Annotated in this window: 55 protein-coding genes and 1 tRNA gene (1 of these 56 running past the window's edge); 14 read left to right on the forward strand and 42 right to left on the reverse strand. The window is 34.8% G+C overall.

The features are described 5' to 3' along the window. Positions 1-165: 165 nt before the first annotated feature. From R2Q77_RS02300 to R2Q77_RS02365, 14 genes are all read right to left on the reverse strand, one after another. Positions 166-1,566, reverse strand: coding sequence for a lytic transglycosylase domain-containing protein (locus R2Q77_RS02300; protein ID WP_316802092.1), 1,401 nt, complete (start codon positions 1,564-1,566; stop codon positions 166-168). A 178-nt stretch (positions 1,567-1,744) separates the two neighbouring features. Next, positions 1,745-3,163 carry an Asp-tRNA(Asn)/Glu-tRNA(Gln) amidotransferase subunit GatA gene (gene gatA / locus R2Q77_RS02305; protein ID WP_316802093.1) on the reverse strand — a complete coding sequence of 473 codons (1,419 nt, stop codon included), beginning with the start codon at positions 3,161-3,163 and terminating at the stop codon, positions 1,745-1,747. A 19-nt stretch (positions 3,164-3,182) separates the two neighbouring features. Beyond that, a complete protein-coding gene (tatA, locus tag R2Q77_RS02310) occupies positions 3,183-3,383 on the reverse strand; it encodes a twin-arginine translocase TatA/TatE family subunit (protein ID WP_269425959.1) in 201 nt (66 codons plus the stop codon). A gap of 10 nt (positions 3,384-3,393) precedes the next feature. Then, positions 3,394-3,753 (reverse strand): twin-arginine translocase TatA/TatE family subunit, encoded by a 360-nt coding sequence (locus R2Q77_RS02315; protein ID WP_316802094.1) that lies wholly within the window; start codon positions 3,751-3,753, stop codon positions 3,394-3,396. A 46-nt stretch (positions 3,754-3,799) separates the two neighbouring features. After that, the gene (locus R2Q77_RS02320; RefSeq protein WP_316802095.1) at positions 3,800-5,104 is read right to left on the reverse strand and encodes a murein hydrolase activator EnvC family protein; all 1,305 of its coding nucleotides are present in this window, start codon (positions 5,102-5,104) and stop codon (positions 3,800-3,802) included. A gap of 1,364 nt (positions 5,105-6,468) precedes the next feature. Then, positions 6,469-7,260 carry a DUF4292 domain-containing protein gene (locus tag R2Q77_RS02325; RefSeq protein ID WP_316802096.1) on the reverse strand — a complete coding sequence of 264 codons (792 nt, stop codon included), beginning with the start codon at positions 7,258-7,260 and terminating at the stop codon, positions 6,469-6,471. Next, the gene (locus tag R2Q77_RS02330; protein WP_316802097.1) at positions 7,238-8,935 is read right to left on the reverse strand and encodes a tetratricopeptide repeat protein; all 1,698 of its coding nucleotides are present in this window, start codon (positions 8,933-8,935) and stop codon (positions 7,238-7,240) included. The genes R2Q77_RS02325 and R2Q77_RS02330 overlap by 23 nt, the downstream gene beginning before the upstream one ends. A gap of 24 nt (positions 8,936-8,959) precedes the next feature. Beyond that, a complete protein-coding gene (gene dut / locus R2Q77_RS02335; protein ID WP_316802098.1) occupies positions 8,960-9,394 on the reverse strand; it encodes a dUTP diphosphatase in 435 nt (144 codons plus the stop codon). 4 nt (positions 9,395-9,398) lie between these two features. Beyond that, a complete protein-coding gene (locus R2Q77_RS02340) occupies positions 9,399-10,889 on the reverse strand; it encodes an oligosaccharide flippase family protein (protein WP_316802099.1) in 1,491 nt (496 codons plus the stop codon). A gap of 44 nt (positions 10,890-10,933) precedes the next feature. Next, positions 10,934-11,239: an acylphosphatase gene (locus R2Q77_RS02345; protein ID WP_316802100.1), complete on the reverse strand. Its 306-nt coding sequence runs from the start codon at positions 11,237-11,239 to the stop codon at positions 10,934-10,936. 85 nt (positions 11,240-11,324) lie between these two features. Continuing rightward, positions 11,325-12,269, reverse strand: coding sequence for a nitronate monooxygenase (locus R2Q77_RS02350; RefSeq protein WP_316802101.1), 945 nt, complete (start codon positions 12,267-12,269; stop codon positions 11,325-11,327). Between the two features lie 2 nt (positions 12,270-12,271). After that, the gene (locus R2Q77_RS02355; RefSeq protein ID WP_316802102.1) at positions 12,272-13,237 is read right to left on the reverse strand and encodes a D-2-hydroxyacid dehydrogenase family protein; all 966 of its coding nucleotides are present in this window, start codon (positions 13,235-13,237) and stop codon (positions 12,272-12,274) included. 6 nt (positions 13,238-13,243) lie between these two features. After that, positions 13,244-14,404 (reverse strand): amidohydrolase family protein, encoded by a 1,161-nt coding sequence (locus R2Q77_RS02360; protein WP_316802103.1) that lies wholly within the window; start codon positions 14,402-14,404, stop codon positions 13,244-13,246. Positions 14,405-14,536: 132 nt separating this feature from the next. Continuing rightward, positions 14,537-14,609: transfer RNA gene (locus R2Q77_RS02365), tRNA-Thr, on the reverse strand. Between the two features lie 425 nt (positions 14,610-15,034). Here R2Q77_RS02365 and R2Q77_RS02370 point away from each other — a divergent pair. The 3 genes from R2Q77_RS02370 (at position 15,035) to R2Q77_RS02380 (ending at position 17,158) form a co-directional block, all read left to right on the forward strand. Then, positions 15,035-15,346, forward strand: a complete 312-nt coding sequence (locus R2Q77_RS02370; RefSeq protein WP_316802104.1) for a hypothetical protein — start codon at positions 15,035-15,037, stop codon at positions 15,344-15,346. Between the two features lie 101 nt (positions 15,347-15,447). Further along, the gene (locus R2Q77_RS02375; protein WP_316802105.1) at positions 15,448-15,759 is read left to right on the forward strand and encodes a hypothetical protein; all 312 of its coding nucleotides are present in this window, start codon (positions 15,448-15,450) and stop codon (positions 15,757-15,759) included. 67 nt (positions 15,760-15,826) lie between these two features. Beyond that, on the forward strand, positions 15,827-17,158 hold the full coding sequence (locus R2Q77_RS02380; RefSeq protein WP_316802106.1) for a sigma-54 dependent transcriptional regulator: 1,332 nt from the start codon (positions 15,827-15,829) through the stop codon (positions 17,156-17,158). 34 nt (positions 17,159-17,192) lie between these two features. On the opposite strand, the gene R2Q77_RS02385 is transcribed toward R2Q77_RS02380, so the two are convergent. Further along, positions 17,193-19,670 carry an ATP-binding protein gene (locus R2Q77_RS02385; RefSeq protein ID WP_316802107.1) on the reverse strand — a complete coding sequence of 826 codons (2,478 nt, stop codon included), beginning with the start codon at positions 19,668-19,670 and terminating at the stop codon, positions 17,193-17,195. A 211-nt stretch (positions 19,671-19,881) separates the two neighbouring features. On the opposite strand from R2Q77_RS02385, the gene R2Q77_RS02390 reads away from it, so the two are divergent. From R2Q77_RS02390 to R2Q77_RS02435, 10 genes are all read left to right on the forward strand, one after another. Then, positions 19,882-20,571, forward strand: coding sequence for a YafY family protein (locus R2Q77_RS02390; protein ID WP_316802108.1), 690 nt, complete (start codon positions 19,882-19,884; stop codon positions 20,569-20,571). 101 nt (positions 20,572-20,672) lie between these two features. Next, the gene (locus tag R2Q77_RS02395; RefSeq protein WP_316802109.1) at positions 20,673-21,173 is read left to right on the forward strand and encodes a DinB family protein; all 501 of its coding nucleotides are present in this window, start codon (positions 20,673-20,675) and stop codon (positions 21,171-21,173) included. A 95-nt stretch (positions 21,174-21,268) separates the two neighbouring features. Beyond that, positions 21,269-21,796, forward strand: coding sequence for an NADPH-dependent FMN reductase (locus tag R2Q77_RS02400; protein ID WP_316802110.1), 528 nt, complete (start codon positions 21,269-21,271; stop codon positions 21,794-21,796). Between the two features lie 28 nt (positions 21,797-21,824). Continuing rightward, positions 21,825-22,799: a 23S rRNA pseudouridine(2604) synthase RluF gene (rluF, locus tag R2Q77_RS02405; protein ID WP_316802111.1), complete on the forward strand. Its 975-nt coding sequence runs from the start codon at positions 21,825-21,827 to the stop codon at positions 22,797-22,799. A gap of 2 nt (positions 22,800-22,801) precedes the next feature. Then, complete coding sequence (locus R2Q77_RS02410) at positions 22,802-23,233, forward strand: DUF3995 domain-containing protein (protein WP_316802112.1); 432 nt, start codon at positions 22,802-22,804, stop codon at positions 23,231-23,233. Positions 23,234-23,290: 57 nt separating this feature from the next. Then, positions 23,291-24,346, forward strand: a complete 1,056-nt coding sequence (gene rlmN / locus R2Q77_RS02415) for a 23S rRNA (adenine(2503)-C(2))-methyltransferase RlmN (RefSeq protein ID WP_131536293.1) — start codon at positions 23,291-23,293, stop codon at positions 24,344-24,346. A gap of 194 nt (positions 24,347-24,540) precedes the next feature. After that, the gene (locus R2Q77_RS02420) at positions 24,541-25,107 is read left to right on the forward strand and encodes a hypothetical protein (protein WP_316802113.1); all 567 of its coding nucleotides are present in this window, start codon (positions 24,541-24,543) and stop codon (positions 25,105-25,107) included. Positions 25,108-25,204: 97 nt separating this feature from the next. Further along, positions 25,205-26,242 carry a hypothetical protein gene (locus R2Q77_RS02425; protein ID WP_316802114.1) on the forward strand — a complete coding sequence of 346 codons (1,038 nt, stop codon included), beginning with the start codon at positions 25,205-25,207 and terminating at the stop codon, positions 26,240-26,242. A 21-nt stretch (positions 26,243-26,263) separates the two neighbouring features. Then, positions 26,264-26,962 (forward strand): ComF family protein, encoded by a 699-nt coding sequence (locus tag R2Q77_RS02430; protein ID WP_316802115.1) that lies wholly within the window; start codon positions 26,264-26,266, stop codon positions 26,960-26,962. Between the two features lie 45 nt (positions 26,963-27,007). Next, positions 27,008-28,381 carry a hypothetical protein gene (locus R2Q77_RS02435; protein WP_316802116.1) on the forward strand — a complete coding sequence of 458 codons (1,374 nt, stop codon included), beginning with the start codon at positions 27,008-27,010 and terminating at the stop codon, positions 28,379-28,381. A 218-nt stretch (positions 28,382-28,599) separates the two neighbouring features. On the opposite strand, the gene glyA is transcribed toward R2Q77_RS02435, so the two are convergent. Continuing rightward, positions 28,600-29,871 carry a serine hydroxymethyltransferase gene (gene glyA / locus R2Q77_RS02440; protein ID WP_316802117.1) on the reverse strand — a complete coding sequence of 424 codons (1,272 nt, stop codon included), beginning with the start codon at positions 29,869-29,871 and terminating at the stop codon, positions 28,600-28,602. Positions 29,872-29,997: 126 nt separating this feature from the next. Then, complete coding sequence (locus R2Q77_RS02445) at positions 29,998-30,741, reverse strand: segregation and condensation protein A (RefSeq protein WP_316802118.1); 744 nt, start codon at positions 30,739-30,741, stop codon at positions 29,998-30,000. Positions 30,742-30,948: 207 nt separating this feature from the next. Here R2Q77_RS02445 and dxs point away from each other — a divergent pair, with 207 nt between their 5' ends. Next, positions 30,949-32,877: a 1-deoxy-D-xylulose-5-phosphate synthase gene (dxs, locus tag R2Q77_RS02450; RefSeq protein WP_316802119.1), complete on the forward strand. Its 1,929-nt coding sequence runs from the start codon at positions 30,949-30,951 to the stop codon at positions 32,875-32,877. A 79-nt stretch (positions 32,878-32,956) separates the two neighbouring features. Here dxs and R2Q77_RS02455 read toward each other — a convergent pair whose 3' ends face one another. The 25 genes from R2Q77_RS02455 to R2Q77_RS02575 form a co-directional block, all read right to left on the reverse strand. Then, complete coding sequence (locus tag R2Q77_RS02455) at positions 32,957-34,570, reverse strand: gliding motility protein RemB (RefSeq protein ID WP_316802120.1); 1,614 nt, start codon at positions 34,568-34,570, stop codon at positions 32,957-32,959. Between the two features lie 5 nt (positions 34,571-34,575). Continuing rightward, positions 34,576-36,516, reverse strand: a complete 1,941-nt coding sequence (locus tag R2Q77_RS02460; RefSeq protein ID WP_316802121.1) for a nucleoside-diphosphate sugar epimerase/dehydratase — start codon at positions 36,514-36,516, stop codon at positions 34,576-34,578. Between the two features lie 102 nt (positions 36,517-36,618). Next, entirely contained in the window at positions 36,619-37,749 is a 1,131-nt protein-coding gene (locus tag R2Q77_RS02465; RefSeq protein WP_316802122.1) for a DegT/DnrJ/EryC1/StrS family aminotransferase, read from the reverse strand. Positions 37,750-37,777: 28 nt separating this feature from the next. Continuing rightward, positions 37,778-38,437, reverse strand: a complete 660-nt coding sequence (locus R2Q77_RS02470; RefSeq protein WP_316802123.1) for an acetyltransferase — start codon at positions 38,435-38,437, stop codon at positions 37,778-37,780. Positions 38,438-38,448: 11 nt separating this feature from the next. Further along, positions 38,449-39,045: an MBL fold metallo-hydrolase gene (locus R2Q77_RS02475; protein ID WP_316802124.1), complete on the reverse strand. Its 597-nt coding sequence runs from the start codon at positions 39,043-39,045 to the stop codon at positions 38,449-38,451. Further along, positions 39,045-39,788 carry an SDR family oxidoreductase gene (locus tag R2Q77_RS02480; RefSeq protein ID WP_316802125.1) on the reverse strand — a complete coding sequence of 248 codons (744 nt, stop codon included), beginning with the start codon at positions 39,786-39,788 and terminating at the stop codon, positions 39,045-39,047. The genes R2Q77_RS02475 and R2Q77_RS02480 overlap by 1 nt, the downstream gene beginning before the upstream one ends. Positions 39,789-39,797: 9 nt before the next feature. Then, positions 39,798-40,559: an SDR family oxidoreductase gene (locus R2Q77_RS02485; RefSeq protein ID WP_316802126.1), complete on the reverse strand. Its 762-nt coding sequence runs from the start codon at positions 40,557-40,559 to the stop codon at positions 39,798-39,800. Then, positions 40,552-40,773 (reverse strand): acyl carrier protein, encoded by a 222-nt coding sequence (locus tag R2Q77_RS02490; protein ID WP_316802127.1) that lies wholly within the window; start codon positions 40,771-40,773, stop codon positions 40,552-40,554. Before R2Q77_RS02490 ends, R2Q77_RS02485 begins: the two co-directional genes overlap by 8 nt. A gap of 26 nt (positions 40,774-40,799) precedes the next feature. Continuing rightward, the gene (locus R2Q77_RS02495; RefSeq protein ID WP_316802128.1) at positions 40,800-41,870 is read right to left on the reverse strand and encodes a 3-oxoacyl-ACP synthase III family protein; all 1,071 of its coding nucleotides are present in this window, start codon (positions 41,868-41,870) and stop codon (positions 40,800-40,802) included. Continuing rightward, positions 41,870-42,100 (reverse strand): acyl carrier protein, encoded by a 231-nt coding sequence (locus R2Q77_RS02500; RefSeq protein ID WP_316802129.1) that lies wholly within the window; start codon positions 42,098-42,100, stop codon positions 41,870-41,872. The genes R2Q77_RS02495 and R2Q77_RS02500 overlap by 1 nt, the downstream gene beginning before the upstream one ends. After that, a complete protein-coding gene (locus R2Q77_RS02505; protein WP_316802130.1) occupies positions 42,081-42,911 on the reverse strand; it encodes a GNAT family N-acetyltransferase in 831 nt (276 codons plus the stop codon). Before R2Q77_RS02505 ends, R2Q77_RS02500 begins: the two co-directional genes overlap by 20 nt. A gap of 3 nt (positions 42,912-42,914) precedes the next feature. Next, the gene (locus R2Q77_RS02510) at positions 42,915-44,441 is read right to left on the reverse strand and encodes an amino acid adenylation domain-containing protein (protein ID WP_316802131.1); all 1,527 of its coding nucleotides are present in this window, start codon (positions 44,439-44,441) and stop codon (positions 42,915-42,917) included. Positions 44,442-44,446: 5 nt separating this feature from the next. Continuing rightward, complete coding sequence (locus R2Q77_RS02515; protein WP_316802132.1) at positions 44,447-45,052, reverse strand: sugar transferase; 606 nt, start codon at positions 45,050-45,052, stop codon at positions 44,447-44,449. Position 45,053: 1 nt separating this feature from the next. Next, entirely contained in the window at positions 45,054-46,250 is a 1,197-nt protein-coding gene (locus tag R2Q77_RS02520; RefSeq protein WP_316802133.1) for a glycosyltransferase family 4 protein, read from the reverse strand. A 6-nt stretch (positions 46,251-46,256) separates the two neighbouring features. After that, positions 46,257-47,396 (reverse strand): non-hydrolyzing UDP-N-acetylglucosamine 2-epimerase, encoded by a 1,140-nt coding sequence (wecB, locus tag R2Q77_RS02525; protein ID WP_316802134.1) that lies wholly within the window; start codon positions 47,394-47,396, stop codon positions 46,257-46,259. A gap of 14 nt (positions 47,397-47,410) precedes the next feature. Continuing rightward, positions 47,411-48,529 carry an NAD-dependent epimerase/dehydratase family protein gene (locus R2Q77_RS02530; RefSeq protein WP_316802135.1) on the reverse strand — a complete coding sequence of 373 codons (1,119 nt, stop codon included), beginning with the start codon at positions 48,527-48,529 and terminating at the stop codon, positions 47,411-47,413. After that, positions 48,526-48,942: a WxcM-like domain-containing protein gene (locus tag R2Q77_RS02535; protein WP_316802136.1), complete on the reverse strand. Its 417-nt coding sequence runs from the start codon at positions 48,940-48,942 to the stop codon at positions 48,526-48,528. Before R2Q77_RS02535 ends, R2Q77_RS02530 begins: the two co-directional genes overlap by 4 nt. A gap of 9 nt (positions 48,943-48,951) precedes the next feature. After that, a complete protein-coding gene (locus tag R2Q77_RS02540) occupies positions 48,952-49,986 on the reverse strand; it encodes a polysaccharide biosynthesis protein (protein ID WP_316802137.1) in 1,035 nt (344 codons plus the stop codon). A gap of 341 nt (positions 49,987-50,327) precedes the next feature. Next, on the reverse strand, positions 50,328-51,458 hold the full coding sequence (locus tag R2Q77_RS02545) for a glycosyltransferase (protein WP_316802138.1): 1,131 nt from the start codon (positions 51,456-51,458) through the stop codon (positions 50,328-50,330). Continuing rightward, the gene (locus R2Q77_RS02550) at positions 51,455-52,666 is read right to left on the reverse strand and encodes a glycosyltransferase (protein ID WP_316802139.1); all 1,212 of its coding nucleotides are present in this window, start codon (positions 52,664-52,666) and stop codon (positions 51,455-51,457) included. The genes R2Q77_RS02545 and R2Q77_RS02550 overlap by 4 nt, the downstream gene beginning before the upstream one ends. After that, positions 52,659-53,831 (reverse strand): hypothetical protein, encoded by a 1,173-nt coding sequence (locus R2Q77_RS02555; RefSeq protein WP_316802140.1) that lies wholly within the window; start codon positions 53,829-53,831, stop codon positions 52,659-52,661. The genes R2Q77_RS02550 and R2Q77_RS02555 overlap by 8 nt, the downstream gene beginning before the upstream one ends. Before the next feature lie 50 nt (positions 53,832-53,881). Beyond that, positions 53,882-54,778, reverse strand: a complete 897-nt coding sequence (locus tag R2Q77_RS02560) for a glycosyltransferase family 2 protein (protein ID WP_316802141.1) — start codon at positions 54,776-54,778, stop codon at positions 53,882-53,884. Between the two features lie 169 nt (positions 54,779-54,947). Then, positions 54,948-56,030 (reverse strand): DegT/DnrJ/EryC1/StrS family aminotransferase, encoded by a 1,083-nt coding sequence (locus R2Q77_RS02565; protein WP_316802142.1) that lies wholly within the window; start codon positions 56,028-56,030, stop codon positions 54,948-54,950. After that, complete coding sequence (locus R2Q77_RS02570) at positions 56,014-57,459, reverse strand: lipopolysaccharide biosynthesis protein (RefSeq protein ID WP_316802143.1); 1,446 nt, start codon at positions 57,457-57,459, stop codon at positions 56,014-56,016. The genes R2Q77_RS02565 and R2Q77_RS02570 overlap by 17 nt, the downstream gene beginning before the upstream one ends. A gap of 50 nt (positions 57,460-57,509) precedes the next feature. Next, positions 57,510-57,671 carry the end of a lipopolysaccharide biosynthesis protein gene (locus R2Q77_RS02575; protein ID WP_316802144.1) on the reverse strand. The gene runs 948 nt beyond the window's last position, so 162 of the gene's 1,110 nt are visible here — the last part of the coding sequence; its start codon lies beyond the right edge, outside the window; the stop codon is at positions 57,510-57,512.

The following is a 57,671-nucleotide window of genomic DNA, read 5'->3' on the forward strand; positions in this document are numbered from 1 at the left end:
AATATAATTTTATCTAAATAAAATAATGGTTAACTAAATGTTAATCAATAGCATTGTTACATCTTAATGAATATCATTTAATTTTAACCTGTGCATAATTTGTAGTTTATTATACACCAAATGCAGCACAATGTTATTAACTGTTCTTTTATGCCTCAAAATCAACTACCCTTTGCTGATTTTTAAAATCATGCCGGGTTGCAAACCTGCCTTTGCTAAGCGGTTATCACGTTTAATCTGGTAAACGGTTGCACCTTCAAATTTTTCAGCAATTTCTGATAAGGTATCGCCCAGTTTTACTTTATAACTCAGGTAAGCGGATGGAACTTTTAAATGTGTTCGGGTTTTAGTATAAATTTTTAATTTCTGCCCCGGAACAATAGTCTTACTTTTTAGGCCATTCCAAACCCGTAAATCCTGCAATTCAACACCGTATTTATCGGCTACCATGTTTAAATTCTGACCGGGCACAACTTTATGGTAAAGTACATTAGTTGAAACAACGCCTGCAGTTTTCTTTTTCCTTAAATCACGTACATCATCAGTACTTGCCTGATAAACCCGGGTATCTACATCCATATCGGTATTTAAAACTTCGTAAATGCCTGCATAATCCACATCTTTAAGTTTCGGCATCACAATTCTTCGGGGTACATCATCTGTACCGTTTACAATTTTTTTCTTGTAGGATGGATTTAAAGCGCATAACATCTCTTCATCAACATTTAAAGCTTTTGCTAAATGCGGCAAAGAAACAAAGCGATTTACCTGAACAGTATCTGTTTTTAAAAACAGGTTACACGCCTGGGCCGTTATCTGATGTTTGCTTGAATAATTCATCACGTAAATTGCAGCAATGAAAGCGGGCACATAGTTGCGGGTTTCTTTCGGCAAAAATTGTCTGATTACCCAAAAATCCCTCGAACCTGCTTTATCCATGGCCCGGGTTACATTTCCCTTGCCGCAGTTGTAAGCTGCAATGGCAAGCAACCAATCACCAAGTTCGTCAAAAGCATCTCTGAAATAAGCAGCAGCAGCATAACTTGCCTGAATGGGATCCTTTCGCTCATCCACAAAATTATCCATCGTTAAACCGTAAGCCTTGCCCGTACCAAACATAAACTGCCATATTCCGGTGGCGCCCACTCTCGAAATGGCATGCGGATTCATTTGCGACTCAACAATTGTCAGGTATTTAATTTCTGTTGGCAGGTTATAATCTTTCAGCGCTTTATCGAAAATCGGAAAATAGTAACCAGATAAACCTAACATTTTCCCAAACATATCTTTACGCTTGGCATAAATATCAATGTACTGCTGTACATATTCATTATAAGGTAGTGGAATGGTTTTAACAATAGAATCCAACCGGAGCTTATAAATATAATTCTGGCTTAACATTAACGGATTCTCAACGGGAAGCGGAACCGCTACCGTGTCGGTGTTAATGAAAATGTTATTCTGTATTTTATGAAGGCTGTCTAATTTTAAAATTTGCTGTGCCGAGGCTGGAGTTAATAATCCTGATAATGCACAAAGAGTTACAAAAAGTAATTTTTTAATCATGGGCTATTTGTTTAATAATCCGTCATGTTAAATCTATAAGTTCTATTTTAAGTTTCTATAGTTTTAACTGGACCGTAAGTTAAAAAATGCCATTAACCCAAAATAAATGGGCCGCAATACAACAATTTACTTCTTTTATTTAAAGAATATGTTTACTGGCTTACAATGACGGTAATACTTATGATAAAAATGCCTGAGAAAAAGCCAATAGCTTATCTTCCTCAAAATGTTTGGCTGTAAATTGTATACTTAACGGCAAACCTGCAGAATTATTGCTTAATGGCAAGGCTATTGCCGGATTTCCGCTTAATGATGGCAATACGGTAAAAATATCAGCCATGTACATCACCAGCGGATCCTGCACATTATCACCTATCTTAAAAGCAGGCGTTGGTGCTACCGGAGATAAAATTAAGTCATAATCTTCAAATAGACCATCTAATTTCTCTCTGATTAATCTCCTAACCTGTTGTGCTTTTTGGTAGTAGGCATCATAATAACCGGCACTTAAAACAAAAGTGCCCAACAAGATCCGGCGTTTAACCTCTTCTCCAAAACCCTCTGCACGTGATAATTTATACAGCTCGTTTAATGATTTTGCTTCCGTATTGCGGTGCCCATAATGTACGCCATCATACCGGGAAAGATTGGACGAAGCTTCAGCTGTTGTTAAAATGTAATAAGCAGGAACAAGATAATCCAGCAAATCAAAAGAAACATACTCAACAGTATGGCCTTTTTCTTTTAAATCTTCGATGGATTTTAGAATCTCGGCCTTTATTTCAGGATCCAGCGCATCACTTTCTATAGTTTCTTTTAATACAGCTATTTTTCTTTTTTGATTGTTGTGCAAATGTGCAGGATAATCTGGTACTGCAAGCGGAGAAACGGTACTGTCGTTTTCATCTGTCCCCGCCAAAACTTGCAACAACAAAGCGGCATCTTCTACAGACGAAGTAATAGGACCTACCTGATCAAAAGATGAGGCATAAGCAATGACACCATAACGCGAAATACGGCCATATGTTGGCTTTAAACCAATTTGCCCGCAAAAAGCAGCTGGCTGCCTAACGGATCCTCCTGTATCTGTACCTAAGGCAGACAAACACATATCAGCCTGAACGGCCACTGCAGAACCCCCTGAAGAACCACCAGGAACGAGTTCTGGATTGGCGGCGTTTTTTGCCGCTCCGAAGTATGAAGTTTCGTTAGAACCACCCATTGCAAATTCATCACAGTTAAGGCGGCCAATAATAACTGCATCTTCCTGTAGCAAACGTTTAACAACTGTTGATGAATAAGGAGAAACAAAACCATCAAGCATTTTTGATGATGCTGTTACAATATGATCCTGATAACAGATATTATCTTTAATGCCGATAACCATGCCAGCCAATTTACCAGCTGTACCTTTTTCTATCTTTTGCTGAACTGCTTTAGCCTGAACTTCTGCCGTATAAAAAAACACCTCATTGAATGCATTGAGGTGTTCATTATCCTTAATTTGCTTAAAATAATAAGCTAATAAATCTGGTAAAGTTAATTGCTTTTGCGAAATGAGCGTTTGTATCTCCTTAAGAGAGCTGTATTTCTTCAAAACTTAAAATTAATTACGATTAAACAGTTTTATCTCTGTTTGATGGATCTACCTGATCTCCATCTGCTCCGTCTTTACCATCTTTAAATTCTTTAACGCCTTTACCTAAGCCACGCATAAGTTCAGGGATTTTTTTTCCTCCGAAAAGTAATAGCACAACGACTAAAATAATCACAATTTCAGGTGTACCGAGCATTGCTGCTATTGTTGTATTTAACATAACTTGTTGTTTAAACTTTTTGACTATCAGTTACAATTTTTTCATCTATGGGCGTACTCAAGGGATGAGGAACATCTGATGAAACTTTTTCATCAACCGGACTGGTTTCAGTTGGGTGATGACGTTCGTTGTTATTGTTGTTTACTGTTTCTTCTGCCATTTCTTTATCTAAATCCATGGCATTAATATTTCTATGAATTTCGCGCTTTACACCATCAGAAGCATCCTTAAATTCTCTGATTCCCTTACCTAATCCTCTTGCCAGTTCAGGTAATTTTTTACCTCCAAATAACAAAAGTACCACTACTAAAATGAGTATGATCTCCGATCCACCCATGTTTAAAAACTCTAATAACGTGCCTTGATACATCACTAATATAATTTATACAAATATAAACAATTTAAAACTCTCTTCTTTATTTACTAATCCAGCCTTCCGGATTTAAGGTTGACTGACCTCTCCTGATCTGAAATTTCAAAATGGCATCATCCCCGGTATTTGCAACCACACCTATTGCTTGTTTTGTATCTACACTTTCACCGGTCGATACTTTTACATCTCTAAGGTTTTGGTATACTGTTATATACTCTCCGTGGATAATAATAACAACTCCTCTTCCCTGGATATATTGTACTGTTAAAACTTTCCCGGCAAATACGGCTCTCACAACCGCGCCTTCTGAAGTTGTAATATCCACTCCATCGTTGGTGTAGCTTGCCATATCTACCTTGTGCAAACCATATCTTTCGGTAATGGTACCTGTAGCAACAGGCCAAGGTAACTTACCTCTGTTGTTTTCAAAACCTGCAGACAACCTTGCTGCTTCGGGAGTTGCTGTTAATAACTCGCCCGATGTTTTTGCCTTAGCCACAGGTGCTGTTGGTGCCGTAGGGGCTGGTTTGTTCTCTGCTTTTGCTTTGGCCGCTGCCGCTCTTGCCTCTGCTGCTGCTTTAGCCGCCGCTATCCTGGCTTCTTCTGCAGCTTTTCTTCTGGCTTCTTCAATTGCACGCTGTATAGCCGCAGCAATTGCCCTGTCTATTTGTTGCTGTTGCTTTTTACGGGAGGCAATATCCTGTTTAAACGTTTTTTCCTGTTTGCTAAGTTTATTTAAGTTTGCTGCCTGCTCATTTTTATCTTTACCAAGTTTTTCTTTTTCTTTCTCCTGATCTTTTAAAAGTGAGCTTTTTTCTTTCAGTGTTTTATCCAGTATCACAATTTTACCGTTAAGGTCTTTTTGTGTATTTTCTATATAACCAGCTTGTTTTTTACGGTACTGGCTAAATTGTTGTAAGTATTTTATCCTCTTGTAAGCCTGGTTAAAATCCCTGGCTGCAAAAATAAACATCATTTTATCGTACGAATTCCGGTTGCGTTGCGCAAAACGAATCATCGCTGCATACTCTTTTTTAAGGTCGCCTAACTGACCTTGTAACGTATGTACGGTATTTGTGTTCTGAGAGATTTGGTTATCTAAATTTTTTATTTCAGAATTGATGGTTCCAATCTTATCCTGACGTAAGCGAATTTGTGCATTTAAGGCATTAATTTGCTGTAAAGTAAGTTTTTTTCCATTAGCGGTTTTGCTAAGGTTTTTTTGTAACTGCTCAATTTCACGCTGAATAGCTTCCTTTTTCCTTTTAAGTTCATTTGTAGTTTGTGCTGTAGCCGAAAGGCCAATCACACAAAAAACAAGAATAAATACGAGTCTGTGTAGCTTCATTAAGCCAAAAGTATAAAAATTTTACAGTAAAATATATTAAAATTGATATACAGGGAACTAAACGGCCTATAGTAAAACCAACTTCACTCAATCTTCATAGTGGAAGGAAAATTTAGTAGTTGAAATTTAAGGTTTGTTCAGCTTGATGCAGAACTTATCTTCAACAAGGTCAAAGTACTTTCCTGCGAAATGCTGCTATCCCGGATGAGTACTTAGGTTAAAGCAGTAGAAAATTAAAGCTGGTTTAGCATGACCACCCAACAAAGCCAAACCACTATTTCTACGTTCAGCTTTTAAACCGGCATGGTCAATGTTTCGGTTGGCACTCAAAAAGCCCTATCACTAACTTTAAAAGAAAGATTGCGAGCCGGCAACTTTGCTTCTTTGGTTGCCCAAAGAAGAGAAGCCCACGCGGCAAGCGGATAGTATTGTCTTAGCCAGACGGGCTTCGTACCTTTTTCTTAACAAAAAGGTACCCAAAAGTCAAGGCTTGCACCCTTTCTTGAATAGCAGCATCAGAATTCCGATCGCGGCAACATGAGGCTTAGCCCAATTCACAACCCTACCCCCGCTGCATATTCCCTTGGCTATTCAAAGTATGAAAGGGAATACAAGAATTCTAATATGCTCTCCGGCGAAATGCTGCTATGCCGGAGGCGTGCTTGGGTTAAAGCAGTGAAAAAATTAAAGCTGGTTTAGCGTGACCACCCAACAAAGCCAAACCACCATTTCTACGTTCAGCTTTTAAACCGGCATGGTCAATGTTTCGGCTGGCACAGAACAAGCCTTATTGCTTACTTTAAAAGAAAGATTGCGAGCCGGCAGTTTTTGTTTCTTTTTGCTGTCAAAAAGAAAACAAGCCCCCGCGGCAAGCGGATAGTATTGTCTTAGCCAGACGGGCTTCGTACCTTTTTCTTAACAAAAAGGTACCCAAAAGTCAAGGCTTGCATCCTTTCTTGAATAGCAGCATCAGAATTCCGATCGCGGCAACATGAGGCTTAGCCCAATTCACAACCCTACCCCCGCTGCATATTCCCTTGGCTATTCGGAACATTAAAGTTTCTGCAAGAATTCTAATATGCTCTCCTACGAAATGCTGCTATGCCGGATTTGTTCTTGGGTTAAAGGAGTGAAAAATTTAATGTTTGTTTAGCATGATGGAGTATTACCCCCTCCAGCAAGGTCAAACCTCTATCTCTTCGTTACACTTTTAAACCGGCATGGTCAATGTTTCGGTTGGCACCGGACAAGCCTACCTACTAACTTTAAAAGAAAGATTGCGAGCCGGCAATTTTTGTTTCTTTTTGTTGTCAAAAAGAAGAGAAGCCCCCGCGGCAAGCGGATAAATAGATTTATAACCTTTTTTATTTTACAACTGTAAACCTTTTCGGTACATTAAATGGAAAATCAACAGGAACATTGCCATCAATTTTTGTAAATTCTAAGTTGATGTTAATCTTTTTTCCGTTTGATAACGTATTAATTTTCAAAGTACCGGGAAATAAATATTCATTCACTTTTTGATACCCATCATAAGTTACTTTTAAGGCTTGTCCGGCTTTAGCATCATTTAAGTTGGTTTCAGCTAATTTGAATAGGGTATTGAATAAAAATTTATAATCCAGATTATCCTTGCTCCCTGAAACTGCCCAAACACCGTTGTCCATCTTCAAATCAGATTGATCATTTAAATAGTCGCTAATGGCATTGCCCGTTAAAATAGCCTGTAGCGTATTAAAATTAATCTGTTTATTGGTAAAATTATAAATATAACTGAACGGCTTTTTAATGTATTCACTTTTAGACCTGTTCATAATCTTAATACTATCTGGTGTAATTAATGCCCTCGCCGGCTCGTAGGCACCGCCCAAAGCGGTTATACTTACCCATATCACTTCTTTATCTTTGATTCTAAAGTTCATGGTCACATCATTGGCATCGCCTGAAATATCTAAATTGGCTTTAGCTTTCAACGACAGGGTATTAAACTTAAGTTGCTTGCTGTTTAACAGCGTCAATGTTTCCTCTTTCGAGTGATCAGTTTTGGTTTCCGCTTTGGTTGGCGGCGCAACTACAACTTCACGTTTTGGTTTACAAGCAGAAACAAAAGTTACCGCTAAAATCACAAACAGGCTATTTAAAATATTTCTTTTCATTTATCTTCTTATTTAATCCTTCCGAATCATTACCGGCATCTTTAGCTTTTTGCCATTGTACTATTGCTGCTGCTTTATCGCCCTTCATATACAGAATATCGCCATAACGCTCCAAGTAAACACCGTTACGACTACTATTGTTTTGCAATGCTTTTTCTATCCAGATTTGTGCCAAAGCATACTTTTGCTGTTTAAACAAAATAAGGGCATAAGTATCTGTTATAGAAGAATTATCTGGCATGGCATTGGCCGCCGTTTCTGCGTATTTAGCGGCTTTATTTAAGTCATCGTTTTTTAAAGCCAGGTAATAAGCATAATTATTCATAATTAAATAATTATCAGGTTCGGCAGCGATGGCTTTTTCAAAAGCACCTTTTGCAGCGCTAAAATTATTCTGGTTGATGTAAATATCACCTTGAAGGGCATAAACCTGTGCTTGCAAACTTTTATTATCTACATCCAGCTGCAATGCATTTTTCAGGTTGCTTTGTGCCAGATCTAATTTCCCGGTTTTAAACAAAGCGTAGGCTATATAATAATATAAGCCTGCCTGATTTGGGTAAATACCCAGTGCTTCATCGCCAACTTTTACAGCATCATCATAATGCCCCAGCAAGGTTTGAATGTTAATTACCTGTTCCCACACTACATAGATTTGCGTACTCTGCTTTAAAGCTGCCTGATATTGAACCAATGCCTCTTTTAATTTATTTTGCTGATACAAAACATCTCCGTAAAGTGAAAGTGCCTTAACGTCATCCGGATTTTTTTCTACTACAATTTTACTTAATTCGGTTACATTTTTAGCTACAATTGGCTGACTTAGTTTAGGAAACAAGGCAGCAATTATTTTAACCTTTTCATTATGTGGCATTCCATCACTCTGGAAAGCTAATTTTAAAACAGAAAAGGCGGCATCATCATTTTTTTGTTTCCGGTAAATATCGGCCAAGCCAAGATTAACTTCGTAATTACCTGGATCTAACTTTTGCGCTTTTTCCAGCACCTTTAACGCTTCGGCATCATTCCCTTTTTGCAGCAACAAACCTGCTGCGTACAGATAATTTTTAACATCAGCCTGATTGCCTTCCAATAGCTTTACAATGTCACTTTCGGTTGCGCTCCCATTTTGTTGAAAACGTTGCCTCGCATTTGTCAATTCTCTCGATAAACCGAATTTCTGCTCAATACCGGTGTAGGTCTTTTTCGATTCTTCGGGTTGGTTTGCTAAAAACTGTGCATTAGCTTTATCAAAATAATATGCATCATTATCGGGTTGGATACGAATTAACTGATTAAATACATCAACCAACTCGGGCATCTTATTAGTCCTTTTATAAATCTCGCTCAGCAATCGCCAATACCATTCGTTGTCAGGGTTTATTTTAAGGGCTTGCTTAATATTTTGCTCCGCATCACTAAGTTTATCCATCCGGTAATTGGCATTTGCCAACTCAAAAAAGGCCGCGTGGTTATTTGGATCGAGGTTAATGATTTTATTAAAATTTATGGAAGCAAGCGGGTAATTTTCCGACATTTTTTCCCGCAAACCGGCAAAAAATAATTGCTTTACCATATTGCTGTCCGCAGGTCCGGTTGCAGGATTAATTTGTCCAAAAGCACTTACACTAATGAAACCTAATGTCAGAAGGAAATATTGATTTTTAAACTTCATTATAATGTTAACAAATTAGATAAATCAGGCTTTTCCGGTATGTCCGTAACCACCCTCGCCCCTTGAGGTTTCGGTTAGCGTTTCAACAGCCTTCCAATTTATGGTTTCGTGCCGGGCTATAACCATTTGTGCAATCCGATCGCCGTTATTAATCTTAAAATCAGTATCTGATAAATTAATTAATAAAACCTTTAATTCTCCACGATAATCGGCATCAATAGTACCCGGAGAATTTACAATACTAATTCCATGTTTATAAGCCAAGCCGCTTCTTGGGCGTATTTGCGCTTCATAACCTACTGGCAGTTCGATATACAATCCTGTTGGAACAAGCATTCGCTGCAAAGGGCCCAGGCTTATTTCATCCCGAATAAAAGCACGTAAATCCATACCTGCTGCATGTGCCGTTTCATATTGTGGCAAAGCATGATCTGATTTATTAATAACTTTAATATCCATATCCTTAATTTCTTTTCAGAATTTTCATCAGGTTATCCTTTTCAAAATAGAAAATACCCGCAACAAAAATAATCAACATGGCGTTTCCAATATAAATATTCCTGTTAAAGATAAAAAATGATGAGAATACTATAACAGTTGAAATAATTATATAAGCTAAAATCCTGTTTAATTTATATGGTATAGGATAATACTTTTGTCCCAATATATAAGAGATAATGGTCATTGTGGCGTAGGCCGCTAAAGATACCCAGGCCGAGCCCATATATCCGTATTTAGGGATGAGCAGGATATTGAAAACAATCGTAATAAAGGCTCCAACCAAAGAAATGTAAAGGCCAAAACGAGTTTGATCTGAAAGACGGTACCATACCGAAAGATTCATGTAAATACCAAGGCAAACATAACCGAGTAAAAGATAAGGCACAGCGGGCAGGCCTACCCAATACTCTGCACGGTGAGCTGCATCTCTGCTGATGAAGTATTTTAAAATTTCGATGTTTGCAACCAGCGCCACAAATAAAATAGCAAGTGCAATAACGAAGTATTGAAGTATTGTAGCATAAGTTTGCTTAGCATTGGCATTTTTGGCATGACTAAAAAAGAATGGTTCGGCGCCTAACCTGAATGCCGTATTAAAAATACTCATAAAAATGGCGATTTTACATACGGCTCCGTAAATCCCTACCTGAGCTTCTGTTGAGTATTTATCAAGCAGTATCTTATCCAAATTTTCGTTAATAATAAAAGATAAATTTGCCACTAAAACCGGCCAGCTGTAAGAAAGCATTTTCATAAAAAGTGCTTTATCAAACTTCAACTGTAGTTTTAAAAATTCGGGAATCAGTAAAATAAATGTTATAACACTGGCCACAAGGTTTGCAATAAATACGTAACCAATCCATTTTTCGCGAAACCACCCTGCAAAGAAATGTGCAGTTGGCCAATCGTGTTTAATAATTGCAGGTATTCCGTAAATGAAGAATAGACTTAAGCAAACGTAGCTTAGAATATTAATAAATTTGAGGGCACTGTATCGAAATGGCTTTCCATCGGCTCTTAATTTTGCAAAAGGAATGATACAAATCGCATCAGAAAATAAAAGCCATAAAAAATATTGAACATAACGGCGCTGATCTTGAAACTGCGACATATCGTTATTCAATAACCATTTTGTAATTGGATCGGTAAAAACCAAACCTGTTATTAAAAACAAGGTTGATATGAATGCAATAACGAGAAAGGAGTTATTGTAAACCTGCTGCTTTTTATCCTCATATTTATTTAGATACCTGAAAAATGTGGTTTCCATCCCAAATGCTAAAACCGCATTAATGAGAGATGCGTAGCTGTACATTTTAGTAAAAATACCATAGGCCGCAGATGCGTAGGTATGTGTAAAAATTGGGGTAAGAATAAAATTAAGTAATCTTGATAGAATGGTACTTATACCATAAACCATAGTTTGCCCAATAAACTTTTTATATACTGACATAATTTAGTTTAAGATGGATAAGGTAAAATGTTTAATCATCCCGTTTACCATAACAGATTCTTTTTTACAACCTCGAAATTTCGGTAGTCTTTAAATTCTTCATCCGTAACTTCAATATTTTCTACTTTAGATTTATCTGGTCCTTCTTTACACCAATCTATAAAAGCATCTAATATAAACGGTTCAGCTTCTGCTTCAATATAAACAGAACCATCTTTTTCATTTTTAACAAAGCCCTTAATACCCATTTGATCGGCAACTGCTTTGGTGCTTGCCCTAAAAAATACGCCCTGAACTTTACCGGAAACGATGATATTGATGTGTTTTACTTTTGATGTTTGACCACTCATTTTTGTTAGTTATGATGCAAAGTTATAAGTTGGGCGAATAATTAAACTATCTTTTGGCGTATATTGAAATATATTCAGTAAAATTTTAAAAATTTAAGGTTGAAAGTTTTTGTTTTTCTAATAAAAATTCATTCCAGATATCTTCTAAAACAACCGCAGCGGGCTTTATTTCTTTAAGCATGGTACTTACTTGTCCAATTTCAAGTTCACCATTTTCCATATCACCTTCAAACATGCCCAGTTTCGCCCTTGCCCTGCCCAAAAGTTCCATTAGCTTTTCGCGCCCTGCGCCCTCGGCTTCCGCCTGTGCAACAGCATCAGCAAACTCGTTCTTTAACAAACGTACCGGAACCAGTTTTTTCATGGCTAATTTAGTATCGCCTTCTGCTGACGAAATAATTTTATTTTTAAACGCTACATGTGCAGACGATTCTTCTGCTACAGCAAAAGCAGATCCCACCTGTACTCCCGCCGCGCCTAAAGCAAAAGCCGCGAGCATGGCTTTACCACCAGCAATTCCTCCGGCCGCTATAACCGGAATTTTTAAAGCTTCAACAATCATCGGAACCAAACAAAGTGTGGTGGTTTCCTCTCGTCCATTATGTCCGCCGGCCTCAAAACCCTCTGCAACAACTGCATCAACCCCGGCTTCTTCTGCCTTCAGCGCAAATTTTGTATTGGCAATAACATGAACAACCGTAATTCCCTGTGCTTTTAAAGTAGCCGTCCATGTAGCTGGATTACCTGCGGAGGAGAAAACAATTTTCACTCCTTCTTCTATTACAACGTCTATAATCTCTTTGATATTTGGATACAATAAAGGGATATTTACGGCAAAAGGAGAATCGGTAGCCGCCTTACATTTCTGAATATGCCTGCGCAACACTTCCGGATACATAGAGCCTGCTCCAATAATGCCTAAACCACCTGCATTGGATACAGCCGAAGCCAAACGCCAACCGCTGCACCAAACCATACCAGCTTGTATTATTGGATATTTGATGTTAAAAAGTTTACAAATTGCGTTCATGCTTATCTTAATGTTTCGGGGTTTACAATATTAGTGGGATTTCTATTGGCGTAATTTATAATATTTTCAAATGCTTTACCAAAATACAGTTCATAACTGCCTTGCTCTACATAGCCTAAATGTGGGGTACAAATTACATTTGACATTGTTAAAAGTTCAAAGTCAGCCTTGTAAATCGGTTCTGTTTCATATACATCTACACCTGCAAAACCCGGGCGTCCGGCTTTTAACGATTTCAATAAAGCGCCCCGCTCAATTAATTCAGCTCTTGAAATATTAATTAAGAGTGCAGAAGTTTTCATATAGCTTAAATCAACTTCCTTTACTATTCCGAAAGTTGCTTCATTTAAACGCAAGTGCAAAGAAACCACATCAGCATGCTTAAAAAAATCTGCTTTGCTTTCTGCAGCACTATATCCATCATCAATTGCATTTGCCCTTGATTTTTCGCTTCCCCAAACCAGCACCTTGGCGCCAAACGCCTTAGCGTATGCCGCAATCATTTTACCTATTTTACCATACCCCCAAATCCCTATGGTTTTACCATAAACTGTTTTACCCATATTGGTTTGCCATTGACCATTTTTCATACCTTCAATAGCATTTGGAATTTGTCGCAGGCCATTCATTATTAATGCCCAGGTTAATTCTGCTGGCGCAACAGGCGAACCAATGCCTTCTGCAACGGCAACCTTGTATTTAGAGCAGGCTTCCAAATCCAGGTGATTTGAAATTTTCCCGGTTTGGCTAATCAGTTTTAAATTTGGCAACAACGAAAGCAATTCTTCGGTAATCGCTGTTCTTTCTCTAATGAGCACCAAAACTTCTGCATCTTTAATTTTTCCAGCTAAAGCAATTGGGTTCTTTTCTGTTTCGTTTAAGATTAAAACATCATGGTCTTTTAATAAGCTGTAGCAATCAAGCGTTTTTACAGCTTCCTGGTAATCGTCTAATATGGCTATTTTCATAATCTTTTAAATTATCCTTTCTACCTGATCACTTTCTATGATAAACTCATTAGAAAGTTTAATTAAATTTAAGCCTGGTTTTTTACCAGGTTCTAAGGTGCCGAGTTGTTTATCCAGTTCTAAAAATTCGGCTCCATTTATAGTTGCCCAGCGCAAAAGGTTTTCAAAACCGATATGCTTGCGGATTTGCAAGGTTCGCATTTCTGCCAGAATATTTAACTGATGGTTGCTGGCTAAACTATCTGTACCCAATGTTATTTTAACACCTTCGTCGATCAATAATTGTACGTCAGGCAATTTATCTTCTATATAAAGGTTGGCTTGCGGACAAAGGCACCAGAACAAATCTGCAGCCTGCTGGTTTGCAAATTCAACATCCTTTTTAGCTGTTACCGTATTGTGCACCAGCAATGTTTTTTGTTTAATATAAGGCAACCAGCTTTTTAAAGATGTTTTTCCGGAGGGTTGAAAGAAATCTATATTTAGATTTAAAAATTCATATAATTTTAAGAAACCTCCCGTTTTTGTTTCGAAAAAAGTGTTTTCATCTGCCGTTTCCTGATTATGTACACTTAAAAAGGAATTTCCGGCATATTCATTAATTAATTTAAATAGCTTTTCTGATACTGAATATGGTGCGTGCGGAACTATAGATGATGGTAGTGGATTAAATTGTGCTTTAATCTCCTTGGCATACTCCATAATAGCATCGGCCCTTTCGGGATTAAAACCCATAGCTTCTATAAAAGTATGGTAAAATATTTTGCTTCCCGTTTTAATCTGTTTTGAAATCGACTGGTTAGAAATGTCACCTACAGCTACAATGCCGTTTTTAAACATTTGCTCATCTGCTTTTTCCATGGCATCCATTATTTCAGCATCGTTATTCTGCCTGCTTTTAATAACAAATTGAACAAACTCTACCAAGCCGGTATGCTCCGGAATTGCTCCACGCATATGAGATAATTCCAGATGGCAATGGGTATTAATAAAGCCCGGTACCAAAGCGCCTTTTAATTTATCTACATGTGCTAAATTTTGAATAAGGGCTTGCTCTTCGCTAAGTAGTTCTTTAATCTCGCCGGTTGCTGTAACCACAACAACCCCATTTTTAATCGGTGGCTGATTTACGGGAAAAACCCAGTCGGCAGAATAGTATTTAAGCATATTCACAAATTAAGGGGAATATGCGCAAGCAAAAAAATTTATTTTTAGCCTGAATGTTTTGCCATTAAGTATAAGAGGAGAATTTCTGCCGTATTATTCGATAGAATAAGAGATGATGTAAGGGTAAAAAAGAGCCTCCTATCGGAATCGAACCAATGACCTACTGATTACAAGTCAGTTGCTCTACCAGCTGAGCTAAGGAGGCTTTAATTTTTTGCAATGATAGAAAAAAAACTTCTTTTTTAAAACTCATTATTATTTTTTTTTAGAATCCCAATTCCCAACTTTATGAATGCAATACTGTATTAAAGGACTAAATAATTGGATATCAATTTTATTTTCATCACGCCTTTGCATATAAAGCAGTAATAATTTTATCTTTTTTATACCCACAAGAAAAGTTAATCTTATTTTTTGGCACGCCCAATTAAGCTTTTTTATCATTAACGGCTTAATATGCGTATAATTTGTAGCCCATACCCACACTCTGTGGAGAAACTCCCCATGTTTATTTTTACATGAAAAACATAAAACACTAACAATAAGCATTTTATAATAAAAATTATGCTTTGGCATCATTATGTAACCTTAGCAAGTATTGTTACACATATAAATTTTAAAAATCATACTATGAAAAAGTTCATTTTATCAGCAGCATTAGCTGTAGCAGGATTAACAGCAGTACAGGCAAGTGAAGTTAAAGATTTAAAAACTACTGCAATTGTTGCAGTTCAAGATAGCGCAGTAAAAACTCCCGTTAAGCTGGAAGAACTTCCTGAGCCAGTTACTACAGCTTTAAAATCTGATGCTTATAAAGGCTGGACGGCTACTGAAGCATGGCTTGTAAAAGAAGGAACAGCTGAATACTATTTAATTAACGTTAAAAAAGAAGCTGAAACAGGATCAGTTAAAATTGACAAAGACGGAAAACCAGTTCAATAAACTAAATAACATCTATTTATTAGGTAAAGCCGGGAAACTGGCTTTACTTCAAAAACTTAATTTATAACCGCCTTTAAATAGGCAAATTAAAATATACAACTATGAAAAAGTTCATTTTATCAGCAGCATTAGCTGTAGCAGGATTAACAGCAGTACAAGCAAGTGAAGTTAAAGATTTAAAAACTACTGCAATTGTTGCAGTTCAGGATAGTGTTACTAAAACTCCTGTTAAATTGGAAGAATTACCTGAGCCAGTTACAACTGCTTTAAAAGGTGATACTTACAAAGGCTGGACAGCTACTGAAGCTTGGTTAGCTAAAGAAGGAACCAAAGAATATTACATCATCAATGTTAAAAAAGAAGCAGAAACTGGTTCTGTAAAAATTGACAAAGATGGTAAGCCAGTACAATAACCCTTAAATATTACATCTACCTTAATAACAAAAGCCGGATTTTATCCGGCTTTTGTTATTTTTGTATATGGCGAGAATCCTGATTTTAGAAGATGATACAACTTTTGCTCAATTATTAGAAGGCTTTTTAATAAAAAATAAGCACGAGGTTACACTTGTAACCCACATTCGCCAATCGTTTAAATTGATTGAGGCCCAGAAATTCGATTTACTTTTAATCGATTACCGATTGCCGGATGGAACGGGTTTTGAGGTTTTAACACACAGCCGCGATCTTGGCCTTTCCATTCCTGTTATTATTATGACCAGTTTTAATGATGTTAGAACTGCAGTAAAATCAATTCAGCTTGGTGCTTTTGATTACATTACCAAACCGGTAAACCCTGATGAACTTTTAATGGTGATTAAAAATTCCTTATTAAAAAAGGAAGGAAAAACCACCGAACAGAAAGATAGTGATACTGACTTTATCAAAGGTAAAAGTGCAATTGCGGATAAATTATATGAACACATTAATCTTGTAGCGCCAACCGATATGTCGGTAATTATACAGGGTGAAAGTGGAACAGGAAAAGAATATGCCGCCAGAACTTTGCACAAACAAAGCAAAAGATCCAATAAACCATTTATAGCGATAGATTGCGGTGCCTTATCAAAAGATTTAGCCGCAAGCGAACTTTTTGGCCACATTAAAGGCGCATTTACTGGTGCTTTAAACGACAAAAAAGGACAATTTGAGGCCGCAGACGGTGGAACTCTATTTTTAGATGAAGTAGGTAATTTAAGTTACGAAGTACAGATTAAATTGCTGCGTGCACTGCAGGAAAGGGTAATCCAACCTTTAGGAAGCACAAAACAAATTCCGGTAAATGTGCGGATCATTACCGCAACAAATGATGATTTGGCCAACAGCATGCAACAGGGCGAATTTAGGGAAGATTTATACCACCGACTAAATGAATTTAAAATTCAATTGCCCGCTTTAAGGGATCGCGGTGGCGATTTAGAATTATTTATCAATCATTTTGTACAGTTATCTAACCGCGATTTAGACAGAAATGTAAAAAGCATTTCTCCAGATGCAAAAGCGCTCTTATTTCAATACGATTGGCCGGGAAACTTGCGCGAGTTAAGCAACGTAATTAAAAGAATGGTTTTGTTAAGTCCTTCGGAAGTTGCTCAAATTGAAGCCTTGCCAGACGAAATGATGATTTCTATCCATCAGCAGACGCCAAAAAACAGCTCTTCAGATTTAAAAGCAGTTAATGAATCTAATGAAAAGGCATTAATTACTGAAACCCTGATTAAAGTAAGGCACAACAAGTCTAAAGCGGCCAAACTTCTAAACATCGATCGAAAAACGTTATACAGTAAAATGGAACGTTATGGCATAGAGTAATTCTAAGGGCATTCTGGAGCCTATAAGTTGTTTTTTAAACAGAAACAGGGCGATCCATTTCTTCCATAAAATCGATCAGGCTTTCCAGTTTTTTAAGTTCCAGTAAAATGTTGCCCCTGTTTTCTTGAGTTAAACCCTTCCCGTCAACCTCAATTTCGAGCGTCCGAAAAGCAGTTGCCAATGTTTTAGCACCCATTTGCGCTGTTCTGCCTGCAAGACGATGAACTAAGAGACGGCTTTTTTCGGCATCGTTTTCATCTAAACTTTCTTTTAACTCCGCTGTATCTGTTCTGCAATCTAACTTAAACCTGTTTAATATTTTATCCAGTAACTGCTGATCGCCAAAGGTCATTTTTTCAATAGAAGACAAATCAAATTCTGGTTGTTCAGGTAAAATTTCCGTCTTTTCAAAAATAGAAAGTAAATCCACCATCCGGAAAGGCTTCATAATTAATCCATCAAAACCTTCACTCAACACAATTTCCCTTTCTTCGGGTAAAACTTGCGCCGTAATGGCAAAAAACTTAACATCAGCCGGTAGCTTTTTCTTCAAAATGTGGCAAAGTTCAATCCCCGACATTTCAGGCATACGCATGTCTATCAAAACATATTTTAAATTTTCACCGGGTTCATCCTGCAAAATATCAGCCACCTGGTTAAAGCTTTTAAAAGGAACTTTATTCTTTTCAAAAATTAAGCTGCAGAGGTCAAGAATTAACTTATCATCATCAATTACCCACACTTCTCCAGGTTTTGCAATGGCATAGTGCTCCAAATCCAGCGCCTCGTTTACGCGTTCATCGGTATATTCATATTTAAGGTAAATATTAAAAGAGGTTCCAATACCAGGTTTACTTTTAACGTAAATTCTTCCACCCTGATTTTCGATAAGCGATTTAACAATGGTTAAACCTAAACCTGTTCCCGTTTGGTTAATTAAATGTTTTTCGGGAGTTTCAATCTGTTCAAATTCCTTAAATATTTTATTAATATCGGTTTCAGCAAAACCAATTCCGGTATCTTTTATCGTAAAATTAAAGTGTAAATCATTTCCCTGTTGCTTACAGGATACCATAAGTGTAATTTGCCCTTTTAACGTAAATTTAACGGCATTGCCGAGCAAATTAAATAGGATTTGCCTTAAACGGAAAGCATCGCCTCTTACAAATTCAATTGCCGATAAATCTAAATCCACAATTAATGCAAGCGATTTTTGTTCTGCCAGCGGCCGCATCACCGAAACCACCTCATCCAAAACTTTTTTAATGTCAAAAACCTGATTATTAAAGCTAAACTCTCCGGATGTGATCCGGTTATAATCCAAAACTTCGTTTACAATTTGCAATAAATGAATGGAGGATTGATAAATAGCATTAACATCTTTTTTGTTGGGCGCATCCTGCTGGCTAATCAATTCGGCATAACCTAAAATAGATTGCAATGGTGTTCTAATCTCATGGCTCATGTTTGACAGGAACCGTTGTTTTGCCTTTCCATGATATTCTGCTTCATCCTTTGCAGCTTCAAGCTCTTTCCTGTATTTGTTACTTTTTGTTATATCCGATAAAATGAGGTATAGTAAAATCACCGTCAGTAAAAAGAAAGCAATTAGAATAGCGGTGATTTGGGTAATCCCATCGTTTACCACTTCCTTGGCCTGTATGCCATTTAAATCTACCTGTGCAACAGCTTCGCCTTCTACCTCACGCAAAATTTGCAGCATTTGCGCCGTTAATGTATTACTGGCACTGGATAGATCAGCTTCCTTTTTCAAAAATTTCTGGCTTTTCTGACGCTGTTCCTGCTCAATGTTTTTTAAAGAGCCCGTCATGCTCTTCATAATACTGTCTTCGGCCTTTGCATTTAAAGTATCCCGTTTTACTTTAAACTCTTCGTTTATAATTTTGTATACATCGGCCTTTTTCTTGCCAAAAAGTTTACTTAAAAATCCACGCGATTTTGCTTCTTCATCAGGTGCTACAGTAGTGGTTGAGGTTGTCGTTTCTGTGGTTAGCATTGCGCTATCCGTTTGCATTGCCCTTTTGGTAACCAACTCGTTTAGTTTCTGTACCTCATCAGAAAAAGATTTGGTATTAACCAGCGTTTCTCTAACCTTTAAATAATTTACAAATTGTTTATCCCGGTCGGTTAGCAGGTTTTTAATGGATTTAATCCGGGCTAATTGTGCTGAATCGCCGGCATAAAGCTTTCGTAAGGTATCCAAACTCGACCTTAACTTTCTCGACTCTCTTAAAAAGCTGTAATCGCCCTGTTTATTAAATGCTTCATCACGTTGCAACTGGTCTAAACGGGCAATTTTATGCGATAAGTCGTTAACAATTCTTAATCTATCGTTTGGCGCAGAAATTTCTTCCACTGTACTCAGCATACGTGTAAAAGCAAACTTACTGATTCCCCAGGCCAGCAATAGCGCTAAACAAGCAAACAGAAACCCGAAAATTACTTTACTTTTTACTGCCCTGAAAAAACGCTTTTGAATTACAGCCGCCATTTAAATTTAATGATTATGCGCCCTTTAAAGTATTTTTTAACGATTTTTTGGGGAAAAGGGCTGTCCATATACTGCACAAATAACGTACCACAGAAGAAATTAGCTGGAAAGTGGGCACCGCTGAGCTCAATGTTTCTATTATTCTTCTCCTTACAATTAGTTTTATAGATGAATTAATTGTGTTAATTTTATCCACCCAGCCAACAATATTATGAATCGCATTGATCGCCTTTTCGGGATTTTAACCCTGTTACAATCAAAGAAATACATGACTGCCGACAAAATTTCAGCGCGTTTTAATATGAGTGTTCGAACGGTTTATCGTGATATTAAGGCGTTACAGGAACAAGGCATCCCAGTAAGTTTCGAGCAACATAAAGGCTACTTTTTGGTGCAGGGCTATTTTTTACCACCGATTTCTTTCAATATGGATGAAGCAAATGCACTTTTACTGGTCGAAAGTTTAGTGGCCGGCTTTGCCGACCGATCTATTAATGAACATTATGCGACTGCATTAACAAAGGTGAAAGCTGTTTTAAAAGCAAGTCAAAAAGAAAAACTGGAAAACTTAAACCAACACATAAAGCTCCAGATTCCGGAACGGATGAACTTTAATTTCGAATACATATCTTTAATACAGCATGCCATTTCAGATAAAAACCTTGTTGTGCTTGATTATAAAAATGTAAAGGAAGAAATAAGCAGACGCGAGGTTGAACCCATCGGGTTAATTTTTTATGCCTTTAGCTGGCACCTTATTGCCTGGTGCCATGTACGCAATGAGTACCGCGATTTTAACCTGACCCGTATTATTTGCCTTAAAAATTTAGGGATGCCATTTAAAAAAGAGTTTCACATGCCTTTGAGCGAATATATGAAAGTGCTTCCGGTTAATTATTAATTTATTTTTCACCTTATTTTTTAGACTGCCATAAGGTTGTCACTCTCCGCTGTTTTCTTTGTTGAACAATAACAAATTAATAAATAACAAAACGAAAATACATGGACATCATTAAATTATTATTGACCGAATTAGAAGCGGAAGCTACAACAACAAGAAAGTTTTTGCCTTTGGTACCTACAGATAAATTTGGCTGGGCGCCACACGAAAAGAGCATGAAAATGAAATCTTTGGCTTCGCATATTGCTGAATTACCAACCTGGATTACTTTGGTTTTAACAACTGATGGTTTGGATTTTGCAACCGCACCTTATGTTGAAGCTCAGGTATTAAACAATGAAGATTTGATTGCACTTTTCGAAAAAAGTTACGAAGATGGCAAATCACATTTAGAAAAAGCTTCGGAATCAAATTTTAATAAATCATGGATTCTGAGACACGGAGAACAGGTATTGGCTGATGTTACTAAATACGAGATGATTCGCCAGGTTTTCAGTCAGATTACACACCACAGAGCACAGTTAGGCGTTTACCTGCGTTTACTAAACATTCCACTTCCCGGAAGTTATGGCCCAAGTGCCGATAACCCATCTTTTGATTAAAAAATACAAAGGCGCAAAGAACATAAAGATGTAAAATCTGCCAGACATGTAATTTGCGCCTTCTTCCTTAACAATCGCTTTGCTACATTTAGCAAATGAAAACCATTTTTGCCATTTGTGGCAGCACAAAGTCATCCTCCACCAATCAACTTTACATTAAAGCAGTGGCCAAATTGCTTCCTGTGGGTTTCAACATAGAATGCCTGTCTTCCATTGCAGATGTTCCGCATTTTAACCCCGATTTAGACATTGACCCCTATCCGCAAAGCATCTTAGATTTAAGAAATAAGATTGAACAGGCCAACGGAATCTTAATATGTACGCCCGAATATGCGATGGGCTTACCGGGTTCTTTAAAAAACGTGTTGGATTGGACAGTAAGCAGTTCCTCTTTTTCTAAAAAACCTGTGCTTTCAATTGTTGCTTCATCACAGGGCGAAAATGCTTTTCAATCTTTAATAGCCATTTTAACGGTAATTGAAGCAGAAATATTTCCGCTGTTAATTCCATTTGCCAAAACCCGGATAAATGATCAGTTTACTGTAACGGATGAAGGTACTTTGGAATTGCTCCATAAGCAGATTGCCAATTTTATGAAAGCGATAAACGGAACTGACCTCTAAAAACAATTTATTTGCGTAAAATTGCAGCATGAACAACTCTTCTGCAACCCGTTTAAATAAATTCATCAGCGAAAGTGGATTATGCTCCCGTCGCGAAGCAGATAAATTTATAGAACGCGGAAGTGTGTTTATCAATGGTAAAAAAGCTAAAATCGGCGATCAGGTTTTTGCCGGCGACCGTGTAATGGTTAATGGGCATAACATCGAACCTAAAGAAGAAGATAACTTTGTGCTTTTAGCCTTTAATAAACCGGTTGGGATTACCAGTACAACTGAATCTAATGTTAAGGATAATATTGTAGATTATGTAAACCATAGCGAACGTATTTTCCCCATCGGACGCTTGGATAAAGATTCATCAGGATTGATTTTTTTAACCAATAACGGCGATATTGTAAACAAAATTTTAAGAGCCGGTAATAAGCACGAAAAGGAGTATATCGTTTCGGTTAATAAACCCGTTACCGAAGATTTCATTAATGGAATGGCAAATGGTGTGCCCATTCTTGGTGTAAATACCCGCAAATGTAAAGTTAAACAAACTGGTACCTTTATTTTTAACATTACATTAATTCAGGGCTTAAACAGGCAAATTCGCCGTATGTGCGAACATTTTGGTTATGAAGTAACCAAGTTGGAACGCATCAGGATCATGAACATTAACCTAAAAGGAATTCCTGTGGGCGAGTGGAGAGAATTTAATCCGGAAGAAATGGATAGTATGATGAAAATGATTGAAAAATCGTCCTCATCAGAAAGCATTACCAAGGTTAAAAAAACGGCTAAAAAGAAAGGAAATTCTTGGGAAGAAATCCCTGAATTAAAACAAGAACAGGCTAAAAAACCTTTCCGCCCTTCTAAACCTTCTTCACATAAAACAGGCGCAAAAAAATCAACCGGAAATTCAGCAAAGCCCGCCGGGAAAGGAAACTCCAATACCCGCAATGCAAGGCCGGCCAAAGGCAAGTCGACAGGTAAACCAGGCTCAAGAAATAAGAGATAGGCATGCAAAGTGTACTGATTTACATCAACACCATAATATTTTTATTTCTATCTGCTTTACATTTTTATTGGGCCTTTGGTGGAAAATGGGTTGCCGAAAAAGTTATTCCAACATCTCCGGCAGGTAAACACATGCTTAATCCTGGCAAATCCTCTACCCTTGTTGTTGCCCTGGGTCTATTACTCTTCGCATTTATAATTTATTTTCGAAATCATTCTCTCTTCTTTTCTATTCCATCCCGATATTTAAATGTTGGGGCTTTATTTATTGCTGGTATCTTTTTGTTAAGGGCAATGGGTGATTTTAAGTATGTTGGCTTTTTTAAAAAGGTTAACAATACGGCCTTTGCAAAAAACGACAGCAAAATTTATAGTCCGTTATGCCTTTACTTATCACTAAGTTGTTTAATAATTGTAATCTTACGTCCTGCATAACAACACATTAGCTTTCTATCTTTCGGCTTACGTCTTTTTTAAGTATCTTTGCGGCAAATGGTAACAGCAAAAAAAACCGATATCCGTGCATTAGATTTACCTCAACTGCAACAACATTTTACCGCTATGCAACAACCCGCCTACAGGGCAAAGCAAGTGTATCAATGGCTTTGGGAAAAATCAGCAACGAGTTTTGAGGATATGAGCAATCTTTCCAAAGATCTGCGTAAAGCGCTGGATGAAAGCTTTGCCATTAATGCGGTTCAGGTTAATAATTCGCAGTTCAGTAACGATCATACCATTAAAAACACTTTTCGTTTAGCGGATGGAAACATTGTTGAAGGTGTTTTAATTCCTTTGGAAGATCGGATGACAGCCTGCGTAAGTTCCCAGGTGGGTTGCAGTTTAACCTGCAAATTCTGTGCTACGGGTTATATGGATCGAAAACGCAATTTAAATGCCGATGAAATTTACGATCAGGTGGTTTTAATTGATAAACAAGCCAAGCAAAATTACAACAACCCATTAACTAATATTGTTTATATGGGTATGGGTGAACCCTTATTAAATTATGCGAATGTATTAAAGTCTATTGAGCGCATTACGGCTCCTGATGGATTAAACATGAGCTATAAACGCATTACTGTTTCTACTGCCGGTATTGCCAAAATGATTAAAAAGCTCGGTGATGATGGTGCAAAGTTTAACCTTGCCCTTTCTCTTCATGCAGCCGATGATAAAAAGCGTAATGAAATTATGCCAATTAATGAGGCAAACTCATTAAAAGCTTTGGCCGATGCACTTAAATATTACTTCGCTAAAACTAAAAATCCCGTTACTTACGAATACATTGTTTTCAATCACTTTAATGATGAAATTTCTGATGCAATGGATTTAGCTAAATTCTGTAAACATATTCCTTGTAAAGTTAACCTGATAGAATATAACCCTATCTCTTTTGCTGATTTCACAAATGCTGAAGGGGATAAAATCGATGCTTTTGCCAATTATTTAAAGGGCCAGGGCATCACCACAAACATTCGCCGCAGCAGAGGTAAAGACATTGATGCAGCTTGTGGACAGCTTGCCGTGAAAGAAGAAGCTAAAAACTAAGTTTCAACTTTTCTTATTTTTCTTTAGCTTATAACCTCATAAACATTTGTTTATACCGCATGGTTATGATTAATTTTTTCTTACCTTAGAAATAGCCGTTTAAATGTATGCGCTTCTGCCAACGAAAAAATAGGGTAGTTGCGCTCTAATAACTGGTTATAAACGTAAAGCTTTAAATTAATCCTCAAAACCTGATGAAAAAATTTTTGCCTATTATTATTGCCCTAATCATCCTGTTAGGTTATGGTTATTATGAGGTTGTTCTGAAAAATAAAATTAACGGATCAACGCTTATTGATAACCCCACCACTAAAGCCATAAGCGTTTCGATTGATGGCAAATCTTATCAGGTTGCGGCAAACCAGTTTTTAAAAATAGAATTAACGGAGGGTGATCATAAATTAACGTGCGATCAGTATAATTTAAAGGACGAAAAATTAGTATTAGACCCAACAATTTATGGTGTAATTAACCCCACCAAATCTAAATATGTTATTTATAATATCATTTACACTAAAAAAGACCTGAAATCACAATTTAAGCCTTACCAGGTAGAGGGACGTGAAATTTATTCTTTATTAGGCCAACCCGAAGTAACTACCGCATTGTTTATACCCGATAGAACTTTAGGCAAGGGTAATATAGATGACAAGGAGCCTTCCATAGAAAGTTACAATAGTATCAATCAGGATTATTCCTTTTTAATGAAAATTTTCAGGCTGAACGACTTTTTCGAGTTTTATGATCAACATAATAAATAGTAAGCGCAGCCTAAATTCTTATTTTTCAAGTTTTAATATTTTTAAAACTTTACTTTCTGTTATTTTTTCAATAACCTTCACTTGCGGCTATGCAAACATGTCTAAGCCTTATGAAGAGGGCTCGGAGCATTCCATGCTGCTTTTTGGCAAAGAAATAAAGGTAAATAAAGAATTTATCCAGATTAATATATCAAGAGATACCACCTCAGATCGCAATTATTATTTGGCTCATTACGTTATTTCTTACGAGGTGAATGCCAGCAAAGACCAGCTGCTGCCTTTATTATTTATTGCAGTTAACTTAGAAAATAAACCCGTTATAAAACTAAATGGTCAAATTATTAAAATTGAAGATCTCAGGAATACTTATACTAAAGATTTGCTGGACAAATATTCTTTTATAAAACCATATGAAAAAGAGTACGTCCGCATTTTTTATAAAAAGGACGAATCGCAAATTGTTAGTCTGAATAACTTAGTTTATTTTAATGCCCATGTTTCAGCAGGCAACAACATCATCACCGTAGAATACAGTGCTACCTTAGGTAGTAATAATTTTGGTTTTGTTAGAGATTTTGATTTGGAATATGCACTATTCCCTTCAAAATACTGGAAATCTTTCGGTCCCATCCAAATAGAGCTTAACCTGCCAAAAGAATTAAAAATTAGAGGGACTTCTCTTGGAACACCAAAAATTAATGATGAAAAATATCTGTGGGTTTTAAACCAGATACCGGACGAAGACCTTAAAATTTCATTTGGCCCTAAATTACCCATCTTAGCAAGATTATTAGTTGCCATTGATCCGTTAGGGATTGCTGTTATTTTTACTTTGGCCGCTACTTTTATTCATTATAAAAGAATAAAAAAGCATAGGCAATCCTTTAAAAAAAATTATAACTGGGCTTTAGGTATTGGAATATTCCTTGTTCCGGTTTTTTTCTATACAGTCTATTTTTCTTCCTTTTCATTAATTGACTGGGCACTTGGTGGTATTTCTTTAAACAGGCATGGCTACATATTTTTATTTATTTTCACTTTACCTGTATTCTGGATTATTTATGGATTAATCTTTTGGGCAATAGACATTTCATTGAAGAACAAATACAATTCTAAAACAGAATTAATTGTTTAAATTAGCTTAAAACGCTGAACAATGGTTACTGCAAAAAGATGGTTTAATGATTTAACCGGGCTTTTATTTCCACACCTGTGTAACGCCTGTGGTCATCCGCTTGTTCATAGCGAAAACCAGATCTGCATTAAGTGCCTTTACGATTTACCTTTTACAGATTACCACATTCATGCAGAAAATCGTGTTGCCCGACAACTTTGGGGCAGAGTGCCTTTACATGCTGCAATGGCTATGCTTTACTTTAAAAAGGGCGCAAAAGTTCAAAACCTTATTCATAACCTGAAATACAATAACAAAACGGAAGTTGGAGTTATTTTAGGGAATCTGTTAGGCGAAAGGTTAAAATCCAGTCCCATATACCGGGGCGTAGATTTAATTATTCCCGTTCCTTTACACCCTAAAAAACTTCGTTTAAGAGGTTATAATCAGAGTACATTTATAGCAACAGGCATTTCACAAAAATTGGAGATATCCTTTAGTGAGGCTGTGCTTCTGCGAAATATTGAAACGGAAAGTCAGACAAAAAAAAATCGTTATACCCGGTATGAAAATATGTTCGAGGTTTTTACCCTAAGCAATCCTCAGGATATTTTAAACAAGCACATCTTAATTGTTGATGATGTAATTACAACGGGCGCCACATTAGAAGCATGCGCAAGTATACTTTTAAAAAATGGCGCCGCCAAGGTGAGTATTGCGGCTTTAGCTTTTGCAGATTAATTAAACCGAATTGTTCCCTTCCGCGATTTTATCTAAGTTTGATCTATGCGTTTATTAATTTTTGGTTTATTAATTACTTCATCCTTTTTACTGGCCTGCCGGAAAAATGAACGCATTACTACTGATCCAACTTACAGGCTGAGTTTCTCAAAAGACAGCGTTCTTTTTGATACTGTTTTTACTTCCATTGGTTCTACAACATCGAAGATTAAAGTTTTTAACCGAAACCATGATGCTTTAAATATTTCGGAAATTAAACTTGCCGGCGGTGCATCCTCTCCATTTAACATCAACATTAATGGCGAAAACACCCCATTAAAAAACAATTTGATTATTAACGGTAAAGATTCCTTAAATCTTTTTATTAAAGTAACCATTAATCCAACTACAGTTAACTTGCCTTTTCTGGTACAGGATTCCATTATTTTGAATACCAATGGCAACCGGCAGGTTGTGCAACTTTTGGCTTACGGACAAAATGCCATCTTTGTTAACAGTGCCGTTGTTAATTCCAATACAACCTGGTCAAGTACATTGCCCTATGTAGTAAGCAAAACAGTTACAATTAAAAATGGTGCAACTTTAACCATAACACCGGGCACAAAGATATTTTTCCACAAAGATGCTGAAATGAATATAGAAGGTGCTTTAAATGCTTTTGGCACTTTAAATGAGCCCATTATTTTTAGCAGCGACAGGCTTGAAGACACCTACGCTAATGAACCTGGACAATGGAAAGGCATCCATTTAAGTGCCAGTGGAAATGGCATCATTAAAAATGCACTTATAAAAAATGCGTCTGTGGGTATTACCGCTGATTCTCTCTCTCAAAATTTAAACCCCAAATTAATTTTGAGCAATAACATCATTAAAAATATGCAGGTTGCGGCTTATATTGGTTATCATTCAGAGCTAATTGCTTTTAATAACCTAATGTATAATTGTAGTAATTACATTATTTATGGCATTGGCGGTGGCAATTACAACTTAAAACAGAATACATTGGTTGGCTACAACCCTACTTCCCCCCGTAAAACGGCAGCTTTAACTTTTTCAGATTTCTTATCGGCTACCGCTTATAATCAAATGCAAATAAACCTGACGAATAACATTATATGGGGCAGCCTGGTAAACGAACTGGATATTCAGCAAAAATCAAAAACCACAATACAAAGTAATCTTACCAATAACCTGATTAAAACAAGCAATGCCATTTATAACACCAATGGAAATATTTTAAATGCAGATCCAATTTTTATAGCCTCTGGTTCTGGTAATTTTCAACTCTCGAATGCAAGCCCGGCTTTAAAAAAGGGCCTTAATTTAACTTCTGATTCTTATTTTAACCTTTATCTGAATAAAGACCTAAAAGATAAAACAAGAATTTTTCCCTCTGCTTTAGGCTGTTATGAGAATTAATATTTTTTTTCAACTTTTAAAAAACTATTTCTGCAGAATTACGTTTATATATTTGAGAGCGTTAATTTAGATGGTAAGGGTCGACATATACTGAAAAGGATTGTCGGCCCTTTACTTTTTAGTAGGTTTATTGAATAATTCCTTAGGAAATCCTTTAAATAAAAATAGCCTTACAAATTAATGCAAGGCTATTTTAGTATATCCCGAAAGATTAGAATCTATTTATATAAAGGAAAAGCGCTTACCAATTTAATCACTTCCGCTTTAACGGCATTTAAATTTGCTTCATCTTCTGGATTCGTTAAAACCCGATCGATAAGCTCAACAATTTGCTCCATTTCTGTTTCTTTTAAACCGCGGGTTGTAATTGCAGCGGTACCCACGCGAATACCTGAAGTAACAAATGGTGATTTATCATCAAATGGAACCATATTCTTGTTAACCGTAATTTCAGCTTTTTCTAAAGCATTTTCAGCAACTTTACCCGTAATGTTCTTATTACGAAGATCGATTAACATTAAGTGGTTATCGGTTCCGCCTGAGATGATACCGTACCCTTTAGCAACAAAAGCTTTAGCCATAGCCTGAGCATTTGCGGCAACTTGTTTAATGTAAGTTCCGTACTCTTCAGTTAAAGCTTCGCCAAAAGCAATGGCTTTAGCGGCAATAATATGTTCCAGCGGACCACCTTGAGTGCCTGGAAAAACAGCCATATCAAGCAAATTACTCATCATACGGGTTTCACCTTTTGGTGTTTTTAATCCCCATGGGTTTTCGAAATCTTTTCCCATCATAATCATACCACCACGTGGACCGCGTAATGTTTTATGGGTAGTTGTGGTTACAATATGGCAATGAGGAAGTGGATCGGCTAACAATCCTTTAGCGATTAAACCAGCAGGATGTGAAATATCAGCTAAAACTAAAGCACCAATTTTATCAGCAACCGCACGGATAAATGCATAATCCCACTCGCGAGAGTAAGCAGAAGCACCACAAATAATTAATTTTGGTTTTTCCGCTAAGGCTACTTCTTCTAATTTTTTATAATCAATAAGGCCCGTTTCTTTTTCTACACCATAAAAAAATGGCTGATAAAGTTTACCCGAGAAATTTACCGGAGAACCATGCGTTAAGTGACCGCCATGAGAAAGATCAAATCCTAAAATTTTATCTCCCGCCTGTAAAACGGCAAGCATAACAGCAGCGTTTGCCTGCGCACCTGAATGCGGCTGAACGTTTACCCACGCAGCGCCAAACAATTCTTTAGCTCTGTCGATTGCAATTTGTTCAATATCATCTACCACCTGGCAACCACCATAATAGCGTTTTCCTGGCAAGCCTTCAGCATATTTGTTGGTTAGTACTGAACCAGCAGCTTCCATAACCTGCTTGCTCACAAAATTTTCTGATGCGATAAGTTCTAAGCCATGCTCTTGTCTGCTTAATTCTTTATCAATAAGTTCAAAAATTTGGGTGTCGCGTTTCATCCTATATTGGTTTCTATTTTTTTGGCAAAAGTAAAGAATTTTATTGAGAGAGACGTTAGAAGAACAGACAATAGAATTAAACAATGTAATTACTATTCAACATTTTGGAGAATAATCTTTCCAAGATTAAGGAGTTGCTTTCACTTTAAAGTTATTATAACCGCTACCTATTGTAATTTCAATAATTTGCTGCTGGAGCATTTCCAAAATGGCTAAAAAATTATAAACAAAATGAACTTTATTGTCCGAGTTTTTTAACACCAGTGCAAAGTCAATCTGCTTATTAAGATCAAGCAGGTTTGCAATAAAATGTTTTTGCTGCTCAATGGTATATGGATACTGCACAACTGTATGTTTAACCTCTTCGCTACGCAATTCATATTTCTGCATGGTGCGGTGATAAACGACTAAAAGCTTATATAAATCCAGCGACAGCAGTTCATCCTGGTGTGTAGAAGATTCGGCAGCTAATGACAAGTCGTGCTCTATGTTTCCCCTTCGCTCCTGTTGCATCCTGGCATCTTCAAACACTTTTAGCGCTTCAGCTGCAGATTTAAATTGCTTATAAGCAATTAGCCGGGCTATTAAATCCAGTTCCGGATTAATTTCATTTCCGGCTTCATCAATTTCTATCCTCGGGAGCAACATTTTCGACTTAATCCGCATCAAAGTAGCCGCGACCAAAATAAATTCGCTCGCTACCTCAACATTTAAAGCCAATAAGCGATGGATATAGGCTAAGAAATCATTCGTGATTTTTGCAATTTCAACATCCTGAATATTGAGCTCGTCCCGCTCTATAAAAAACAGCAACAAATCGAAGGGACCTTCGAACACCGGAAGTTTTATTTCGAAATTTTCTGCCTGCATCAGTAAAAACAAACATAGCAATTTTTAGCAAGAGATAAATCTTGCCCGGTAAATGATTTATATTGATTTTAAATAGTTGTTTGTAATAACTTTATACATTAACAATTGTTTACACGAATACATCACTTTACACTTAATAGACGATTTTTCTTCAATATTAGAACAAAAATACCGTAATTTGTACCTTGTTTTTTACCAAAATACCGAATGCAAGTAAAAGCTGGCCCCCTCTTATCTAAAATTAACTACCCTGCTGATTTAAAGCAGTTTAGCGAAACTGACTTAGAACAAATAAGCCAGGAGTTACGACAATACATTATTGATGTAGTGAGCATTAATGGCGGTCACTTTGGCTCCAGCTTAGGCGTTGTTGAACTAACTGTTGCTTTACACTATGCTTTAAATACACCTTACGACAAATTAGTATGGGATGTTGGGCACCAGGCGTATGGACATAAAATTTTAACCGGAAGAAGAGATCTTTTCCACACAAACCGGATTTATAAAGGCATTAGTGGCTTTCCGAAGATTTCAGAAAGTGAATATGATACCTTTGGCGTAGGCCATTCTTCTACTTCTATTTCTGCCGCATTGGGCATGGCAGTTGCTTCACAATTAAAAGGCGAAACAGACCGTCAGCACGTTGCGGTGATTGGTGATGGAGCAATGACTGCCGGACTTGCTTTTGAGGGCTTAAACCATGCAGGAATTGAAAATAGCAATGTTTTGGTTATCTTAAATGATAACTGCATGTCTATCGATCCTAATGTTGGTGCCTTAAAAGAATATTTAACCAGTATAACCACCTCTAAATCATACAACCGTTTTCGGGATGACATTTCAAATGTGCTAACCAGTCTTTCTAAATTAGGACCAAATGCACATAAGTATGTTAAAAAGATTGAGAAAAGTATAAAAGGGACGCTATTAAAGCAGAGCAATTTATTTGAAGCTTTAAATTTCAGGTATTTCGGTCCCGTTGATGGACATGATGTAAAACGATTGGCATCAATTATAAAAGATCTGTCAGCTATTCCTGGTCCAAAACTATTACATTGTGTTACTGTAAAAGGTAAAGGATTTGCATTAGCAGAAAAAGACCAAACCAAATGGCACGCGCCGGGTTTATTCGATAAAATTACCGGAGAGATTAAAAAAAGTGTTCCTGATAAGCCTCAACCACCAAAATACCAGGATGTATTTGGACATACTATGGTTGAACTTGCGGAAGCAAATGAAAAAATTGTTGGTATTACTCCTGCAATGCCTTCGGGTTCATCATTAAATATTATGATGAAAGCGATGCCTACGAGGGCGTTTGATGTTGGAATTGCAGAACAACACGCGGTTACATTTTCGGCAGGATTAGCCACACAGGGATTGGTTCCTTTCTGTAATATCTATTCCAGCTTTATGCAAAGGGCCTACGATCAGGTGATCCATGACGTAGCGATTCAAAAACTGAATGTTGTTTTTTGTCTTGACCGTGCCGGTTTAGCAGGGGCTGACGGAGCCACACACCACGGTGCTTACGATATTGCTTATATGCGTTGCATACCCAATATGACAGTGGCTTCGCCCATGAATGAAGAGGAGCTAAGAAATTTAATGTATACCGCACAACAGGAAAACATGGGTCCTTTTGTAATCCGCTATCCTCGTGGCAATGGCGTAATGCCAGATTGGAAAAGGCCTTTTAAAGCGTTGGAAATTGGCAAAGGACGCAAAATCTGTGACGGTGAGGATGTGGCCATATTAACAATAGGCCATGTGGGTAATTTTGCAGTGGAGGCCCGCGCCGAATTAAACAGTGAAGGTTATCATCCGGCACATTACGATTTGCGCTTTGTTAAGCCTTTAGATGAACAAATGCTTCACGAGGTATTCTCAAAATATAAACAGGTTATTACGGTTGAAGACGGATCACTTCCGGGTGGCGTAGGTTCGGCTGTTTTAGAGTTTATGGCAGATCATAACTATAATACTAATGTAATTCGCTTGGGTATTCCAGATCATTTCATTGAACATGGCGAACAACCTGAACTATGGGCAGAATGCGGTTATGATAAGAATTCAATTATAGAAGCAGTAAAGAAAGTTGCAATTAAACGCACAACTAATAGTATGGTTGGCTAACCATTTTCTAATTATAAAAGCATAAAAAAACCATCTAAGTAATCTTAGATGGTTTTTTTATATATTTTCTACCTCCCGATTAAAAATCGTGATAGATATTTCTGAATGTACTTCTCAATCCAATGGTAATTAAACCTGTATTATTAACGCCTAAGGTATTGCTTTCTCTTCTGTAAGTACCGGCAACCTCAATACGCAAATTGTATTTAGGATTTAGCAAATAAGCCACCTGACCTTTAGCATAATACAAATCAGTAGTAATTCCTTGTCCGATATGGCTACCATACTGCACAGAACGGGTATCGTAACTTTTAAATATATCACCACCGTAGTTCATGCCATCAGGATCAAGTCCATACCTCGAATATAGGGCCTCTCCCTGAAAATCAAAACGTTTATAACTATAATTTAACATCCCTAAAAACTCCCTAAAATTAGCACCACGAGGGTGAGCTAAAGACTGATTGTAATTGGCATAATTAGAAATCCGGTCGAAATGCGCATAAGTATAGGGGCGGGCAGTATTAAACTCTGCTAAATAATTTAAACCCGGAACGGCAAAAAGATCCGATCCCCGAACACCAAACTGTACGGCATACTTATTTGCCCAGTAGCCATTGCCTGCAAAAAATTCTTTCGCGGTAAATTCGTCAAACATGAACTGGCCATATAAAGTGGTTTTCTTTAAGAGCTCATATTTAAGGTTTAACCCTAAACGCATCTTATCCGGAGAAGTTGTATTTGTACTTTCCACAGGACGCAAAAACATGAAAGGGTGGATATAATTAAAGTCAAAACCTCTTTTACCTTCAACTTCGGCATCGGCCCAGGTAACGGCCTGAAAAAAGCCAACGGAAAAACGATTCGTTGCATTCCAGTCTACATAATGTGCAGCCATCCATTTACCACGATCGCCCAAACGCCTGTCTGAAGCCAATTTAGGCGCTCCAGGATCTAACATATAAGCAAATATAGTTTGATATTGTACACTTCCTAAAGTTGCCCTAACTCTGAAAAATGAGTAATTTGACGAAACATCAGAAAGCAACATGGAACGGTATCCATCACCAATAAAATTCTTATCGTAACCTAAAGCAAAATTTAAATACTTGCTTGGCGTATAAGAAAGCAATGCTGTAACGTATGACCAATCTTGTTTATCGGCACCCAACTTACCATAACCCTGTCCTGGCACAACCTGATTTTGAACAATAAAGTTATTTACATAATTGGCAAACTTGCCCTGGTTTTCAAATCCATTTAAATAAAATGAAAATTGCTTACCCACATTACCTCCAACTTGAAAGCCACGGGTATTTAGCCAGGTTGTTCTGTTATTGCTAACATCTCTTCCTATTTGGAAATCAGGAAGGAAATCAGCGTAAATATTATAATCTTCATTTTTAAATTCCAACAAATGCTCCTGAAACAATTTTCTATGCACCCAGCTTCTCTTATTTAAGCTATCTGTACCGGCATTCATTAAAGAATCATACTGTTGGCTTAACTTGCTGTCATCAGAATAAAATCCTTTAATTGATGAGTGAAATTTAGATTGCTGATTATAGATTGAGGGATTCAGCTTTTGATAAAACTGATAATCATAAGGAATAATCCTGTTTGGGGTTGGTTCCTGCGCCTTTGATGTTAAAACAAAAAAGGCCATAAAGGCCATGTAAAGATATTTTCTCATTAATATTAATCGTTTATCAGTTTATCTAATTCTTCAAAAATAGAATTTTTACTCTTAAATTCCGGCACCAGCTTTTTCATATTCATTACAACCTGCCTGTCGTTACCAGAGCGTGCAGATAAAATCAATTCATAGATCTGGTTCTCTACGTCTTCGAAAATATATTCCCTAACTTTTCCAATCATGATCTTTTCATGATGCGTAGTCATTGTATTTTCATTGTCGTTAAGCAGTTCTTCATAAAGCTTTTCTCCTGGCCTTAAACCAGAATACTCAATTTTAACATCTACATTAGGCTCTAAACCCGCTAATCGAATCATCTTTTTAGCCAACTCGACTATTTTTACAGATTTACCCATGTCAAACACGAAGATTTCCCCACCTTTCCCCATGCAACCAGCTTCAAGCACTAACCTGCAAGCCTCAGGGATGGTCATAAAATAACGTGTTATTTCAGGGTGTGTAACAGTAACTGGACCGCCTTTTTCAATTTGTTGCCTAAACCTTGGAATTACAGAACCATTTGATCCCAGTACATTACCGAAACGGGTGGTAATAAACTTAGTAATTGGCTTAACATTCAGGTCGTTAATGTAACTTAATCCATTGCTAAAGATAAAGCCATCAGTGCTTAAAGAGTTATTTAAAGACTGAACATAAATTTCAGCAATCCTTTTTGAAGCTCCCATAATGTTGGTTGGATTTACAGCCTTATCTGTAGAAATCATTACAAATTTTTGGACGCCATATTTTACAGCTTTATCGGCTATGGTTTTAGTACCCAAAACATTCGCCTTTATGGCTTCAGCTGGGTTATCTTCCATTAAAGGTACATGTTTATACGCCGCAGCATGATAAACGTAATGTGGCTTATAAGTACTAAATAATTTGTCCATTCGCTGTTCATCACGAACATCTCCAACAAAGGCGTGAAAATTTTTATTTCGGTTATTTTCTTCCAGTTCCAGGTAAAGTTCATGCAGAGCTGTTTCACTTTGGTCGCATAAAATAATTAAGCCAACATCAAATTTAGTTAACTGGCGAACGATTTCACTACCTATTGAACCCGCAGCACCAGTAATCAGGATTCGCTTATTATTTAGCATTTCACCAATTCCATCAATATCTATTTTAATAGATTTACGATTCAATAAATCTTCGATATTTAATTTTTGAATTTGTGCTGGTTGTAATTTCCCATTGGTCCATACATCCGGTGGCGGGATATTCAAAATCTTAATATCATTTTCCAGGCATAAATCTACAATCTGGTCTTTGCGCTCATCAGGGATGGTGTAAGAGGCAAAGATAATTTCATCCAGCTGGTGTTGCTGAATTAAATATTCAAGATTTTTGGCGTCTAATATTTTAACACCATCAATGGTTTTACCTACTTTACGTTCATCATCATCCACAAAAGCCATGATATTTTTATTAACCCGGGCATCATGGTCAAATGTGCGTTTTGTAGCCAAGCCGGCTTCACCAGCTCCATAAATAATAACTTTTCTTTTATCCAGCTTCAGGTTCTTTACATACATAAAGAAATACTTAATCATCACCCGATAGGTAATCAGAAGCAAAAAACTCGTTAAGCCGTTGGTAATTAATATTGTATTAGAAATTAACGGGCCGTTAAAAAAGCTGATAAAAATAAGATTAAGCACAAAGAAATTACCATTGGCAACCAATACCGCAAATAAAATCCTGAAAGAATCCTGTGCACTCGTATACCGTATTATTCCGGTAAAAGTTTTAATGTGAAAAAATACCCCAATGTTAATTACAGCCAAAATGAGTAAATTCCTGGCTACCTCAGGAATCTCCACAGCCGTCATATCCAAGTTATGCTTTAAACTATAAGCAAAAACCAAAGAGAATGTACAAATCCATAAGTCTATTACGAAAATGATCCAGCGGGGTACAATATTAATTTGAGTAAACAAAATACTATAGGCTATTTTTATAATAAAGGTAAGTATAAAATTACTTCAAAAGTAAATATATACTTTGCCAATTTCATATACTAAACAACTATCCTGCCAGTTTTAATATTTAAATAAGTTTTTAATTGTTTTGATTACCCTATTAAGATCATCTTCGGTTAAATTTGATCCTGAAGGCAAGCATAATCCTTTATTAAATAGCATCTCTGAAGTCCCATCTCCGTAAAAAGGTGACTCAGCGAAAATAGGTTGTAAGTGCATTGGTTTCCACAATGGCCTCGACTCAATATTTTCTACTTCTAAAGCCAAACGAATTGTTTCTCTTGTAATACCATCTTTAGGCTCAAAAAGAATGCTAGATAACCACCGATTTGAAAAATATCCTTTAAGTTCCTCAGTAAAAGATAATTCTTTAATTCCACTTAGTTCACTTTTATAATATTTAAAATTATTTCTTCTATTTTGAATATGCCTATCAAGTACCTCCATTTGCCCTCTGCCAATGCCCGCAACTATATTACTCATACGATAATTGTAGCCAATATGACTATGCTGGTAGTGTGGAGCATCATCTCTAGCTTGTGTTGCAAGAAAAATTGCCTTATCTTTTTTGTCATTTTGTAATGAAACAAGTGCGCCACCACCTGAAGTAGTAATGATTTTATTCCCATTAAAAGAAAGACATGCCATTTCTCCAAATGTTCCACATTTTTGGTTATGGATTGAAGAGCCTAATGCTTCTGCAGCATCTTCCAAAACTGGTATTTCGTATTTAGCCGCAATTAGTAAAATTTCATCCATTTTTGCGGGCATTCCATACAGGTGTACAGGAATAATAGCCTTTGGTTTTTTCCCTTTTGCTATCCTATCTATTATCGCTTCTTCCAAAAACTTTGGAGACATATTCCAAGTATCTAATTCAGAATCAACAAATACTGGTGTCGCTCCAAGATATGCTATTGGATTTGCAGAAGCAGAAAATGTCATACTTTGACAAATAACCTCATCACCTGGAGCCACCCCTAAAAGAATCAAAGCAAGATGCAGAGCTGCAGTACCTGAACTTAACGCTGCAACATAAACATCAGGATTTAGATAATTTGATAAATCATTTTCAAAATTAGTAACATTTGGTCCTAATGGGGCAACCCAGTTTGTATCAAATGCCTCCTGTACATATATTTGTTCCGTTCCTCCCATATGAGGAGAGGAAAGCCATATTTTTTTAGTCATTTTTATTTATTAAATGATAATTATAAATCTATGTTTTTATAATAGAAATTTTTTCCTTAAACCTGTAAAATACAGTTTCATTATCCTTCACATTCTTATCAAGAACCATCCCTGCTTGTATAAGGTTATAATCCCCAACTGTAACCCCTGGAATAATAGTACTTCGAATTCCGAAAAAATTGTTATTACCTACTTTTACATTACCCGCCAAGCCGGCCGTAGATAGAAAATTATAATTGCCTATTTCACAATCATGACTTATAAAGCTATACGAAGTAACCAAATTAAAATTCCCTATTTTACAATTAGGACCAATAACAGTATTAGGATAGATGATATTTCCAATGCCTAATTTGGCCGATTTTGCAATAACAACCGATGGATGTATAATATTAGGAAAATTTAAGCTTGTAATATTTAATTTATCTATAATTTTATTCTTCCCATTTGGATCCGCAAAACCAAAAATATACGCGACCTCTGAAGAAAAATTATGTTCCGAAATTGTGCCCATATATGGTGCATCAAAACCATATTTTTCGGATTTCAGTATAAAATCGTCTTGATTATCATTTAGAAAACCGAAAATTGTCTGTTTTTCGGCAGGGTTCTGTTTTTCAATATCTTCTAAATAAGAAATCACTTCAGATGCAACGGCACCACTACCTATAAATATAATTTTTTTCATTAATTTCTTTCTTATTTATAAATATACGCTTCTCCGTGTCCTGGATAAATGGTTAAATTTCTCAATAGTTCTTTGTATTTGTTTATACAATCTAAATATTGCTCCTTAGACCCTGTAGGTAAATTAGTTACAATTCTAGATCCTTGTAAAAGAAAATCTCCTGAAAAAAAGACATCATTGAGTTTAATACTGATTGACGAATCCGTGTGTCCCGGTGTTTTGTAAATTTCAAAATCTAAATCAATATAATTAAATTTACCCTCTTCCACAAGAATGTCCGATTCTTTAACCATCAAATTGATTTGATTATGAAAAATAGCCAGGTTCTTTTTAGGATTAGATAATCTTTCCGACGTTTTAGCAGATGAAATAACTAAAATAGTTGGATTCTTTTCTCTTAGGTAATTAACGCCCAAAATATGGTCAAAATGTTCATGCGTAAGCATAATAAATACGGGTCGCAGACTATATTTTTCTAAATAATCAACAATTCTTTCATCGTTTTCGGTGCCTGGATCGATAATAATCGCTTGGTTATTCTGTGGATTGGAGACAATATAGGTTACAGAATCTATGGGTACATTTTCAAATTTATGTACTGTAAACATTATCCTGTAATATTAATGCTCCTACCGCCATCAACTGTTAATTGCTGTCCTGTAATCCATCTCGATTGATCAGTTAGGAGAAAGCTAACTGCTTCAGTAATATCACTGGGTAAACCTATGCCCAAAGGATATTGGGCAGACATCCTATTACTCACTTCTTCGTTTTCAAAAATAGATTTAGTCATTTCAGTAATAACTGCTCCGGGCAATACTGAATTTATTCTCACTTTAGGAGCCAACTCCACAGCTAAGCTACGCATCAACCCATCCAAAGCAGCCTTAGAAGAGCCATAAGTACTCATTGCTTTTGCCCCCCTATTACTAATATTACTTGAAATTAAAACTACGTTATTTAAAGCTGAGTTGTTAGTTCTTTTGTTAATCAAAAGTTTTATTATACTATTTGCCGAAAAAACATTTGTCTTAAAGGTTTCTAATATCAAATCCTGGCTCACTAATTTAAGGGGAACCATTTTCATAAATCCCGCGCAGTGCACAAATTTCTCAATAGTAATCTGATTCTCAGAAATAAAATTAATAATATTTTTTTCTAATCTTTCAGAATCTGATAAGTCTAAAGGTAAAACATAAACAAAATTTTCTGAAGAACATTTAGCCTTCAGAGTTTCTAACTTCTCAATATTTCTGCCACTTAGGACTATATTGTACTTGTGAGATAAATTTATTGCTAATTCTTCTCCAATTCCAGAGGTTGCCCCAGTTAAAAAAAGTGTTTCCTTCATAAATTTTAATTATTGAGCGGTGAACCCTCCATCTATTGATAAAATACTACCTGTAACCCACTTGCTCATATCAGACAATAAATAAGCAACGCCATATGCGATATCTTCAGCTTCACCTAAACCCAAAGGGTGCAATTGATTTAATCTAACATTATAATCATTATCAAATGCGCCCGAAACATCTTCTAACATTTGTGTTCTGATGAATCCAGGTGCTATACAATTTACACGGATACGTTTAGGTGCCAGCTCAATCGCTAATGATTTAGTAATCCCATGTAAAGCAGATTTGGACATAGCATAAGCTACATTTGCAGCAGAGCCAACTAATCCATAAACTGATGAAATAAAAACCATCGAAGGATTTCCCACATTATAATTTTTATGCTTTGTAAAAACTTTAGCTAATTCTAAAGCAGCAATAGTATTTACTTTCAATACCTTATCAACAGTATTTATATTTAATGTCTTCAGAGGGGATATATAAGGTATTCCTGCAATATGAATTATTCCATCTAATGCTCCAAAAGTTTTTATCTTTTCTTGCACCAATCTCGTGATCTCGTGAATTTCAGATAAATCAATTACTAAATAATCACATTTATCATTGCAAAATTGTAATGTCTCTTTTAAGGGACCCTCATTAATATCTAACAAAAGAAGCTTTGCATTTATCGATGATAAATACAAAGCTGTAGCTTTTCCTATTCCAGAAGCAGCACCTGTAATTAGGATTGCCTTTTCTGAAAAGTCTAAGAAGTTATTATGCATTCTGTTTATTTAAAATCAGATTATGTAAGCCACCAATCGTTTTGGCTTCGATAATTTCTCCATTAGTTATTGATACCTGATACTCATCATCAACCAACGCAATTATTGACAGGGTTGTTAATGAATCCCATGCTTCAAATGAAGTCAACTCATCGGAAGGCTTTACACTATCTACTTCCATTATCTCTGCCAATTGTTCTAAGAATTCTTCCATATTATAATATTTTAGTCTTTTTTTTATTAATTAGTATATATTACTTTGCAAAAGTCCAAGTTCCCTAATTTCATAATAATAGTTCCCCATGTTAAACCAACTCCAAAACCAGAAAAACATACTTTCATTTCAGTTTGTTCTAATTGTTCTCCGAGATTATATGCAGTTACGATAGGAATAGTTACACCACTGGAATTGCCAAAGTTTTCTACGACATTTGATGGTAATTTAGCTCTGCTCACCCCTATTTTATCCGCTAATTTTTGTAGCATAAAACGATTGGGTTGATGAAATAAGAAAAAATCTATTGATTCTATACTATCATCTGATGACTCTATAATGTTCTTGATTTGTTCAGGCACTTTTGTTTGCACAAAATTGAAAACGTTATCACCTTGCATTACTAAATGATTTTTACTTCGTCTATTCCCAAATACATCCTCGTACAATACTGCTGTTTCTCCTGTCATAGGCATTCTGGCGCCTCCAGCGGGTACATTCAATGCCATAGCTCCGGTTCCATTCATTTTAATCTCGCCCACAATGGAGGTTTCATCATTTGTTTTTTCCAAAATTGTGATAGCAGCAGCATCACCAATTAAGGGGTTGCTATTTCTATCGAATTTTGAAACCTTGGGGCTTAACACATCTGCATTACATAAGACAACTTTATTGATCTCAGGGTTATCCAACAAAGTAAAACTTTGTTGTAATCCAATAATAAACCCAGCACAACCCTGGTTAATATCCAAGCAATACACTCGTTCGTCAAGTTCATATTTACCATGTAACAAATTGCTGGTAGGTGGCATGATATATTCTGGGCTTTGACTCACAAATATGAGAGCATCTATTGAGTTTTTATTCAACAAATTATTCTCGAATAAATAATCTAATCCCTTTACAACCAAATCAAAACTTGTTGTGTGCTCGCTGGAAACTACCCTTTTAGACTTAAATCCCATTGCAGTCTTTAACTTCAAGGATTTTGCTTCTGAGAAACTATAATTATGCATTTCATCTTCAAACATGACTACATTTGAGGGTAAAATGCTAAGCATTCCAGAAATCTTTTTATTTGAAAAATTAATTTTCATTACTGAGCACCATTGTTCTTAATTAGCACCTCTATAGAATCGATAGATTCAAAGTTTTCAGGTAAAATCTCTGCTCCATCAATTGAAATACCAAAAGCTTCATCTAATTCAGTAACTAAAGTTATTACATCAAAAGAATCTAACATCCCATTTGAAATAAATTCTGTTTCTGTACTGAAATCAAATTCGGGACGAATTCCATTTAATATATCAATAATTTGGCTCTTCATACTTTTTATCTTTATTAATTAAAATTAGGTTGTGCATATCTTCTTCCACAAACCCAAAATATTTATATCTTTTTATAGCGTTATGGTTACTTTCTATTACCCAAAAAAGCTCTCTCCTTATATCATCTCCAATGTTGAAAAAAAGTTGTATTAACTTAGATCCAATTTTTTTCTCACGATAATCAGGATGTACAAACCAATACCTCAAATGGCTGGTGATACCATGAGTTTCAAAAACTACAAACCCCTGAATTTCACCATTATCTGAAAAATAATATGCGCATTCATTAGAGATGAAAAGATCTATTTCTACATTGGTAGGTATTCTTTCTACAAATTTATTAAAATATCTGTTATAAAGATTTTGAATCTCCTCTTTCTTATCCCTTGTAAGTAAATGAATATTCTCAAAATTAACCTCAACTTTTTTAGTTCTTATTTTACTCATTCTCATCATCGATGAATATTCATAAAATCCATTCGCTAAGAAAGCATTTTTTATATTTTCTAAATATTTTGAACTACCTACTGCTTCTACTGAAATTTCTCCTTTAACATTTTTATAAACATACTCAAAAATTAGACCAAGCTCATATATATCCTGTACAATAAAATATAATCGCGAAAAGTCATTATCATCTGTTATTAAAAAACAGGACTTTTCACTTTTAAAGGCTTTAATCTTATTCTCTCCAAGAAGTTGATCAAATTGTTTTTCAGACATAAAGAAATTTGTTTTCATTTCTTTATTTTTTAGTCTGAATAGTTCATTTTTTATTTCAGAAAAAGTAAAATTCTGAATTGGCTTCATAAATTATAAATTGGCTTTCTGGTTCAAATAAGCTCGATCTATTTTTCCATTAGGATTACGAGGCATTTCATCGTATCTGATATATACTGTTGGAATCATATATTTTGGCAAAGATTGCACTAATTCCTTTCTAAAAACAGCTGATTCAATTTCCTCATCTCTCTCGTAATATAATACAATGTCTTTTTTTGCTTTATGATAAACACAACAAGCATTTTTAACAATTTTCAGACTGTTAACTACAATATGTTCTATTTCTCCCAATTCGATACGGTAGCCTTGATGTTTTATTAAAGTATCTTTTCTTCCTTTAAAAATGATCTCATTGTGTTCATTCAAGGCAACTACATCACCGGTCCTATAGATGATTTCCGGATAGTGAGTATTTAGCGGATTTTGAACAAAAGCGGATTTTGTTTTATCAGGATTGTTATAATAACCTAATGCTAATGAACTTCCTCTAACACAAAGTTCTCCTTCCTCGCCTTTAGCAGCCAACTTATTTTCATCTGTAATAATTAGGACATCTGTATTTTTATACGGAATACCGATTGGAAGAGGTTCATCATCATTAAACTCTCTGTCTACAATAAAATAAGTACAATCTAAAGTAATTTCAATCGGGCCATATAAATTTGCGAATTTAGTTAAATCCATATTTTTCTTCCAATAGTTAAATTGCTTAGTAGGAAATACTTCTCCTGCGAACCAAACCAATTTTAAAGTATCTAGGTGTACCTTAGTTAGCAGATCCATATTAGCAATATTTACCATTATGGTTGGAACCCAAAATATAAAACTTACACTTGTACGTTGCATTTCCTCAAGAATCTTTATTGGGAAAGCTGCTAAATTTTCGGGCAGAACAACGATGCAACTACCTTTTGCCATTAACATACAAAGTTCAAAACTAAATATGTCAAAGATGACAGGGGATAAAGAGCCTATGACTTCAGTCTCAGAAAAGTTAAAAATTTCGTCCGAAACTTCTATAAAATCAACAAAACTTCTATGGTTAAGTGCTACACTTTTCGGAGTACCTGTAGATCCTGAAGTATTTATAACACAGGACATATCAGTATCAATAGACTTATTTGATAACCTTTCCAGCAAAACCTCAGCATTGAAAGCTACATCAAAGTCTAATTGATCTATTACTATTATTTTCTCGATCGAAAAGATATTCTCAAGATTTTTAACTAAGTCAGATGTAGTGACTATAAAATCTGGCAGCACCAAATCTAAAATATTAGCAATTCTTTGTATAGGACTTTTAACATCTAAATTAAGATACGCATTCCCACTCCACATAATTCCCAAATCTGAAACAATGCAATTAATAGATTTGGGGAGATAAACCGCAATTGGTTTGTTTATAATTTCAGATTTATCAAGTATAAATCTGGATAGAATAGCGGTTCTTTTGTATAATTCCTTAAAATTAATCTGCTTATTATTTTCTATTACAGCAGTGTTATTTCCTTTAATTTTAACTGTTTCTACAAAATATTCAATTAAATTTTTTTTCATAATTGTTAATTATTTCCATTAAAGCCTTCCATAGTTGCTTGCCCTTCCTGGGAAATTCCTTCACTTTTAAATACCTTTTTTATTGTTAAAAAGAATATTTTAATATCCAAAGTAAAGGATAAATGATCAACATACCAAACGTCTAATTCAAACTTCTTTATCCAAGAAATAGTATTTCGACCATTTACCTGAGCCCAGCCCGTAATCCCAGGGCGAACCATATGCCGACGTTTCTGCATTTCACTATATAATGGCAAATATTGCGGCAAAAGGGGCCGCGGCCCTATAATTGCCATATCTCCTTTTAAAACATTAATCAATTGAGGCAACTCATCTAAAGATGTTTTACGAACAAAAGCACCCATAGGGGTCAGGCGATTTGCATCTGACAGCAAATTACCATCCCTATCTTTTTTATCGTTCATCGTTTTGAATTTGATGATTTTAAAAATACGCTCATGCAATCCCGGACGGGCTTGAAAAAAGAATGGTTTTCTTTCGTTGGCAAAGTATAAGCCAATTGTTACTACTATAAAAATTGGTGACAGGACAATAAGTCCAATTAACGCTATAAAAAAATCAATTAAACGTTTGAATAAATTTTTGTACATTTTAAAGCTTTTGCATAATTAATTGATAAGATTTTTTCACTGTATATTCTTTTTGCAATAATTTCCATGAATTCTCACCCAGAATAGATAAATCTGCATCTGCAACATGCTCATTAATTATTACATTAATACTGTTTAGATCGCCTGCTAAAATTTTGTATCCACAATTTGCCTTTTCTATAATATCGCCAATATCTGTGTTCACATCAGTGGCTGCAATTACTGGCAACTTCATTTCCAAATATGACAACAGTCTGGATGGGAAATTGGGAATTAAGAAATTTTTATCCAAATAGATTAATCCCACATCACACGCTGCCAAAAGCTTATCATAATCTTCTTTAAATAAATGTTGAAGTAATTTTGCATTTTGTGGTTGATATGAATCAAACCAAGATTTAATTCTCGAGAATTCAGTTCCATCACCAACAATTAAAAAAAAAATCTCTTTATTTTTTACGCTTTTAATCGTGTCAAGTAAAAAATCTAATCCCTGGGGTTTGCCCAAATTACCACCATAAACTAAGATTTTTTTATCTAAAGGAACATCATATCTTTTTCTAATTTTATTCTTTTCCTCTTGTGTAAAATTAAAATGAATAGGTTCAATAGTGTTTGGATTTACTTCAACTTTATTAGGATTTACTTCAGGATTATGTTTTAATAAAAAATCAACGTTGGCAGGAGACATGCAACCAATGGTATCGGAAATTGAGTAAAGTTTTTTTTCCTTTTTAAGAAAATACTTATGAAGTAGCCCATCTTTTTTTATCATTTTCATATCCACCGCATTCTGTGGAAAAATATCTTTCAACAACAAATAAGTATAAGCATTATCTCGCTTCTTTATATATTTTACAACCTTATAAAAAGTAATAGGAGGTGTCGAATATAAGACTAAGTCAAATTTAGTATTAAATAGTAGCTTTCTAATTGCTGAAAGATACTGATATTCAATCGCCAGTGTACCAATTCCTTTTTCAATAAAATTAGTTTTTTGTATATTAAGTGTCTTAACCAATAAAATAGAAACCCCATTTTCTATAATTAATTGAGTTGATAGCTTTACCCTTCGCTCTACTGGAGACACTATAGTAATATGGTGCCCCTCATCGCGAAATTTCCGTATCAAATCAGGATATATTCCTCTATCCTCGATTGAAGTTATCTTGGAAAGTGTTAGAAAAAGAATCTTCATAGTTTATTAAATTTCTTCACTCCAAACGGTTCTTTTGATATAATCTGTATAAGAAATGATAATTCTTAACATCTTGTCGGACACATTCGGCATCGAATAATCTGATACTGGGCGGAAATTTCTTTCACTACCTACTTTTTGTTGTAAAACTTGAACTAACCCTTGCAAAATGCGTGTGGGCGACAAACCAACCATCATTACTGAAGCTTCTTCCATCGCTTCAGGTCGTTCGTGTGCTTGACGGATATTTAAGGCTCTAAAATTTAAAATAGACGATTCCTCAGAAATGGTTCCTGAATCTGACAATACACCATAAGAGTGCATTTGCAATGCATTGTAATCGTGGAAACCTAATGGCTTTAAGAATTGAACTTCTGGGCGCATCTCGATTTGCATTTTGTCAATCATGTTTTTTGTCCGCGGATGCGTAGAAACAATGATTGGATACTGATATTTTTCAGCAATCGCATTCAAAGAAGCCATTAAACCTTGAAAGTTTTTCTCAGAATTAATATTTTCCTCCCTGTGCGCAGAAACAACAAAGAATTTTCTCTTTTCTAAGTTTAATTTTTCTAAAACATTTGAAGCATTAATCCGTGGCAAATAATGATTCAACACCTCATACATTGGTGAACCAGTTTTAATAATTCTATCGGCTGGTAAACCCTCTCTCAAAAGATACTCACGAGCAATATCTGAATAGGTTAAATTGATATCTGAAATGTGATCTACAATTTTACGGTTAGTTTCTTCAGGTACACGTTGATCGAAACACCTATTTCCCGCTTCCATGTGAAAAATAGGAATATGACGTTTTTTTGCAGGAATCGCACATAGACAAGAATTAGTATCACCTAAAACTAAAAATGCATCTGGCTTTAATTCTTCTAATAAAGGATCTACTTTAATCAAAATATTTCCAATTGTTTCTGTTGCTGTTGTTCCAGCAGCCCCTAAGAAATAGTCAGGTTTACGAAGCCCTAAATCTTCAAAGAAAATTTGATTTAACTCGTAATCGTAGTTTTGTCCTGTGTGAACAATAACATGTTCGATCGCCTCAGAGACATCCAAAGCTGATAATACTCTTGACAATCTAATGATTTCTGGCCGAGTTCCCACAACCGTCATTACTTTTAATTTTTTCATTCTATCTTTAACGATTAAACAGTTTCAAAATAAGTGTCTGCATCTTCAGGATTAAAAGGTTCGTTAATCCAAAAGATTGTGTACAATTCTTCCTCGCCGATATTTTTTATATTATGTGTATACCAAATTGGCATATCAACATAAGCAGGTTCGTTTCCATCTAAATAATAATCTAACACTTCGTTCGTATTAATTTTACGAAGTTGAATTAAAGCTTTTCCTTTGATTACGGCAAAACGTTCAATTTTTCTCGTATGATAGTGATTCCCTCTTGTTATCCCTGGAACCGTAGTTGAAAATGAACACTGACCGCCAATACCTAAACGAATTACTTCAACAAATGCTCCTCTTGGATCATTATGTTGCGTAAACTTAACGGGGTAATGTGCTTTGTAATCAATGTACGAACGATAGGTGTTGAATAAATTATGTTCGAATTGATTATTGATCACAGGAATTTCTCCGCCATCAAAATATTTTGCTTTATAGTTATTTAGCAAAACTAAAACTTCTGAAACCTTCTTAAAAGCAGTAGGTTTCACTAACAATTCAGCTTTACTCTCTGAACTGCTAATTTCTTTTATAATTGTGTCAACTAACTCTTGAACATAAATCAACTTTACCTCCCCATCATTCGCAATACTTGGCTTTTCGCCATGGGTTAACTGATAACAAAAAGTTGCTATAAAGGAGTTATAATAAGGTTTACCAAAAGCACCGAATACATTTGGAATAATTAATCCAGTTACTTTTCCTCCGTATTTATCTGCCCAATTGACAATGGTGTTACGGCTTTCTTTTTTAGATTTCCCATAAAAATTATCCTGTTCTTCTTGAGTTGATGAAGACATTAGTACATGCGCTTGAGAATTTGTTCTCTTTAATGACTCAACCAATCTTTGGGTAAGACGAACATTGGTTTCGTAAATAAATTGTTCGCTTTCGTGACGGTTCATTGCTGCTAAATGTACAACTACATCACATTGTCCTATAAATTTATCCAATTCTTCCACATCTTCAAAATATTCTTTTTGAAAATCAATTCTTTGAAAATCTTCAGGAAACAATCCCAAGGTATTATATAAATGACTACCAACGAAACCATTCTGCCCCGTAATTCCTATTTTTTTCATAGTTTATTTTTAAAATAATCGATTGGGAAACGATATTCATCTTTAATTTCTCCTAAAGCATAATCTGCAAAAACAAGCAGCTTACAGTGTTCCTCTTTCGCTTGAATTGCTGTAATACAACCAGAAGGAATATGCAGATAAGTTAAGCTTTTGTCTGTTAACTCATATTTCCTAATGTTTAAATTTTTTGATGGGTTTTTGAAATCATCAACTTTAATAACAGAAATCTCAAATTTCCCTTTCATAGAGGCAAACCAACGTTGCTCAATTTTATGTCCTTGCCATCCTCTAATAAAATCTATTGAATGATTTTCTATTGTGTAAATTCTCTTTACTTCACTGGCATCAAACTCATTATTATGAGTGATGATTCCTCTATCATCTTCGTGTTTATCCCCTTTTAAAATAGACATCAATTATTACTAATGAGGATATTGCATTACATCTTCTCCAAAAATTTCTTTGCGAATTAATGGTAAAGTAGAAATTAATTTCTTCAAACCTTCAACACCTTGCTGCTCTGTATTGTGCGAATGATAGTCTTCAATTTTAGCAACATCTGCTTCTCCCTCAGAAAAATATTTAGCATAATTTAAATCTCTATTATCTGCAGGAACACGATAGAAATCACCCATATCTTCGGCTTTCATCATTTCTTCTCGCGTACATAAAGTTTCGTACAATTTTTCACCATGTCTTGTTCCTATAACTTTTATTGGAACTTTTTTTCCTGTCATTTCAATTAAAGCTTGAGCAAGATCTCCAATACTTCCTGCAGGTGCTTTATTTACAAATAAATCACCTGGATTAGCATGTTCAAAAGCAAATAATACTAAGTCAACCGCATCTTCTAACGACATGAAAAAACGAGACATATTAGGATCAGTAATTGTAATAGGCTCACCTTTTTGAATCTGATTTAAAAACAAAGGAATAACTGAACCGCGAGAAGCCATTACATTACCATAACGGGTTAAGCAAACTACTGTATCTGTTAAATTACGAGATTCGGCAACTGCCACTTTTTCCATCATTGCTTTAGAAATACCCATGGCGTTAATTGGATAAGCAGCTTTATCGGTTGATAGACAAATAACTTTTTTTACCTTGTTAGTAGCAGCGGCCCTTATCACATTCTGAGTGCCTTCCACATTAGTTTTAACAGCTTGCATTGGGAAAAATTCGCAAGAAGGTACTTGTTTCAGTGCTGCTGCATGGAAAATATAATCTACGCCTAAAGTAGCAGGTAATACGGAATTATAATCTCTTACATCACCTAAGTAATATTTTATTTTATTATTTTTATAAAGATTACGCATATCATCTTGTTTTTTCTCATCACGAGAAAAAATACGTATTTCTTTAAAATGATTTGTTTCTAAAAAACGGTTGAGTACAGCTGTTCCAAATGAACCGGTTCCCCCTGTAATTAGAAGTGTTTTATCTTTAATTTGCATAATTATTTTTTCTTACTCCTGTATAAAATTTGTGCTTTTTTCGTAAATCATTAATATCACATTAAATCGCATATAAAGCCGAATAAACTCATACATCTATATCTTATAGAAGATTAAATTATTCACTCTTTGAAAAGTTGAAACTTGATCAGATTTTAAAACTTCGTTTTTTAATCTAATTAGGTAAGGGTTGCATAGTTTGTTTAAATTTACCTCAACCACGTTTATTAAATAGCTTATTAATTAGATGAAACCCATCTTAACTTAATTCAGATTATTATTAGTTTGATTTTAAATTTTTCGTCCAGACAAAATTGAAAAATAAAAAAGACATATAATAATTAAATGATTGTATGATTATAACTTTTAATTTTCTCCATAATGTCGAGATATTTTTTAGTTCTATCCAAACTTGTGCCAAATCTTTTTAAATTATCCTTCCCTTTATTTATTAATTCTTTTCTCAAAGATTCATTTGTGTACAATTCGAATATAGCATCAGCATATTTTTCAGCTTCTAAAGGATTGCAGAATAAAGCTGCATCACCACAAATTTCCTTAGAGAAAGCCAAATCTGATGTTATTATTGGTTTTTCCATGTACATAGCTTCTAAGTATGTTGCTGAGAAAACCTCTAAAAGAGTTGGCATAAAAGAAATCGTTGATTTTTGATACAGTTCTGGTATTTGATTCAAAGATACTTTTCCTAAGTATTCAATATTCTTATCAAACTTTGAATCGAAATTCAACTCATTTTTCGATATAGTAATTATAAATTTGAAATCTGAAAAGTTATATTTTTTCTCTAAAACTTCAATCACTTTAGGAACAATTCCTATATTTTTATGTTTGTAATATGCCGTTAAACATAATATATTAAATGATTTTGGCAGAAGATAATCCAATGGCTCCCATCTATTTTTATCTAAAAAAATTTCATTTAAGGTATTATTAACCGTAAAAGTTTTTATATTATTTGGTAATTTCTTAGCTATTATGCTTTCAGCATTAATTGACTCAAATATCAACGCATTAGAGTTTTTAATAAATGCTCTTTTCTTAATAACTCCTAATATTTTATATTGCAATCGTTCCAGAAATGGAATTAATTTAAAAAATGGAGAATTGGGATAAATTAAGTACGGAATAGCAAAGCCAACAATTTTAGGAAAACTACTTTTATGATAGGAAGGACCAAATGTTGTAAAAATAACATCAGGTTTTATTCTATTCTCAATGTCAAAAACTTCCTTACTCCTCTTTTTTATTGATTTGAGTGATAATTCATTTAAATCAAAAAATATGAAGTTTTGAGGAAATATTCTTTTTTCGATGCTATTCTTACTGTTGAATGATTGAATTACAAAATATTCATTATCTAAAGAAAGTGATCTCAAATCATTTAAAAAAGAACTTCCAACTTGTATTCCTCCTCCAACAATTAGATTTGAATGATCAATTAATATTTTCATAGACTGTTGGTAAATTTTATGATTTTTTCAGTTTGTACTTTTGCATTCTTTGTCTCAACAACGAAAGATCTCGCCATCCGCCCCATTTCTAACATCTCTTCTATCTGCATATTTTCTAAATCGTCAAAAAAATTACTTAAGGCATTAATACTCTCATCTTCCAAGGAAAAGCAATAATCAAAATATTCTTCGGGGATTCCTTGTAATCGATACATAAAAGTAGCTGTTCCAGATAGATAATATTCAATTACTTTTGATGGAAATGAGTATTTAGTAAATTCTCCTTTAGAACTCCTTGGGTTTATCAATAGAAAAGCTTCAGATTGCTTTTTGATAACTTCTTCTCTCGCTATTTGCCCCAAATATTTTATAGTACTAATATTTTTAATTTTTTCCAACATAACCCCTTTCCCATCTCCATCGCCACAAACATGCAATTCAATATCTTTATTTTTTGATAATAAAAAGGCTTCTATTAAATTCATTATTCCATGACGTAAATCTAAAGAGCCAGAATAAAAAATAACTTTATTGGAAACGTTAATATTTTTTTTATAAATTTTATTCTGGGGATTTAATACTCCTTCTATAACGATAAAGGGTTTGTTATTAACTTCTAATGGCAACATTTCTCCCATTGATTTAGTTAAATAAACAAAGCCATCAATTTCACTTTTAGCATTCGCAAGAGTTCGTCTATTATTTTCTTCTAATTGACGGTGTAAAAAACCTTTGTTGCTATGTGTAAATCCAATAATATCAGGAATCATTACAATAATTTTACAATTTGGGTTTATGCTTTTAATCAATTTTAAGGCTTTTAAAAAAGGTGTGTACAAATCGTACACGAAAACATAATCAACCCCACTTAAAATGTGTTTGTTTTTTGTAATATAATTATTTAAGTTTTTCTGTATAGAAAAATGTTTAAGTAGATTAATATTATAGAAATCAATGTTGTACCCAACTAATGCATCTGTATTATCAAATTTAAAGCCTATACTTTTTACCTTTTTAAATTTAAATGGGAAAGCCCCTATATTTGGAACATTTAAAGCATAAACATCTACTAAATTTTGCTTAAAACCGTCAAGTAAAGCTCTTTGTAAGCTATCATTAGCATTTGAAATAGCTCCTAAACTATTGGAAATAAAAAATGATTTATTTTTATTTGGTAATAAAGAAGATAAGAAAAGTAATTTACCCATGATTTGGATTTTTTTTGAACCTATTATTAAAGTAAAACCAGAAAATCACTAATACCATCAGCCTAAAAATCCCAACTGTGGTAAAAAAATTTCCTTTTATATTAGCAATCAACATGATTGCTATGCATAAAAAACCTAAATACTTTTCTCCACTATTTTTTACCTTTGAAAATTTGAATAGATTATATAATATAAATCCGAAAATAGAAATGTACATGATTCCTCCATAAGCTAACTGAATAATATAACCCACATCAGATGATTCTCCAAAAACATTTACAAAGATATTTCTTCCGGTTCCAAATAACCATTCCCATCCATTTTCTGGAAGCACTAACATATCTCCAAAAAGTGTATCGAACGTATTGCCTCCAGTTGTTCTTTGTCCACTAGAAAAATCAGAGAGCTGTGTAAAGAAATCCAATCCCCATTCTATAGTTTGTTTCTGCTCTTCGAATAGTTTAGTTTGAAATAATAATAAATAACCAACTAAGCCTCCAAAAAATAGAAATAAAATTTGCTTAACTTTAAAATTCAAAATAAAATAAAGAATAAGACCTAATAATATTGGCAAAAATCCAATTCTAGCATTAAATAAAACGGAAATAAAGAATAAAGGTAAGGTATATAAAATCTTCGCATTCTTTTTGCTATAAAACAAAACAAAAGGAACCATTAATCCTTGAATCAGCCCGTACGAAAAAGTTAAACTTTCTGATACCCCAAAAGTTCTATTAGCCAGTGATTCCGTGAATTCGTCATTTTTTAACAGACTATAACGAACAAAATCTGACAGTGAGCTATTTAAAATTAGCGTTAAAGTTATTAGGCCTGCTACAGTAGCTACTTTTATAACATCTAAAATTAAATCTTCCCTTTTTAGACTATTGTAAAACATAATAATTCCAATAGGGATAATAAATATCTCAAACACCAGCATCAGGTTGGGAACAAAAAACACAAACCCTTGTGGATTATTTATTTCGCGCAAAAAGGAAAAAAATATGACAAATAAGATTAATGCAATATAATACTTTACAGCGATTACATATTTATAAAATTTTTCATTTAATAAGATCGGAATAAAGAAAAGATATAAAGCGAATTTTGGTGAAACAGGAAAAAATATAAAAGGAGGATTATATATATAAATATATAACAACATGAGAAAAAATAAATATTTAATATGCTTAAATATCTTCGAATTAAGACTCATTATTTTATGACTTTTTTAAAGATTTTTTTTATAAAAGTAGCTGGTTCAAATAAAAGGGCATGCATCTTTGATTTATTTAAAGCTTCTAAAAATGCAATCTCCTGTAATAACTTTTTCGCCTTCTTACTAATTATTTTTTCAAATTTAAAATTTGAATATTCATTAAAAAGTGTTAATAGTTTAATATGTTGATGATATACAAAAACCATTTCATTTTTATAAATAGAGGATGCACTGGTTCCATTAAACACAACTCTATAGACAGACATTATTTCTTCATCGAAATGAATTCTGCCTTTGTTCATATTCAAAAGAGCTAAAGTATAATCTCCGCTGTAAATATCCGTGAACCAAACAGGTAAATTACGAATTATATTCATCCTGAATACCATACTGGCAGTTGGAACAACCCAATCGTTTACAATATGTGTAGGTTCTAACTCTAATGACTTTTTTAGTTTATTAAAAGGGTGGCTTTTTTTTGTTACATCTTCATATATGGTGAGTGCATTATGACAGCTTAATGAAAAATCTTCATTTTTTTCTAAAAAATCGATTTGCTTTTGAAGTTTTAAAGAATTAGTCCAATAATCATCTCCTTCACAAAAAGCAATATACTTACCTCTTGCTAAACTAAATGCATCCATAGAGTTAGACATCATGCCTATATTAACTCTATGTGAGATATAATTTACTTTTATATTAGCAGGTGCCTCTTTTATAATTTCAGTTATAATAGCATCTGTATTATCAGGAGAACAGTCATTTGCGATGATCAATTCAACGTCAAAATTTGTTTGTTGATTAAAAACACCTTTAATGGCCTCTTCAATATAATTCTCGTGACCATAAGTAATCATCACCACACTAATTAGTGGTGTTTCTATATTAATCATATTTTTTTACACTATTTAGTATCAGCAAAACTAACCCAACTATTTAATAAACCTATAAAATCGGTATTTTAACTCTTATAGTAATGACACCGTTTAGATTTATAGCATGACCGAATCCTGACTAATAATTTTAATACTTTTTTAAACCTAAATATATAATCTAAGTATATTAGTTATTCTGAACTCTCAATAATAATCTGCAAATGTGATCAATCTCTTCCAATGTTAAGTCGTAATAAAAAGGCAAACAAAGTACCCTTTTTGAAACATCATCTGTTATCTCCATTTTTTGAGGTACCAAGTAAGGTAAAGCGCTTGCCAAAGAGGGATAAAAATATCTTCTCGTACCAATTTCATTCAGTTTCAATTCATCAATGCATTTCAACATTAATTTTTCTGATTTAAATACTATAGGATAGTAAGCATAATTATTATTAGAATTTTCGTGCCAGGAAGGAATTCTTGCTTGAAGATTTTTTAGTTTCTCATTATATCTATCAAATAATAACTTCCTTTTTTGATGAATATTTTCTACATAATTTAAATTTGCCAAGCCCATTGCTGCATGAAATTCAGAATTTTTGCCGTTAAGCCCTAATTCACAAAAGGTATCGAAACCTGAGATACCGAAATTTCTTATATGGGCAAGTTTTTTTAAGAGTTCAGCATCTTTTGTAATGATCAATCCTCCTTCTCCTGAGTGAAATAATTTTGTTGCATGAAGACTGCAGGTCGATATATCCCCGTATTCAAAAACAGATTTACCATTGACCTTGACACCAAAAGCATGTGCAGCATCGTAAATAACTTTTAAATGATGTCTTTTAGCTATTTCTTCAATCTTAACAACATCACATGGATTTCCGTAAACATGTGTTGCCAAAATTGCAGTGGTTTTTTCCGTAATACTTGCTTCAATTTTTGTAGCATCTATATTAAGCGAATCTTTATCTATATCCACAAAAATAGGTTTACAGTTTTCCCAAACGATACAACTTGTAGTTGCTATAAATGAAAACGGTGTTGTAATAATCTCACCTTTTAAATCTAATGCTTTTATAGCCATTTGTAACGCAACTGTACCATTAGTTACAAAAAGTAGATGATTTATATTTAAAAATTCTTTAAGTTTTATTTCTAAACCACTGGCCAATGGCCCCATATTTGTAAGCCACTGTCTTTGCCAAATTCCAGTTAAATATTCTTGATATTCATTTAAAGGCGGCAGAAAAGGTTTATTTACTGGTATCATTTTTTATAATAAGGTTCTTAATGTCGTTAATACTTTCGAATTTAAATAACCATGCTAATAAAGTATAACAGGCTACTCCTATTGAACTACAAATAATTAAGCGCAGAAAATAAGACTTGTTCAATAGTGCATTATCTAAAAAAAAGACAACTATCCCCATTACAATTGTGAATAAAAAGATAGGGGTTAGATCTTTCAACTGAGCGAACATTGTATATTTCAGCATTTTACCAGCATAATATGTATTTATGAACAGCGCTAAAAATGAGCAAATTAATTGCCCCCAAAGCAAGGCATAAAAACCAAAGTACATTGATATAGGTAAAACTATTACAACCAATATTTTTTTGAGAACCTCTAATCTAAGAAATAAATCACTTCTCCCCTTTACTTGTAATATAATAAGATTATATAAATGTATAGGATATAAAACTCCAGACAAACATATAATCTGAAATATTGGAACCATTTTCATCCATTTATCAGTAAAAAGAAATCTAACTAATGGATCTGCTAAAACTCCCATCAAGACTATAATTGGTGTTATAATAAACAAGACCAACATCATAACTTTTTTATAGGCTTCTTTCAATTTTGGAATGTCATCTTGAATCTTCGAAAAAATTGGAAAAATCACTCGATTTAATGCCCCTGAAATATTACCGATAGGCAGCATCATCAATGATGAAGATCTGGCATAATAACCGACTTGCGAAGGCGAATAAAATCTCCCAATAACAAGTTGGTAAATATTTGTAAATATGATATCTAAAACACCAGAGATTGTAAGTTTATAACCATAATGAAAATGCTCATGAAATTTAATTTTGTTGAAAACCAATTTAGGATGCCAATCTGAAGTAACCCACAAAAATAAACTTACAAGCGAAGCATTTACTATTGCAGAAACTACTAAACTCCAAACACCATAATTTAAGTAAGCCATCAATATACCTACTAAACTACTCAGTAAAAGTGCAGGAAAATTAATAAATGCCTGCTTCTTGAACTTTAATTCTTTTGTAAGGATCGTATTTTGGACTGTACCAAAGGCGGATATAATAAATGTAAGGCCATAAACCTGTGTTATTCTTGTAAGCTGTGGCTGATAATAAAACTTTGCAATATAGGGCGCCCCAATAAAGATTAGACCATATATAAAAATACTACAGCCCAAATTAAAGTAGAAAACGGTTGAGTAATCTTCTTGATTAAGTTCTTTTGATCTAATTAAAGAACTGGTAAGCCCTCCCTCAAATAATACGGTTCCAATCCCAATAAAAATTGCTAACATTCCAATTAGCCCGAAATCCTCGGGTAATAAAATACGTGCTAATACAAGAGAAACCAAAAATGTTACCAATTGCCCTCCAAATTGCTGGCAATAAGTCCATATCATACCAGAAATAGCCTGTTTTCTTAAAGACATTATTTATAAATTACGTGTTCTTCTGAAAAAAGAAAATCATATAGCCATAATTAGGTTTGAATTGTTTTTTTGTACTTCCTTCTTAACACTAAAATCATTACAATAATAAGGCCAGAGACCCCTCCTCCGAGAACGACTCCTTTCGCTTTACTAAATTTTTCTTTATATAAGGGATAGATAGGCTCATCAACAACTTGAATTAATGGTGTTTC

The sequence above is a fragment of the Pedobacter nototheniae genome, from assembly GCF_032678625.1.
Classification (GTDB): Bacteria; Bacteroidota; Bacteroidia; order Sphingobacteriales; family Sphingobacteriaceae; genus Pedobacter; species Pedobacter nototheniae_A.

Excerpts from the sequence above, each read along its gene's own strand:
- R2Q77_RS02435 (WP_316802116.1), top strand. The coding sequence starts at position 27,008 with ATGCGTTTATTAATTTTTGGTTTATTAATTACTTCATCCTTTTTACTG.
- R2Q77_RS02515 (WP_316802132.1), bottom strand. The coding sequence starts at position 45,052 with ATGTACAAAAATTTATTCAAACGTTTAATTGATTTTTTTATAGCGTTA.
- dut (WP_316802098.1), bottom strand. The coding sequence starts at position 9,394 with ATGGATATTAAAGTTATTAATAAATCAGATCATGCTTTGCCACAATAT.
- R2Q77_RS02380 (WP_316802106.1), top strand. The coding sequence starts at position 15,827 with ATGGCGAGAATCCTGATTTTAGAAGATGATACAACTTTTGCTCAATTA.
- wecB (WP_316802134.1), bottom strand. The coding sequence starts at position 47,396 with ATGAAAAAATTAAAAGTAATGACGGTTGTGGGAACTCGGCCAGAAATC.
- R2Q77_RS02520 (WP_316802133.1), bottom strand. The coding sequence starts at position 46,250 with ATGAAGATTCTTTTTCTAACACTTTCCAAGATAACTTCAATCGAGGAT.
- R2Q77_RS02470 (WP_316802123.1), bottom strand. The coding sequence starts at position 38,437 with ATGAAAAAAATTATATTTATAGGTAGTGGTGCCGTTGCATCTGAAGTG.
- R2Q77_RS02545 (WP_316802138.1), bottom strand. The coding sequence starts at position 51,458 with ATGAAAATATTAATTGATCATTCAAATCTAATTGTTGGAGGAGGAATA.
- R2Q77_RS02535 (WP_316802136.1), bottom strand. The coding sequence starts at position 48,942 with ATGTCTATTTTAAAAGGGGATAAACACGAAGATGATAGAGGAATCATC.
- dxs (WP_316802119.1), top strand. The coding sequence starts at position 30,949 with ATGCAAGTAAAAGCTGGCCCCCTCTTATCTAAAATTAACTACCCTGCT.
- R2Q77_RS02370 (WP_316802104.1), top strand. The coding sequence starts at position 15,035 with ATGAAAAAGTTCATTTTATCAGCAGCATTAGCTGTAGCAGGATTAACA.
- rlmN (WP_131536293.1), top strand. The coding sequence starts at position 23,291 with ATGGTAACAGCAAAAAAAACCGATATCCGTGCATTAGATTTACCTCAA.
- R2Q77_RS02570 (WP_316802143.1), bottom strand. The coding sequence starts at position 57,459 with ATGTCTTTAAGAAAACAGGCTATTTCTGGTATGATATGGACTTATTGC.
- R2Q77_RS02555 (WP_316802140.1), bottom strand. The coding sequence starts at position 53,831 with ATGTTGTTATATATTTATATATATAATCCTCCTTTTATATTTTTTCCT.
- R2Q77_RS02475 (WP_316802124.1), bottom strand. The coding sequence starts at position 39,045 with ATGTTTACAGTACATAAATTTGAAAATGTACCCATAGATTCTGTAACC.
- R2Q77_RS02505 (WP_316802130.1), bottom strand. The coding sequence starts at position 42,911 with ATGAAGCCAATTCAGAATTTTACTTTTTCTGAAATAAAAAATGAACTA.
- R2Q77_RS02495 (WP_316802128.1), bottom strand. The coding sequence starts at position 41,870 with ATGAAAATTAATTTTTCAAATAAAAAGATTTCTGGAATGCTTAGCATT.
- R2Q77_RS02550 (WP_316802139.1), bottom strand. The coding sequence starts at position 52,666 with ATGGGTAAATTACTTTTCTTATCTTCTTTATTACCAAATAAAAATAAA.
- R2Q77_RS02340 (WP_316802099.1), bottom strand. The coding sequence starts at position 10,889 with ATGTCAGTATATAAAAAGTTTATTGGGCAAACTATGGTTTATGGTATA.
- R2Q77_RS02445 (WP_316802118.1), bottom strand. The coding sequence starts at position 30,741 with ATGCAGGCAGAAAATTTCGAAATAAAACTTCCGGTGTTCGAAGGTCCC.
- R2Q77_RS02345 (WP_316802100.1), bottom strand. The coding sequence starts at position 11,239 with ATGAGTGGTCAAACATCAAAAGTAAAACACATCAATATCATCGTTTCC.
- R2Q77_RS02560 (WP_316802141.1), bottom strand. The coding sequence starts at position 54,778 with ATGATTAATATAGAAACACCACTAATTAGTGTGGTGATGATTACTTAT.
- R2Q77_RS02350 (WP_316802101.1), bottom strand. The coding sequence starts at position 12,269 with ATGAACGCAATTTGTAAACTTTTTAACATCAAATATCCAATAATACAA.
- R2Q77_RS02325 (WP_316802096.1), bottom strand. The coding sequence starts at position 7,260 with ATGAAAAGAAATATTTTAAATAGCCTGTTTGTGATTTTAGCGGTAACT.
- rluF (WP_316802111.1), top strand. The coding sequence starts at position 21,825 with ATGAACAACTCTTCTGCAACCCGTTTAAATAAATTCATCAGCGAAAGT.
- R2Q77_RS02410 (WP_316802112.1), top strand. The coding sequence starts at position 22,802 with ATGCAAAGTGTACTGATTTACATCAACACCATAATATTTTTATTTCTA.
- R2Q77_RS02485 (WP_316802126.1), bottom strand. The coding sequence starts at position 40,559 with ATGCATAATAACTTCTTAGACTTTTCAGAAAAGGCAATCCTAATTACA.
- R2Q77_RS02565 (WP_316802142.1), bottom strand. The coding sequence starts at position 56,030 with ATGATACCAGTAAATAAACCTTTTCTGCCGCCTTTAAATGAATATCAA.
- R2Q77_RS02375 (WP_316802105.1), top strand. The coding sequence starts at position 15,448 with ATGAAAAAGTTCATTTTATCAGCAGCATTAGCTGTAGCAGGATTAACA.
- R2Q77_RS02490 (WP_316802127.1), bottom strand. The coding sequence starts at position 40,773 with ATGGAAGAATTCTTAGAACAATTGGCAGAGATAATGGAAGTAGATAGT.
- R2Q77_RS02480 (WP_316802125.1), bottom strand. The coding sequence starts at position 39,788 with ATGAAGGAAACACTTTTTTTAACTGGGGCAACCTCTGGAATTGGAGAA.
- R2Q77_RS02455 (WP_316802120.1), bottom strand. The coding sequence starts at position 34,570 with ATGAGAAAATATCTTTACATGGCCTTTATGGCCTTTTTTGTTTTAACA.
- R2Q77_RS02400 (WP_316802110.1), top strand. The coding sequence starts at position 21,269 with ATGAAAACCATTTTTGCCATTTGTGGCAGCACAAAGTCATCCTCCACC.
- R2Q77_RS02300 (WP_316802092.1), bottom strand. The coding sequence starts at position 1,566 with ATGATTAAAAAATTACTTTTTGTAACTCTTTGTGCATTATCAGGATTA.
- R2Q77_RS02390 (WP_316802108.1), top strand. The coding sequence starts at position 19,882 with ATGAATCGCATTGATCGCCTTTTCGGGATTTTAACCCTGTTACAATCA.
- R2Q77_RS02420 (WP_316802113.1), top strand. The coding sequence starts at position 24,541 with ATGAAAAAATTTTTGCCTATTATTATTGCCCTAATCATCCTGTTAGGT.
- R2Q77_RS02385 (WP_316802107.1), bottom strand. The coding sequence starts at position 19,670 with ATGGCGGCTGTAATTCAAAAGCGTTTTTTCAGGGCAGTAAAAAGTAAA.
- R2Q77_RS02360 (WP_316802103.1), bottom strand. The coding sequence starts at position 14,404 with ATGCTTAAATACTATTCTGCCGACTGGGTTTTTCCCGTAAATCAGCCA.
- glyA (WP_316802117.1), bottom strand. The coding sequence starts at position 29,871 with ATGAAACGCGACACCCAAATTTTTGAACTTATTGATAAAGAATTAAGC.
- R2Q77_RS02430 (WP_316802115.1), top strand. The coding sequence starts at position 26,264 with ATGGTTACTGCAAAAAGATGGTTTAATGATTTAACCGGGCTTTTATTT.
- R2Q77_RS02465 (WP_316802122.1), bottom strand. The coding sequence starts at position 37,749 with ATGACTAAAAAAATATGGCTTTCCTCTCCTCATATGGGAGGAACGGAA.
- R2Q77_RS02500 (WP_316802129.1), bottom strand. The coding sequence starts at position 42,100 with ATGAAGAGCCAAATTATTGATATATTAAATGGAATTCGTCCCGAATTT.
- tatA (WP_269425959.1), bottom strand. The coding sequence starts at position 3,383 with ATGTTAAATACAACAATAGCAGCAATGCTCGGTACACCTGAAATTGTG.
- R2Q77_RS02320 (WP_316802095.1), bottom strand. The coding sequence starts at position 5,104 with ATGAAGCTACACAGACTCGTATTTATTCTTGTTTTTTGTGTGATTGGC.
- R2Q77_RS02530 (WP_316802135.1), bottom strand. The coding sequence starts at position 48,529 with ATGAAAAAAATAGGAATTACGGGGCAGAATGGTTTCGTTGGTAGTCAT.
- R2Q77_RS02510 (WP_316802131.1), bottom strand. The coding sequence starts at position 44,441 with ATGAAAAAAAATTTAATTGAATATTTTGTAGAAACAGTTAAAATTAAA.
- R2Q77_RS02540 (WP_316802137.1), bottom strand. The coding sequence starts at position 49,986 with ATGCAAATTAAAGATAAAACACTTCTAATTACAGGGGGAACCGGTTCA.
- R2Q77_RS02355 (WP_316802102.1), bottom strand. The coding sequence starts at position 13,237 with ATGAAAATAGCCATATTAGACGATTACCAGGAAGCTGTAAAAACGCTT.
- R2Q77_RS02395 (WP_316802109.1), top strand. The coding sequence starts at position 20,673 with ATGGACATCATTAAATTATTATTGACCGAATTAGAAGCGGAAGCTACA.
- R2Q77_RS02425 (WP_316802114.1), top strand. The coding sequence starts at position 25,205 with ATGTCTAAGCCTTATGAAGAGGGCTCGGAGCATTCCATGCTGCTTTTT.
- R2Q77_RS02315 (WP_316802094.1), bottom strand. The coding sequence starts at position 3,753 with ATGTATCAAGGCACGTTATTAGAGTTTTTAAACATGGGTGGATCGGAG.
- R2Q77_RS02330 (WP_316802097.1), bottom strand. The coding sequence starts at position 8,935 with ATGAAGTTTAAAAATCAATATTTCCTTCTGACATTAGGTTTCATTAGT.